At 66.0% G+C, this 56,773-nt stretch carries 53 protein-coding genes and 1 pseudogene (2 of these 54 running past the window's edge); 33 read left to right on the plus strand and 21 right to left on the minus strand.

Annotated features, from left to right (window positions below):
* The 4 genes from ABIA30_RS19565 to ABIA30_RS19580 form a co-directional block, all read left to right on the plus strand.
* Window positions 1-195: the 3' portion of a hypothetical protein gene (locus tag ABIA30_RS19565; protein ID WP_370068375.1), read on the plus strand. The gene continues 141 nt to the left of window position 1, outside the view; the window shows 195 of its 336 coding nt (coding positions 142-336); its start codon lies beyond the left edge, outside the window; it ends in the stop codon at window positions 193-195.
* Between the two features lie 165 nt (window positions 196-360).
* Window positions 361-1,212, plus strand: a complete 852-nt coding sequence (locus tag ABIA30_RS19570) for an acyl-CoA thioesterase (RefSeq protein ID WP_370068377.1) — start codon at window positions 361-363, stop codon at window positions 1,210-1,212.
* Window positions 1,213-1,458: 246 nt separating this feature from the next.
* Window positions 1,459-1,902 carry a universal stress protein gene (locus ABIA30_RS19575; protein WP_370068379.1) on the plus strand — a complete coding sequence of 148 codons (444 nt, stop codon included), beginning with the start codon at window positions 1,459-1,461 and terminating at the stop codon, window positions 1,900-1,902.
* Between the two features lie 122 nt (window positions 1,903-2,024).
* Entirely contained in the window at window positions 2,025-2,939 is a 915-nt protein-coding gene (locus ABIA30_RS19580; protein ID WP_370068381.1) for an LLM class F420-dependent oxidoreductase, read from the plus strand.
* Window positions 2,940-2,943: 4 nt separating this feature from the next.
* On the opposite strand, the gene ABIA30_RS19585 is transcribed toward ABIA30_RS19580, so the two are convergent.
* Window positions 2,944-3,612 carry an MBL fold metallo-hydrolase gene (locus tag ABIA30_RS19585; RefSeq protein WP_370068383.1) on the minus strand — a complete coding sequence of 223 codons (669 nt, stop codon included), beginning with the start codon at window positions 3,610-3,612 and terminating at the stop codon, window positions 2,944-2,946.
* Window positions 3,613-3,701: 89 nt separating this feature from the next.
* Between ABIA30_RS19585 and uvrA the strand changes: the two genes are divergently transcribed.
* A complete protein-coding gene (uvrA, locus tag ABIA30_RS19590) occupies window positions 3,702-6,605 on the plus strand; it encodes an excinuclease ABC subunit UvrA (protein ID WP_370068385.1) in 2,904 nt (967 codons plus the stop codon).
* Window positions 6,606-6,638: 33 nt separating this feature from the next.
* Here the strand turns inward: uvrA and ABIA30_RS19595 are convergent, their stop codons facing one another.
* Window positions 6,639-7,820, minus strand: coding sequence for a winged helix DNA-binding domain-containing protein (locus ABIA30_RS19595; protein WP_370068387.1), 1,182 nt, complete (start codon window positions 7,818-7,820; stop codon window positions 6,639-6,641).
* Window position 7,821: 1 nt separating this feature from the next.
* Window positions 7,822-8,136: a hypothetical protein gene (locus tag ABIA30_RS19600; RefSeq protein WP_370068389.1), complete on the minus strand. Its 315-nt coding sequence runs from the start codon at window positions 8,134-8,136 to the stop codon at window positions 7,822-7,824.
* Between the two features lie 132 nt (window positions 8,137-8,268).
* Between ABIA30_RS19600 and ABIA30_RS19605 the strand changes: the two genes are divergently transcribed.
* The 3 genes from ABIA30_RS19605 to ABIA30_RS19615 all read left to right on the plus strand — a co-directional run bounded on the left by ABIA30_RS19605 (window position 8,269) and on the right by ABIA30_RS19615 (window position 11,753).
* Window positions 8,269-8,751, plus strand: coding sequence for a lipoprotein LpqH (locus ABIA30_RS19605; RefSeq protein ID WP_370068617.1), 483 nt, complete (start codon window positions 8,269-8,271; stop codon window positions 8,749-8,751).
* Window positions 8,752-8,844: 93 nt separating this feature from the next.
* Complete coding sequence (locus tag ABIA30_RS19610) at window positions 8,845-10,569, plus strand: hypothetical protein (RefSeq protein ID WP_370068391.1); 1,725 nt, start codon at window positions 8,845-8,847, stop codon at window positions 10,567-10,569.
* A complete protein-coding gene (locus ABIA30_RS19615) occupies window positions 10,551-11,753 on the plus strand; it encodes a CHAT domain-containing protein (RefSeq protein WP_370068393.1) in 1,203 nt (400 codons plus the stop codon). Before ABIA30_RS19610 ends, ABIA30_RS19615 begins: the two co-directional genes overlap by 19 nt.
* Here ABIA30_RS19615 and ABIA30_RS19620 read toward each other — a convergent pair.
* Window positions 11,750-12,376, minus strand: a complete 627-nt coding sequence (locus tag ABIA30_RS19620; protein ID WP_370068395.1) for a hypothetical protein — start codon at window positions 12,374-12,376, stop codon at window positions 11,750-11,752. The genes ABIA30_RS19615 and ABIA30_RS19620 overlap by 4 nt on opposite strands.
* A gap of 69 nt (window positions 12,377-12,445) precedes the next feature.
* On the opposite strand from ABIA30_RS19620, the gene ABIA30_RS19625 reads away from it, so the two are divergent.
* Together ABIA30_RS19625 and ABIA30_RS19630 are read left to right on the plus strand one after the other, a co-directional pair.
* On the plus strand, window positions 12,446-13,777 hold the full coding sequence (locus tag ABIA30_RS19625; protein WP_370068397.1) for a hypothetical protein: 1,332 nt from the start codon (window positions 12,446-12,448) through the stop codon (window positions 13,775-13,777).
* On the plus strand, window positions 13,774-14,874 hold the full coding sequence (locus tag ABIA30_RS19630) for a hypothetical protein (RefSeq protein ID WP_370068399.1): 1,101 nt from the start codon (window positions 13,774-13,776) through the stop codon (window positions 14,872-14,874). The genes ABIA30_RS19625 and ABIA30_RS19630 overlap by 4 nt, the downstream gene beginning before the upstream one ends.
* 9 nt (window positions 14,875-14,883) lie before the next feature.
* Here ABIA30_RS19630 and ABIA30_RS19635 read toward each other — a convergent pair whose 3' ends face one another.
* From ABIA30_RS19635 to ABIA30_RS19645, 3 genes are all read right to left on the minus strand, one after another.
* Window positions 14,884-16,242, minus strand: a complete 1,359-nt coding sequence (locus ABIA30_RS19635) for an alpha/beta hydrolase-fold protein (protein WP_370068401.1) — start codon at window positions 16,240-16,242, stop codon at window positions 14,884-14,886.
* A 72-nt stretch (window positions 16,243-16,314) separates the two neighbouring features.
* Window positions 16,315-19,656: a bifunctional lysylphosphatidylglycerol synthetase/lysine--tRNA ligase LysX gene (gene lysX, locus ABIA30_RS19640; protein WP_370068403.1), complete on the minus strand. Its 3,342-nt coding sequence runs from the start codon at window positions 19,654-19,656 to the stop codon at window positions 16,315-16,317.
* Between the two features lie 83 nt (window positions 19,657-19,739).
* The gene (locus ABIA30_RS19645) at window positions 19,740-20,123 is read right to left on the minus strand and encodes a DUF1844 domain-containing protein (RefSeq protein WP_370068405.1); all 384 of its coding nucleotides are present in this window, start codon (window positions 20,121-20,123) and stop codon (window positions 19,740-19,742) included.
* Window positions 20,124-20,407: 284 nt separating this feature from the next.
* On the opposite strand from ABIA30_RS19645, the gene infC reads away from it, so the two are divergent.
* The 4 genes from infC (at window position 20,408) to ABIA30_RS19665 (ending at window position 22,488) form a co-directional block, all read left to right on the plus strand.
* The gene (gene infC / locus ABIA30_RS19650) at window positions 20,408-21,004 is read left to right on the plus strand and encodes a translation initiation factor IF-3 (RefSeq protein WP_370068619.1); all 597 of its coding nucleotides are present in this window, start codon (window positions 20,408-20,410) and stop codon (window positions 21,002-21,004) included.
* A gap of 70 nt (window positions 21,005-21,074) precedes the next feature.
* Entirely contained in the window at window positions 21,075-21,269 is a 195-nt protein-coding gene (rpmI, locus tag ABIA30_RS19655) for a 50S ribosomal protein L35 (RefSeq protein WP_370068407.1), read from the plus strand.
* Window positions 21,270-21,307: 38 nt separating this feature from the next.
* Window positions 21,308-21,706: a 50S ribosomal protein L20 gene (rplT, locus tag ABIA30_RS19660; protein WP_370068409.1), complete on the plus strand. Its 399-nt coding sequence runs from the start codon at window positions 21,308-21,310 to the stop codon at window positions 21,704-21,706.
* A 41-nt stretch (window positions 21,707-21,747) separates the two neighbouring features.
* Window positions 21,748-22,488, plus strand: coding sequence for a TrmH family RNA methyltransferase (locus ABIA30_RS19665; RefSeq protein ID WP_370068411.1), 741 nt, complete (start codon window positions 21,748-21,750; stop codon window positions 22,486-22,488).
* 86 nt (window positions 22,489-22,574) lie between these two features.
* Here the strand turns inward: ABIA30_RS19665 and ABIA30_RS19670 are convergent, their stop codons facing one another.
* Both ABIA30_RS19670 and ABIA30_RS19675 read right to left on the minus strand, forming a co-directional pair.
* Window positions 22,575-23,450, minus strand: a complete 876-nt coding sequence (locus tag ABIA30_RS19670; RefSeq protein ID WP_370068413.1) for an LLM class flavin-dependent oxidoreductase — start codon at window positions 23,448-23,450, stop codon at window positions 22,575-22,577.
* A gap of 53 nt (window positions 23,451-23,503) precedes the next feature.
* Complete coding sequence (locus ABIA30_RS19675; protein ID WP_370068415.1) at window positions 23,504-24,541, minus strand: aldo/keto reductase; 1,038 nt, start codon at window positions 24,539-24,541, stop codon at window positions 23,504-23,506.
* Between the two features lie 165 nt (window positions 24,542-24,706).
* Between ABIA30_RS19675 and ABIA30_RS19680 the strand changes: the two genes are divergently transcribed.
* On the plus strand, window positions 24,707-25,321 hold the full coding sequence (locus ABIA30_RS19680; protein WP_370068417.1) for a TetR/AcrR family transcriptional regulator: 615 nt from the start codon (window positions 24,707-24,709) through the stop codon (window positions 25,319-25,321).
* On the opposite strand, the gene ABIA30_RS19685 is transcribed toward ABIA30_RS19680, so the two are convergent.
* Entirely contained in the window at window positions 25,316-26,260 is a 945-nt protein-coding gene (locus ABIA30_RS19685) for an SDR family NAD(P)-dependent oxidoreductase (protein ID WP_370068419.1), read from the minus strand. The genes ABIA30_RS19680 and ABIA30_RS19685 overlap by 6 nt on opposite strands.
* 129 nt (window positions 26,261-26,389) lie before the next feature.
* Between ABIA30_RS19685 and ABIA30_RS19690 the strand changes: the two genes are divergently transcribed.
* Window positions 26,390-27,235 carry a helix-turn-helix transcriptional regulator gene (locus ABIA30_RS19690; protein ID WP_370068421.1) on the plus strand — a complete coding sequence of 282 codons (846 nt, stop codon included), beginning with the start codon at window positions 26,390-26,392 and terminating at the stop codon, window positions 27,233-27,235.
* 34 nt (window positions 27,236-27,269) lie between these two features.
* On the opposite strand, the gene ABIA30_RS19695 is transcribed toward ABIA30_RS19690, so the two are convergent.
* Both ABIA30_RS19695 and ABIA30_RS19700 read right to left on the minus strand, forming a co-directional pair.
* Window positions 27,270-28,520 carry an acyl-CoA dehydrogenase family protein gene (locus ABIA30_RS19695; protein WP_370068423.1) on the minus strand — a complete coding sequence of 417 codons (1,251 nt, stop codon included), beginning with the start codon at window positions 28,518-28,520 and terminating at the stop codon, window positions 27,270-27,272.
* 4 nt (window positions 28,521-28,524) lie between these two features.
* Window positions 28,525-29,580, minus strand: a complete 1,056-nt coding sequence (locus ABIA30_RS19700; RefSeq protein WP_370068425.1) for an oxygenase MpaB family protein — start codon at window positions 29,578-29,580, stop codon at window positions 28,525-28,527.
* Between the two features lie 213 nt (window positions 29,581-29,793).
* Here ABIA30_RS19700 and ABIA30_RS19705 point away from each other — a divergent pair, with 213 nt between their 5' ends.
* The gene (locus tag ABIA30_RS19705; protein WP_370068427.1) at window positions 29,794-30,699 is read left to right on the plus strand and encodes an adenylate/guanylate cyclase domain-containing protein; all 906 of its coding nucleotides are present in this window, start codon (window positions 29,794-29,796) and stop codon (window positions 30,697-30,699) included.
* Complete coding sequence (locus ABIA30_RS19710) at window positions 30,699-31,499, plus strand: rhomboid-like protein (protein ID WP_370068429.1); 801 nt, start codon at window positions 30,699-30,701, stop codon at window positions 31,497-31,499. The genes ABIA30_RS19705 and ABIA30_RS19710 overlap by 1 nt, the downstream gene beginning before the upstream one ends.
* Here the strand turns inward: ABIA30_RS19710 and ABIA30_RS19715 are convergent.
* Complete coding sequence (locus ABIA30_RS19715; protein WP_370068621.1) at window positions 31,439-33,007, minus strand: FMN-binding glutamate synthase family protein; 1,569 nt, start codon at window positions 33,005-33,007, stop codon at window positions 31,439-31,441. The genes ABIA30_RS19710 and ABIA30_RS19715 overlap by 61 nt on opposite strands.
* Window positions 33,008-33,119: 112 nt before the next feature.
* Between ABIA30_RS19715 and pheS the strand changes: the two genes are divergently transcribed.
* The 11 genes from pheS to ABIA30_RS19770 all read left to right on the plus strand — a co-directional run bounded on the left by pheS (window position 33,120) and on the right by ABIA30_RS19770 (window position 45,575).
* Window positions 33,120-34,127 carry a phenylalanine--tRNA ligase subunit alpha gene (gene pheS, locus ABIA30_RS19720; protein WP_370068623.1) on the plus strand — a complete coding sequence of 336 codons (1,008 nt, stop codon included), beginning with the start codon at window positions 33,120-33,122 and terminating at the stop codon, window positions 34,125-34,127.
* Window positions 34,127-36,613 (plus strand): phenylalanine--tRNA ligase subunit beta, encoded by a 2,487-nt coding sequence (pheT, locus tag ABIA30_RS19725; RefSeq protein WP_370068431.1) that lies wholly within the window; start codon window positions 34,127-34,129, stop codon window positions 36,611-36,613. Before pheS ends, pheT begins: the two co-directional genes overlap by 1 nt.
* Window positions 36,614-36,678: 65 nt before the next feature.
* Window positions 36,679-37,713, plus strand: coding sequence for an N-acetyl-gamma-glutamyl-phosphate reductase (gene argC / locus ABIA30_RS19730; RefSeq protein WP_370068433.1), 1,035 nt, complete (start codon window positions 36,679-36,681; stop codon window positions 37,711-37,713).
* Window positions 37,689-38,903, plus strand: a complete 1,215-nt coding sequence (argJ, locus tag ABIA30_RS19735; RefSeq protein ID WP_370068625.1) for a bifunctional glutamate N-acetyltransferase/amino-acid acetyltransferase ArgJ — start codon at window positions 37,689-37,691, stop codon at window positions 38,901-38,903. Before argC ends, argJ begins: the two co-directional genes overlap by 25 nt.
* Window positions 38,900-39,781 carry an acetylglutamate kinase gene (gene argB / locus ABIA30_RS19740; RefSeq protein WP_370068435.1) on the plus strand — a complete coding sequence of 294 codons (882 nt, stop codon included), beginning with the start codon at window positions 38,900-38,902 and terminating at the stop codon, window positions 39,779-39,781. The genes argJ and argB overlap by 4 nt, the downstream gene beginning before the upstream one ends.
* Window positions 39,778-40,971 carry an acetylornithine transaminase gene (locus tag ABIA30_RS19745; protein ID WP_370068437.1) on the plus strand — a complete coding sequence of 398 codons (1,194 nt, stop codon included), beginning with the start codon at window positions 39,778-39,780 and terminating at the stop codon, window positions 40,969-40,971. The genes argB and ABIA30_RS19745 overlap by 4 nt, the downstream gene beginning before the upstream one ends.
* Window positions 40,968-41,894 carry an ornithine carbamoyltransferase gene (gene argF, locus ABIA30_RS19750; RefSeq protein ID WP_370068439.1) on the plus strand — a complete coding sequence of 309 codons (927 nt, stop codon included), beginning with the start codon at window positions 40,968-40,970 and terminating at the stop codon, window positions 41,892-41,894. The genes ABIA30_RS19745 and argF overlap by 4 nt, the downstream gene beginning before the upstream one ends.
* A gap of 112 nt (window positions 41,895-42,006) precedes the next feature.
* Window positions 42,007-42,480, plus strand: coding sequence for an arginine repressor (locus tag ABIA30_RS19755; RefSeq protein ID WP_370068441.1), 474 nt, complete (start codon window positions 42,007-42,009; stop codon window positions 42,478-42,480).
* A 27-nt stretch (window positions 42,481-42,507) separates the two neighbouring features.
* Window positions 42,508-43,707 (plus strand): argininosuccinate synthase, encoded by a 1,200-nt coding sequence (locus ABIA30_RS19760; RefSeq protein WP_370068443.1) that lies wholly within the window; start codon window positions 42,508-42,510, stop codon window positions 43,705-43,707.
* 86 nt (window positions 43,708-43,793) lie between these two features.
* Window positions 43,794-45,209, plus strand: coding sequence for an argininosuccinate lyase (gene argH / locus ABIA30_RS19765; protein ID WP_370068445.1), 1,416 nt, complete (start codon window positions 43,794-43,796; stop codon window positions 45,207-45,209).
* Window positions 45,210-45,236: 27 nt separating this feature from the next.
* Entirely contained in the window at window positions 45,237-45,575 is a 339-nt protein-coding gene (locus tag ABIA30_RS19770; RefSeq protein ID WP_370068447.1) for an HNH endonuclease, read from the plus strand.
* Here ABIA30_RS19770 and ABIA30_RS19775 read toward each other — a convergent pair.
* On the minus strand, window positions 45,572-47,365 hold the full coding sequence (locus tag ABIA30_RS19775; RefSeq protein WP_370068449.1) for an ABC-F family ATP-binding cassette domain-containing protein: 1,794 nt from the start codon (window positions 47,363-47,365) through the stop codon (window positions 45,572-45,574). The two genes, ABIA30_RS19770 and ABIA30_RS19775, sit on opposite strands and share 4 nt — an antisense overlap.
* Window positions 47,366-47,463: 98 nt before the next feature.
* Between ABIA30_RS19775 and ABIA30_RS19780 the strand changes: the two genes are divergently transcribed.
* The 3 genes from ABIA30_RS19780 (at window position 47,464) to ABIA30_RS19790 (ending at window position 51,190) form a co-directional block, all read left to right on the plus strand.
* Window positions 47,464-50,469, plus strand: coding sequence for an acyl-CoA synthetase (locus ABIA30_RS19780; protein WP_370068451.1), 3,006 nt, complete (start codon window positions 47,464-47,466; stop codon window positions 50,467-50,469).
* 75 nt (window positions 50,470-50,544) lie between these two features.
* Window positions 50,545-50,979, plus strand: coding sequence for a hypothetical protein (locus ABIA30_RS19785; RefSeq protein ID WP_370068453.1), 435 nt, complete (start codon window positions 50,545-50,547; stop codon window positions 50,977-50,979).
* Window positions 50,980-50,983: 4 nt separating this feature from the next.
* A complete protein-coding gene (locus ABIA30_RS19790; protein ID WP_370068455.1) occupies window positions 50,984-51,190 on the plus strand; it encodes a Trm112 family protein in 207 nt (68 codons plus the stop codon).
* Here ABIA30_RS19790 and ABIA30_RS19795 read toward each other — a convergent pair.
* From ABIA30_RS19795 to ABIA30_RS19810, 4 genes are all read right to left on the minus strand, one after another.
* Entirely contained in the window at window positions 51,187-51,798 is a 612-nt protein-coding gene (locus ABIA30_RS19795) for a TetR family transcriptional regulator (RefSeq protein ID WP_370068457.1), read from the minus strand. The two genes, ABIA30_RS19790 and ABIA30_RS19795, sit on opposite strands and share 4 nt — an antisense overlap.
* Window positions 51,795-52,550 (minus strand): ABC transporter permease, encoded by a 756-nt coding sequence (locus ABIA30_RS19800; RefSeq protein ID WP_370068627.1) that lies wholly within the window; start codon window positions 52,548-52,550, stop codon window positions 51,795-51,797. Before ABIA30_RS19800 ends, ABIA30_RS19795 begins: the two co-directional genes overlap by 4 nt.
* Window positions 52,547-53,311: an ABC transporter ATP-binding protein gene (locus ABIA30_RS19805; protein ID WP_370068459.1), complete on the minus strand. Its 765-nt coding sequence runs from the start codon at window positions 53,309-53,311 to the stop codon at window positions 52,547-52,549. The genes ABIA30_RS19800 and ABIA30_RS19805 overlap by 4 nt, the downstream gene beginning before the upstream one ends.
* 519 nt (window positions 53,312-53,830) lie before the next feature.
* Window positions 53,831-54,073, minus strand: coding sequence for a hypothetical protein (locus tag ABIA30_RS19810; protein WP_370068461.1), 243 nt, complete (start codon window positions 54,071-54,073; stop codon window positions 53,831-53,833).
* 67 nt (window positions 54,074-54,140) lie between these two features.
* Between ABIA30_RS19810 and ABIA30_RS19815 the strand changes: the two are divergent.
* Window positions 54,141-54,284, plus strand: a pseudogene (locus ABIA30_RS19815) (IS256 family transposase); the annotation flags it as partial.
* 169 nt (window positions 54,285-54,453) lie between these two features.
* Here ABIA30_RS19815 and ABIA30_RS19820 read toward each other — a convergent pair.
* The 3 genes from ABIA30_RS19820 to ABIA30_RS19830 all read right to left on the minus strand — a co-directional run.
* Complete coding sequence (locus ABIA30_RS19820) at window positions 54,454-55,386, minus strand: NAD-dependent epimerase/dehydratase family protein (protein ID WP_370068463.1); 933 nt, start codon at window positions 55,384-55,386, stop codon at window positions 54,454-54,456.
* 404 nt (window positions 55,387-55,790) lie between these two features.
* Window positions 55,791-56,753 (minus strand): cyclase family protein, encoded by a 963-nt coding sequence (locus tag ABIA30_RS19825; RefSeq protein ID WP_370068465.1) that lies wholly within the window; start codon window positions 56,751-56,753, stop codon window positions 55,791-55,793.
* A 3-nt stretch (window positions 56,754-56,756) separates the two neighbouring features.
* On the minus strand, window positions 56,757-56,773 hold the end of the coding sequence (locus ABIA30_RS19830) for an HpcH/HpaI aldolase/citrate lyase family protein (protein WP_370068467.1). 778 nt of this gene lie beyond the right edge of the window; 17 of the gene's 795 nt are visible here — the last part of the coding sequence; its start codon lies off the right edge, out of view — the gene reads right to left on this strand; it ends in the stop codon at window positions 56,757-56,759.

Here is a 56,773-nt window from a genome sequence, read left to right on the forward strand (position 1 = left end):
ATTCCTACTGACTGGGACCACGACCACGGTGGCTACGACCACGACCACGACCACGGTGGTTGGGGTGGCCCTCCGGGTCCTCCGGGTCCGCCGCCAGGATGGGCCGAGGCGCACCCGGGGATGCCGTTCCCCAACGGGTGGGCCGGTGGTTGGCAGCCCCAGGGCGGGTTCTGCGTCTTCGAGTTCTGCGTATAGGGCTGGCAGACAAGCCGACTCGTCTAGCGGCGGGTCATTGATCCGGAGGATCCGTGCCACGATGAGGCGGCACGGTCGATCGGAGTCGATGACCCGCCGTTCGGCATATCGGGGCAAGGAGACGCCGCCGGCCGTGCCTGCGTCATTGCCCGGCATGATGCTCGGGTGACGTACCGCTTTCCGTCGTTGTCCGATGTCGTTGCCACCCTGCAGCTCGAGCAGGCCGACGAACACCGGTTCACCGCGCTTCAACTCGACAACCCCAGCCATCACATCGCCGGCGGTCACATCGCCGCGCAAGCGCTGATGGCGGCGAGTCGCACCGCGCCCGGTCGCCGCGCGCACAGCGTTCACGTCTATTACTTGCGCGCGGGCGACGCCCGGTTCCCGGTCGAGCTCATCGTCGAGCCGGCGCGCGACGGCGGCACTCTGTCGACCCGCAAGGTCACCGCGGTGCAGAACGATCAGGTGCTGCTGGAGGCGTTGGCATCATTCACCATCCCGGTTGATGGACTGGACTACCAGGAGTCGGTACCGGATGTGCCAGAACCACTTTCGGTTCCGACCGTGGCTGAGCAGCTGGCCGGCTACGCTGACGAGCACGACGGATTCTGGGTGGGGGAGCGGCCGTTCGAATTGCGGTACATCGATCCGCACCCGAGGCTGGCCCAGGATCTGCCAGACCCGTCGGGGCGGATCAGGATGTGGTGGCGCCCAACGGATTCCGTGCCGGACGATCCGGCGCTGGGCAGCGCGCTGCTCACTTATCTGGCCGGTACCACCATGCTCGAGACTGCGATGACACCGCGCCGTGCGGTCCCGGCGTACACGTTCTCGGCGTTGATCGATCACGCACTGTGGTTCCACCGGCCGGTGAACCTCAACGACTGGGTGTTGTCCGATCAGTTGTCGCCCAGCGGGATCGGAGGACGTGGACTGGCCAGCGCCACCATGTACAACCGCGGCGGCGAGCTGGTGTGCATGGCGACCCAGGAGTTGTATTTCGGCCGGGGCTAGCGGAATTGGTGCGCCCGATTGATTTGTGTCACTACGGGGAAACGAGCGTTCGGTTCGTCACGATTAGCAAGCTCACAGCGACGACGCCAACGACCATTACTGCCGGTAGGGCGCACATTGCTGGGTCCAGCGGGCGAACTCGTGTGGTGAAACCACCCCACATTCGACACGGCAACAGCTACTGTCTGCTGTGAAGCCGGGACATATGCCGGTTGCGGATGAAACGTGAACAAACGGAGGGCATGGATGAGCGGCTACCAGACCGTGGTCGTCGGCACGGACGGCTCGGATTCGTCACTGCGTGCGGTGGAGCGGGCGGCTCAGATCGCGGCAGGGGCCAATGCCAAGCTGGTTGTGGCGACCGCCTACTTTCCCCAGGGCGAGGATCAGCGCGCTGCTGACGTGCTGAAGGAAGAGGGCTACCAAGTGGCCGGCGATGCGCCGATCTATGCCATCCTGCGCGAGGCCCGGGACCGCGCCGAGGCCGCTGGTGCCACTCAGGTCGAGGAGAAGGCCGTCGTCGGCGCTCCGGTCGACGCGCTCGTCGACTTGGCCAAGGACGTCCAGGCCGACCTGCTGGTTGTCGGTAACGTCGGCCTGAGCACCATCGCCGGTCGTCTGCTGGGTTCGGTGCCCGCCAATGTGGCGCGTCGTTCGCAGGTCGACGTCCTCATCGTGCACACCTCGTAACAGACCTCAGTTCGACCGAAACGCCCGGCCATGTGCCGGGTGTTTCGGTTTTCGTGGGCCACCGTGACATTTACAAATACGGTGTCAAATGTCACGGTGGGTGGGTGTCGTCAATTGGTCCAGTGAAATTCGCCATCACCCATCCGATGCACAGTCATCCGTACCACCCAGACTTGGTCGACGGCGCCGCCATCGCGGCGGTGGCCACTGCCGCCGAAACCGCTGGATTCGGCGGGTTCGGCTTCACCGACCATCCCGCGCCGACCGACAAATGGCTGCAGGCCGGTGGCCATGACTCGCTGGATCCGTTTGTCGCCATGGGGTTTGCGGCCGCTCACACCACCGCGATGCGATTGATCCCCAACGTGGTGGTACTGCCGTACCGGAATCCGTTCCTGGTGGCCAAAGCCGGTGCGACGTTGCATCTTTTGTCAGGTGGCCGCTTCACGCTGGCGGTGGGTGCGGGCTATCTGAAGCGCGAATTCGCCGCTCTCGGAGTCGATTTCGACGAGCGAGCGACTCTGGTCGAGGAGGCGTTGCAGGTGATCCGCGCGATCTGGACCTCCGACGACGTCAGCTTCGAGGGCACGCACTTCACGGCTGCGGGCATCACCGCGCATCCGCGTCCGAGCTCCCCGCCGCCGATCTGGATCGGCGGGAACACCGCAGCGGCCCGGCGCCGCGCGGTTGTCTACGGCGATGGCTGGTGCCCGTTCCCGGCGCCCGCGGCGCTGGCCCAGACCGCGCGCACCGCATCGCTGGAATCGCTGGCCGAGTTGAAGTCCGGGATCGATGATCTACATCGGCGGTTGGACGAGGCGGGCCGCGATCCGGCTGGTGTCGACATCACCTTCAGCAACGCGGTCGGCGGTGTGCCGGGGGAGAACTCGTTCGACGCGGACGCTTACCTCTCCGGGATCGCCGAGCTGGTCGGCCTCGGCGTCACGTGGGTGCAGGTACAGGTTCCCGGCGACAGCCTGACGCACGCCAAAGATGCCATCGCGCAGTTCGGCGAACAGGTGATCGCCGAGCTCTGAGCGATCACCAGCCGCGGGCGCGCCACTCTTCGAGGTGCGGCCGCTCGGTGCCGAGCGTGGTGTCGTCGCCGTGGCCGGGGTAGATCACCGTCGAGTCCGGGTAGCGGTCGAAGACCTTGGTGCTGACGTCACCGAGCAGTCTCTCGAAGTCGCCCTCCTGCCACGTTTTGCCGACGCCACCCGGAAACAGGCAATCGCCGCTGAACAGGTGGGTGACTTCGCCGTCACTGAAAGCCAGCGCCACCGAACCCTCGGTATGCCCCTGCAGATGGATCACGTCCAGCGTCAGATCGCCGATCTCGATGGTGTCGCCGTCGGCCAGGATCCGATCCGGTTTGACGGGCAGTGGCTCGGCGTCCAGCGCGTGGGCGGCAGTCGGAGCGCCTGTGGCCTCGGCCACCTCGGTGAGGGCCTGCCAGTGATCGAAATGCTGGTGGCTGGTGACGATGAGTTCGACGTCCGGCGTCTGGCTCTTGATCAGCTCGACCAGGGCCGGTCCGTCGTTGGCGGCGTCGATGAGCAGCGTCTTTCCCGTCGTGGAACAGGTGATGAGGTAGGCATTGTTGTCCATCGGGCCGACCGATGCCTTCACGATCGTCGCGCCGGGCAGGGTGCGACGGGCCGCGGTGCCCGCGTCGACGTGGCCGGTGTACGTGTCATGGACAACAGTCATGACGCCACCGTATCGGGCTTGTCGGTGGCGGCACATAGCATGGCGCTGTGGTGTCTGGATTGCCCAGACTCTCGGGTGAAGGGGAACGTGTGTCCGACCGTCTGATCGTCAAAGGTGCGCGCGAGCACAACCTGCGGGGAATCGACCTTGACCTGCCCAGAGACTCGCTGATCGTGTTCACCGGCTTGTCCGGCTCGGGCAAGAGCTCGTTGGCGTTCGACACCATCTTCGCCGAGGGGCAGCGCCGCTATGTCGAGTCGCTGTCGGCCTACGCCCGTCAGTTCCTGGGCCAGATGGACAAGCCCGATGTCGACTTCATCGAAGGTCTCTCACCCGCGGTGTCCATCGACCAGAAGTCCACCAACCGCAACCCGCGCTCGACCGTCGGCACCATCACCGAGGTCTACGACTATCTGCGTCTGCTCTACGCTCGGGCCGGCACCCCGCACTGCCCGGTGTGCGGCGAGCGGATCGCCCGGCAGACCCCGCAGCAGATCGTCGACCAGGTGCTCGCCATGGACGAGGGCATCCGGTTCCAGGTACTCGCGCCGGTGGTCCGTACCCGCAAGGGCGAATTCGTCGACCTCTTCGAGAAGCTCAACGGGCAGGGCTACAGCCGGGTTCGGGTCGACGGCGTGGTGCACTCACTGACCGATCCGCCCAAGCTCAAGAAGCAGGAGAAGCACGACATCGAGGTGGTTGTCGACCGCCTGACCGTCAAGGCCAGCTCCAAGCAGCGGCTCACCGATTCGGTTGAGACCGCGTTGGGCCTGGCGGACGGCATCGTCGTGCTCGAGTTCGTCGACCGCGAGGATGACCACCCGCACCGCGAACAACGGTTTTCCGAGAAGCTGGCCTGCCCGAACGGGCACGCGCTGGCCGTCGATGACCTTGAGCCACGGTCATTTTCGTTCAACTCGCCGTACGGCGCCTGCCCCGACTGCACTGGCCTGGGCATCCGCAAGGAGGTCGATCCGGACCTGGTGGTGCCCGACCCGGAGCTGACGCTGGCCGAGGGTGCGGTGGCGCCGTGGTCCATGGGGCACAACGCCGACTACTTCATCCGGATGATGTCGGGCCTCGGTGAAGAACTGGGCTTCGATATCGACACCCCGTGGCGGCAGCTTCCGGTCAAGGCGCGCAAGGCGATTCTGGAAGGCTCGGATCACCAGGTGCATGTGCGGTACAAGAATCGCTACGGCCGCACCCGCTCCTACTACGCCGACTTCGAAGGTGTGCTGGCCTTCCTGCAGCGCCGGATGGAGCAGACCGAATCCGAGCAGATGAAGGAGCGCTACGAGGGCTTCATGCGGGACATCCCGTGCCCGGTGTGCAACGGCACCCGACTCAAGCCCGAGATTCTGTCCGTCACCCTGTCGGCCGCCGACGATGCGAAATCCATTGCGCAGGTGTGTGACCTGTCCATCGCGGAGTGCTCGACCTTCCTCAACGCGCTGACCCTGGGCCCGCGCGAACAGGCCATTGCCGGCCAGGTGCTCAAAGAGGTGCAGTCGCGGCTGGGCTTCCTGCTCGACGTCGGGCTGACGTATCTCTCCTTGTCCCGCGCGGCCGGCACGCTGTCCGGCGGTGAGGCACAACGCATCCGGCTCGCGACCCAGATCGGCTCCGGTCTGGTCGGCGTGCTGTACGTGCTCGACGAGCCGTCGATCGGCCTGCATCAGCGCGACAACCGTCGGCTCATCGACACCCTGGTGCGGTTGCGCGATCTGGGTAACACCCTGATCGTCGTGGAGCACGACCTGGATACCATCGCCCACGCGGACTGGGTGGTCGACATCGGCCCGGCTGCTGGTGAGCACGGCGGTCAGATCGTGCACAGCGGCACCTACAAGGAGTTGCTGAAGAACACGAAATCGATTACCGGAGCGTATCTTTCGGGCCGCGAGAGCATCGAGGTCCCGGACCTCCGTCGGCCTGTGGACCGCAAGCGGCAGATCACCGTGGTCGGTGCCCGTGAACACAACCTCAGAGAAGTCGACGTGGCGTTCCCACTGGGCGTGCTGACCTCGGTCACCGGGGTTTCGGGCTCGGGCAAGTCGACCCTGGTCAATGACATCCTGGCCTCGGTGCTGGCCAACAAGCTCAACGGCGCTCGCCAGGTTCCGGGACGACACACCCGCATCAACGGGCTCGATCAGTTGGACAAGCTGGTGCGGGTGGACCAGTCACCGATCGGCCGCACCCCGCGATCCAACCCGGCAACCTACACCGGGGTGTTCGACAAGATCCGCACCCTGTTCGCCGCCACCACCGAGGCCAAAGTCCGGGGCTACCAGCCGGGCCGGTTCTCGTTCAATGTCAAGGGTGGCCGCTGCGAAGCGTGCTCTGGCGATGGCACCATCAAGATCGAGATGAACTTCCTGCCTGACGTGTACGTGCCGTGCGAGGTATGCCACGGCGCCCGGTATAACCGCGAGACCCTCGAGGTGCACTACAAGGGCAAGACCATCTCTGAGGTCCTGGACATGTCGATCGAGGAGGCCGCCGAGTTCTTCGAGCCGATCACCTCGATCCATCGGTATTTGAAGACCCTCGTCGAGGTGGGCCTGGGATACGTCCGGCTGGGCCAGCCGGCCCCGACGCTGTCCGGCGGTGAGGCACAACGCGTCAAGCTGGCCGCCGAACTGCAGAAGCGGTCCACCGGCCGCACCGTTTACATCCTCGACGAGCCCACCACCGGCCTGCATTTCGAGGACATCCGCAAGCTGCTCAAGGTGATCAATGGCCTTGTGGACAAGGGCAATACGGTGATCGTCATCGAGCACAACCTCGACGTCATCAAGACCTCGGACTGGATCGTCGACATGGGGCCCGAAGGGGGAGCGGGCGGCGGCACTGTCGTCGCGTGCGGTACTCCGGAGGACGTTGCGGCCAACCCGGACAGTTACACCGGGCAGTTCCTGGCCGAAATGTTGCCGACGCCGGTGCTTCCGGCCGCGCCGGCCAAGCGGCGCCGCAAGGCCAGCGCCTAGGGCCTGATCAACCGGCCGTGCGAGGCCTGCGGGTCAACTGCCTCGGGACAGCGATTGTGCCAGGGGAGAGGGGAAACGCGGCTTGATCCGCACCCCGTCGAGCCAGTCAGTCAGCTCGGTTGCCTTGCGCTGCAGCACCTTCCGAGCGGTGGAACCGGGATCGTCGACGTATTCCAGTTGTACGCGCCCTTCGACGTCCTGTCCCCAGGCGGCGACCACCCGGCCGTCCCACCACGCCGTCGGACCGGCATTGCCGGAGCGATCGAACAACTGCCCGGCGTGCGGACCCAGATACCAGTCCCGGGCCTGCCAGCCCATGATCGTCGGATCGAGGGCGGGCAGCAGGGCACCCCAAGGCGGTGGCGCGCCAACGGGTTCGAGGTCGTCGGGTAGCACGAAGCCGGGTTCCGTGCTGCCCTCCATGGCGACCTTGACGGCGTCGACGGTCTGCAGCCCGGCGCGGGCCCAGCCCAGCGTCTGACCGAACCACCACTTCACGTCGGTCTCGGTGGCCGGCCCGAAGGCGTACAGCCAGCTGCGCAGCAGGGCGGCGCGAGCCTCGTCCGGGATCAACGTGGCAGCGGACTCGGCGAGCCAGTGCGTCGCCGCCGCCCACAGGGGACGCGCCGTGGTCCACCCACCGTCATTGGGTCCACGCAACACCCGGCCCTGTGCGGACAGCACGGTCAGCACCCGCGGAGCGACGGGAGTGCTTCCGCCCCAGGTCTTTCCAGGCGCCGGATCCCACTCGCCGGCCAGTTCGGGCAATGCGCGGCGCAATGCGGCGGTATTGACATGATCGCCCGAGCCCAGATGCGTGAGAATGGCCGAGGCGGCTTGATCGAGCCAGGCTTCGCCGTCGGTCGCGATGCCGGCCTTCTGTACGTCGGCGATCAGGCGTCGGCGTTCGGTGTCGGCCACCCGGTCGCTGCCGCCGGTCTGCACCGCGGGCAGATCCACGGTGTGCACCACCCACAGCGTGCGCCGCATGGCCATGTGCTTGACCACGCTTCGTTCCTGATACAGCGCGGTATCCAGGTCGGCGACCGTGAAACCGGGCAGCCGCGCCCACAGTGACAGATATGGCGTGGCCGGGTCGGTGCCATGCAAGCCGACCAGTGAGCGCACGATCTGCCCCAGCTCGGCGCCGGGTTCGGCCAGAAAATGCCGCCGGGCCAGCCGGTTGCGGCGCTCGGCAACGGTGAAGGTACGCACCTCAGTCCTTGTGCATCGACTGCCGGATCTGTTCCAACCGATCGGCCGCCGCGCGCTGCCGTGCTTCGTATTGCTCTTCCACGCTGCGGCCTTCCGGGGTTTCCGACGCCAGCTCGACAGCTCCAAGCGCAGTGCCATAACGGTTTTCGATCTTTTCGCGCACCGACTCGAAGGTCGGCACGCCGTCGGTTGTGTACCCAGGATCGACGGGTACGGCGACGGGCACAGCGGCAGGCGTGGCGGGCACGATCTCGGCTTCGATCTCCGCGTCGATCGGGGTGTTTTCCGGCAGTTCAGCGGCGGATTCGTCGGGCATGGCTTCACGGTACCCGTGGCCGATAGTTGGGATCGGTAGCTGCCGGGCGCCGATGTACTTGCCGCACGACGACGCCAATGGGGCGGCGCGAAGTGAAGGGAATCCTCCGTCATGACCATCAATGCCAAGAACATCAACCGCGGCCTCATCGCCGGCATCGGAGTGCTGGCCGCCGCTACCGTCATGGTCGGGTGCTCCAGCGAAAACGGTGCCTCGCCGGCCCCCAGCAGTGGCCCGGCTTCGGTGAGCACCAGCGGCAACACCGCCGTCAAGGTCGAGGGCCAGGACCTGGCGGGGCTGGATCTGAAGTCGGTGACCTGCGTGAAGCAGGGTGGCAAGATCAACGTCGCCAGTGCACCGATCAACGGCTCGGCGCAGGGACTCGGCGTCGTGATGACCGACGCGACCCCGCCCACAGTGGACTCGCTCGGACTGGTCGTCGACGGCAACGCCCTGGCGGTGTCTCAGATGGGCGGCATGAAGACCGGATCGGCCGACGTGAAAGTCGACGGCAACACCTACACGATCACCGGGCAGGCAGCCGGCGCCGACATGAAGAACCCGATGGCAGGCATGATCACCAAGAACTTCGAGATCAAGGTGTCGTGCGGCTGATCGGGGGAGTGGACGGCGGGTGCGCAGGGCATCCGCCGTCTCCGGCTGCACACATTCGCCCGCTGGTGCAGGTGGCGGACATATGATGCAGCCGTGGCGATTCCAGACGATCTACAGCGTGCTCGCACGTTGATGTTCGCCGCGAACGAGGTTGCCGCCAAGGAATTGCTGCTCGCGCTGCTGCCAAGTGTCGAAGAGGCCGACCGGGACGACCTGGCGCTGGAGGTGTTCGCCCAACTCGGCGAGGTCTATCTGATCCGCAGCGCCAATGACGGTGTGCGCGAATGTATCCGCCGTATCGAAGAGTGCCTGGACGTGTACGTGTCGATCCTGGCGGGGCAAGCTCCCGCGGCGATCGCCGCGCAGCTGAAGATGACGCCGGCGGATACCGACCACATGGTGTGCCGCTACCGGAATCGCGCCCAGTTTCTGCGTACCGGTCTGGCCGCGGCACTCGGCGACCATGAGGCCGCCGAATCGGCGCTGACCGAATTGGCGGGCGCCGACAGCACGTACCCCGATCTCGAGGGGGAACGTGAGTATCTGCTCACCCACGCGCGCATCCGGTGCGCGCTCGCGCTGTGCGACGACGACCTGCATGTGCGTTCGGTGCCGCTGTGGGAACAGGTACTCGCCACGCTGGCCGATGAACCCGCGGACGAAGCCGCCGAATATCTCTGGGTGAGCGGCGCGCTCGGCTACGCGCGATTCTGCAACGAAACCGGAAGGGTGACCGAAGCCGAGCCGTGGACCCGCCGTGCGGGCGCCCAGGCCCACGCTCACGACTGGCAATTAGATTCGGCGAGGGCGCAATTGGAGCGGGCCGCGGGACTCTGGGCCAACGGTGACCGCGACGGAACCGAGCGCGTGGTGCGAGAGGCTTATCCGGTGATCGCCGAGCACATCAGAGCACACGAGGTGTCGCGGTGCTGGATGTATTTCGGATTGACCCGGCTGGCCGCCGGAGCGCTGCAGGCCGCCGACGAATGCTGGGAACATGCCGAACGGCACTGGCGGGAACTCGGAAAGCCTCTGCACGTTCATCGAATTCTGTTGCAACGCAGCTGGATATCGATTTTCCGTGGTCGCTACGACGACGCCCGCGCCTTGGTCGAACAGGCCAGGACATGCTTGGACTCCTCGCCGCGCAGCAGCTGGCTGCAGTACGCCAGGCTCGATGATCACCTGGGCACGGTGTGGCGAGCCGAAGCGTTGGCCGATTTCGGATTCGACGGCGCCGGCAATCCCTCCGACACCTGGGAGGAAGCGGAGGCTCGGTACCGCGGATCTCGCGGCACCATGCACAAACAGCCTGGCACCCCGCGGTACCGCAGCGGTATCGCCAAGTTGGAACAGGCCGCCGAACTGAAACTGCCGGCCGCACTGGCGGTCGACTCGATGAGGTACTCGATAGTCGATGCCGAAGCGCGGTGGCGCTGGTCGACCGGAGTGGCTGCGCCGCTGCTATCCGGGGCGTTCGCGGTGGCCGCCGAGCTCGACAACTCCGCACTGGTCGGTGAGCTCATCGAATATCACAGCGCGCGAGGTTCTTTCAGTATCGAGACGATTGATGACTCGGCGATCGACTGGTCGCGGGTCGCCACCGCCCCCGCGCCGACAGTCGAAATGGAGGAGATGGCGCTGGTCGCAGCGGCCCCGCCGGCGTCCGGTGGGGGCCTGACGCGACTCGGTCCGCTGCCGCCGTTGCAGATGGACCCCGGCGGTGCTCCGGTACTGGCCCATTACCGGCAGCTGGCTTCCGCGCGTTACGGCCTGGTCGTCACAACCGATGAACGGCCATGGTCGACGTGGCCGTAATCGAGTCTTCGCCAAGGGTTTTGATGCTGAGGTTCGCCGATGTCGGCACCGCGACCTATGCCAGTCTGCGGGTGGTCGGCGCGCCCGATCAACTGGTCACCTGGGTCCTTGACGACGCTCGCCTGCAGCAGATGTCCGATCAGCTCGCCGCCGCGTTGCCGGACCCGCGACCCGGCGAGCAGATCACCGATGCCCTGGCCCGAGCCTGCACGGTCGGTGCCTATGCGACGACCGAGTCCGAACGAGAACTGGCCGAAGGGCTGGGTGCGCTGCTGTCTGACCAGGCCTGGGCGCTGCTGCAGCCGACCGATGGGGTACCGGCGCTGTTTGTCTCGCCCAGCGTTCGGCTGAGCCGGGTGCCCTGGGGACTGCTGGCGGTGCCCGGGAATGATCTGCGGCTGATCGAACTGGCCGACGTGTTCTTGGCGGTACCACCCAATGTGGTGAATTCGCCACGCAATCAACGAGATCCGTCCCGCCGGTCCGATTCGGTGGCGGTGATCCTGGACCCCAAGGTGCCCGGTCACCGTCCCGACTCCGCGCTCGGGTCGGTGCTGGGCAGACCGTCGGCGGACTCGGCGTTGGCCCGCCACTTCGCGGACCGATCGGTACTACCGTCGGTCGCCGATCCGGCCGAGCTGTTTCGCCGCACCGATGTGGATCGGAACTGGTTGGCGGCAGCGTTGGCGCAGGGGCCGGCCCGGCTGATCTATGTCGGCCACGCCAGCGCCGCCGAAGATCGCACCGGCTACGCCGACCGGGCGGCGTTGCACCTGGCCGAGCCGGAACCGCTGTCCGCGGCCGACATCATCGCCGCGCGCCTACCCATTCCGCCGCGAGTCGCATTGCTGGCGTGTTCCTCGGGCGGTGACTACCGGTTCGACGAGGCCACCGGATTGGTCGCCGCCATGATTCTCGGTGGCGCGCAGGTGGTTACCGCAACGTTGTGGTCGTTGCCGACCACCGCTGGATATCGGAAATATGCCGCGCCGACGGACCCGGTGCATGATCCGATGAGCGAGCTCGTTATAGCGGTGGACGAAGCGCATACCTCGGCGGCTCCGGGCAGCGCGGTGAACCACTGGCAGCGTGCGTGCCTTCGGCGTTGGCGCGACGGCGACGTCGCCGCCAGCCCGTTGTACTGGGCGGCCTTGGTCAGCTCGGCGGTTGACGGGGTCCGCTAGTTCGGAGGTACGCACACCGCCACCGCCGATTCGTCATCCGCGCGGTAGTAGGTATCGACGATGCTGCCCGGCTGAACGGCAGTCAGTGCCGACGCGGGGATCAGCACCGTTTCGTGAGCGGGAAACTGGCCTCCCTGCGGCCGGCGGACCATCAGATCGAGTTCGACCTCGCGATAGTCCTCGCGTGCGCCCCCGGTGCGCTGTACCGCGGTCACCACGCCATTGGATTTGGTGCCGTGCCTGATGAGTTCGAGTTGCCCGGGCGTCACCAAGCCCTTGCGTAGCAACATCCGATCGAACGCCGACCGCACGGCGATCATGTCGTCGGCCAGCGAAACCTTCTCGTGTGCAGCCGGATCGAACGTGACCAGTAGGACGACCCCGGGGCGCAGGTCGGCGAGTATCGGGTCATGGCGGCGGTGTCGGAGCCGCCCGACGAACCGTTGGCCGGACACGCTTTCCACGTCGATGGTGATGGGCCCGGATCCGGCCCGGACAGTGCCGATCCCGACGGCGGCCGGTGTCGGTGCCGCAGCGTGTCGGCGATGGACCAGCAGTGCGCTCAGTGCCGCGCAGGAGAGGAAGGCAAAGACTGCTACCAGGGCTACCGAGATCGGGAACATGGTGTAGATCGTGGTGGGTGGTAGCTGCTACCGAACCCAATTTCTCCCCGCTCCAATTATCCTGGGCGGATGAGTACCGTGCCGGGGCTGGTGACACCAGCGGACCGTGCGGCCGGCACCGCCCAGCCGCGCCGTGCGGTCATTGACGCGGCGTGGCGGGCGCTCGGCCCGGGTCTGGAGGTGCTCAGCAGCGCCGACGGCGGACCGTTGAGCCGCACCGTCAAACGCATCATCGATCCACTGGTACTTCGACTCCGGGTCAACCCGCATTACTCGACACCACTGGTGACCGCCGAGACCGCCGACGCCATGTACCAGACCATCGTCGAGCAGGCCGAGCGGTTACACGCAGCCGCGCAATGGTTTGCGTTACTGAAATCGGAGCGACGGCGCGCCCGGATCACCACCGGCAATGCCCAAGAGCTTTATTTTCCGGTGTGTTTCGAGTTGTCTGCGACGAAAGGCGCTCCGGGTCAAGGTGATACCGACACTGCCGCGGCGGTGCTCCGTGACGTTCACGATGACCGGGATCGCACCGCCGCCGAGCGACTCACCGAGTACCTGTCTGACCCGGGTGTCATCCGGGGGTTGTCCGGTCAGCTCGAATCCAGCTGGTGCGACGTGCGGGCCGGCGATGAACTGGCCGGACCATTTCTCGCCGGGTTGTCCACCGCGTTGGGGCCGGCCTCGGGGCACACTGCGCAGACGGCCCGTCAGCGGGTCTGGACTGCCCTCATCGCGGATTCGGCTCCGTACAACCTCGGCGCCCGACTACGCGACGAATTCGCCGATACGCCTTGGTCAATCGTGGAGATCGGGCTGTGCTCGGTGGCTCCCCAGTTGCCTCCGCCGATGCTCGGTGGGGCCCTGACGGACCGCCCGCTGGACCGTGCGGTGGTCGACCGGGTCCGCGCCACCTTGCGTCGAGCTCTGGACCGCGACGAGCTGCCGGGCCTGCCGACGTTGTGCGAGGAAGAGGTAGACCGCGCGGCAGCGCCCTGGGGACTGCTGGCCGAGGACAAGCAATCGACACTGGTCGCCGGTATCGAGCTCGGGGTCGACCTGGCCCCCCTGCAGGACGGTGTCGTTCCGCGTTATCAACTGGCGCAACAGATTCAGGCCCGGCTCCGCAAAGAGGCGTATGTGATGCACGCGCGCCGGTACCTGGCTGACGGCGCGCCGATGCACCCGCGCCAGCAGCATGTGGTCGACGACCTTGCCAGGTTCGTTCGCCCGTACGTCGCGCGGCTGTGGGCCCGACTACACGGCCGCGACGTGTGGCAGGAACCGTGCACGGACATCGATGAAGTCAGGGCGTTGTTGGATGGTGTGGCCCGGTCGGTCAGCCTGGATCATCGGCAGCGGATCAAGGCGATGCTCGAACTGGAGGCGGTGAAATGAAACTGGTCGCCGATTCGGGATTGTGGAGCGTGGGCACGGCGGTCGCGGCGCCCCCGGCGGTGGCGTTGGTCGAGTTGGCCGGCGCGGTGCTGGAATGGACCGTCGACGAATCTTCGAGTGCCGCCCGGATCACGTTCACCGATGTCGCTGCGGCGGACTGGTTGTGGCGCTTGGTCGGTTCCGGTGGGCACTCGACGCTGGTCGGTAGTATCGGCACCACGGTCGCCCAGGATGGACTGATTCTCGACATCGCCGATGTGGTCGTCGCGCCGGAACCGATTGCGGCCCTGCGGCGTTTGGCCCTCGGCCACTGGCTGCGGCGGTGGTGGCCCACCAGTCGGCTCGACGGAATTGCCGCCCTGGATCCGGCGCTGCTGGATGCCGAGATCGCCGTGCTGACCGCGGCGCTGCAGGAGTACTTCTCCGAAGAGACATTCGATTCCGATATTGCGGGTCTACTCGCACCGCACCGGGCTGCGTTGGCCGACGTGGTCCGGGCGGGTGACCCGCGTGCCATCGAGTTGGTGCGGGCGGCGGTGGACTTGGCCGACGACGCCGGTCTTGGCGACTGGTCGGAAATCCTGGAGCGCCAAGATGATTCGGCCGAACGCCGTCGCGACGACTATGCGCTCGCCGCGGGCGGGTTGGTAGCGACGGGCGGTGACGTCATCGCGCACGGGGCGTCGACGGTGTCTTGGACGGCGGTGCCGCCGGGGGTGTTCGATGCCGCCGAGGGCACCGTTTCGTGGTCTGTGCGGTGGTCTGGGACCACCGCCCAGGCCCACGTTCGGGTCGCGACCGTCGGGTCGGCCCACGGTGTGCCGGTGCGGTTCGAATCGGGTGTGATCGGCGGGCGCGGCGTGTTGCACGCCGACGGCAGCGCGACTCTGCAACTCGTCGACGCCGACGGCCAACCCATCGGCGAAAACCAGGTGTGGGCCCATCATTGGGCGAACACGCTGGTGTCAGTGGGCGCCGATGTCAGCGAGGCGGCATCGGCGCGGGAGAGTATTCGCGCGTTGGCTCGATCGCGCTTGTCGACTCCGGGTCCCGACAGCTTTCTGGCCGAGATCCTCGCCGGCGAAGCCGACTACTGACTTCACGGGTTACCGGCCCGCGGCCTGCAATGTCACCGCCGGCGTAGGTGCCCCGGGCAGGGACAGTCGAGGTACCCCTGGTGTGCCGACCTGCCCTGCCAACCAGGGCAGTGCCGTGCCGAATGCCTGCGCTGCGAACGGCCAATCGTGCTTGCCGGGTTGGGCGACCACTGCGCAATTGATGCCGTGAGCGTTGCCCAGGTTGCACAACGAGGTCGCCGCCACGGTCTGTGCCGGCAATGCCCGCGACAACACCGGACCGCTGATGTCGTACCACGCCGTTACGTCGTGATACGAGTGGGCGGCAATCACCGCCATCGGGTCGAAATCGGCGTATCTGGCGGCATTGCCGCCGAACAATCGCGCGATGGTCTGCGTGCGATTCCCGGCGTTCGGGGCGATGTCTCCCGCGATGTCCTCAAAGGTGCTGAACAAGTCCGGGTGCATCACGGTCAGGTCAACCGCGCAGGTGCCGCCCATCGACCACCCGACGACACCCCAGTTGCGGCGGTCGGCGCTGACGCCGTAGGTTGCCGTCATGAACGGCACCACGTCCTTGGTGAGGTGGTCGGCGGCCTTGCCGCGCGTGCCGTTGACGCATTCGGTGTCGTTGTTGAACGAGCCGCCGGTGTCGACGAACACCATCACCGGAGCGCTGCCGTGGTGCGCCGCGGCGAAGTCGTCGGCGGTCTTGATGGCGTTGCCCCGGCGCAACCAGTCCGACGGGGTGTTGAACTCGCCACCGATCATCATCAGCGTCGGCAGCTTCGGCGCCGGGCTACTGGCGAACCAGGCCGGCGGTAGGTAGACATATTCGTCGCGGTGGGTGAAACCCGATGCGGCCGAACCGATCTTGACCGGAACGACGGTGCCGCTCGGCGGAATCTGCCGGGCCTGCTGCATCGCGACGACGGCGGCGGGCTTGGTCTCGTCGGGCAGTGGCGCAGAGGTCGCCTGATTCCACAGCGTGTCGACGGTGGGGAAGTAGCCGACCCAGAGATTGAGTGCCAGTGCCGCGCACAGCAGGCACAGTGGCACCGATACGGTCGCCAGTCCCCGGCGCCACCAACGGGTTCCGCGCCATCCGGTGACCAGCAGGGCGATAGCCGAGCCCGACAGGGCGGTCCAGACCCACAATGCCGGTGGCGCGGGCTCGTCGGACAGTCCTTCTGAACCGATGTACCAGTGCAAGGCGAAGGCCACGAGCGCGCCGATGACCAAGGCGATCGGTAGCCATACCAGGCGCCACCGCCGGCTTCGCCAGCCGATCGCCAGGAGCAGAGCCGAGGCGGCGATGATCTGAACAGTCGGCGGCAGCCAGCCCTGGAGCAACGAAAGTTGTTGCTGTCCAGATGCTCCGGCCGTCATGGCGCCAACCCCACCGGACCATCGTGGCTGTCGAAGCTGCGAACTGGCTGTGAGTGACTCCTCGGGTGTTCGCTACTTCGGTTTTGCCAGCGGGAACGGCAGTGTCTCGCGGATGCTGCGGCCGGTGATCAACATGACGACGCGGTCCACGCCCATGCCCAGACCACCGGTTGGCGGCATGGCGTACTCCATGGCCTGCAGGAAGTCCTCGTCCAATTCCATGGCCTCGGGGTCGCCGCCGGAGGCCAGCATCGACTGCTCCTGCAGTCGGCGGCGCTGCTCCACCGGATCGGTCAACTCGCTGTAGGCCGTGCCGAGTTCGACACCCCAGGCCACCAGGTCCCACCGCTCGGCGACTCCCGGGATGCTGCGATGTGGTCGGGTCAGCGGCGACACCGAGGTGGGGAAGTCCTTGTAGAACGTCGGTGCCTCGGTGTGCTCCTCGACGAGGCGCTCATAGAGTTCCAGCACGACGGCCCCGGCATCCCACTGGGTCAGGTAGGGGATCTTGGCGGCGTCACACAGCTTGCGTAGCGTGGCCAGATCGGTCTGGGGTGTCACCTCCTGGCCAAGAGCCTCCGACACCGCGCCATGGACTGTCTTGACCGCCCACTGACCCGAAATGTCGATCGGTTGCAGCGTGCCGTCGTCGGCGCGTGGCCGCATCACGACCTGCCTGCCATTGGCCGCCGCCGCCGCGTTCTGGATGATCTCCCGACAGCCGTCGATCCACACGTTGTAGTCGGCGTGCGCCTGGTAGGCCTCCAGCAAGGTGAATTCAGGGTTGTGGCTGAAGTCGACGCCCTCGTTGCGGAATGCCCGGCCCAGTTCGAAGACCCGCTCCACCCCGCCGACACACAGTCGCTTCAGGTACAACTCCGGCGCGATCCGTAGATACAGATCGAGGTCGTAGGCATTGATGTGGGTCTCGAACGGCCGGGCGTTCGCACCACCGTGGATCTGTTGCAGGATCGGCGTCTCGACTTCCAGGAATCCCTTGCCCACCAAGGTCTCCCGGATGGCGTGGAGCACGCGGCTGCGGGCGGTGATGAGGTGCCGCGCTTCGTCGTTGATGGCCAGGTCGACGTAGCGCGTGCGAACACGTGCTTCCGGGTCGGTCAAGCCCTTCCACTTGTCCGGCAGCGGGCGAAGACACTTGCCGGTCAGTCGCCAGCTGTGCACCAGCACCGAAGTTGTGCCGTTGCGGCTGGTGCCCATCGCGCCGGTCACCTCGAGCAGATCGCCGAGGTCGATCGCCGCGGTGAAGTCCGCGACGGTTCCCTCGGTGAGCATCGAATTGTCCAGCAACAGTTGGACTTCGCCAGACCAGTCGCGCAGCTCGGCGAACAGCACGCTGCCGTAGTCGCGCAACCGCAACACGCGTCCGGCCACACAGACCTGCGTGTCGGGTGCGCATTGCAGCGCCTCGGCGACGGTGTGGCTCGGTGGGCGGCCCACCGGATAGGCATCGATTCCGTTGTCCTGCAGCGTCTTGAGCTTCGCCATCCGGACCCGAACCTGGTCGGGCAGTCGACGTTGGCCGTCTGCGTCGGAGTCGGGTTCGGCGAGATCGCTCACATCAGGGGTGCTGCCGTCGTGGTGCAGCCGTCCGGAGTCGAGCAATCGCTGCGGCGCGGCACTGTGGTGACCGGTGTGCGGCTGTTCGTCGCGCTTCGAGAACGGCAGGACCAGGAAACCCTCGGCGATGCCGGAGGCGACACCGACGCGTGGGATCAGTCGGGCGTCCTCATAGCAGGCATACCGGGGTACCCACTCGGGCAAGTACTTCATGTTGGACCGGTACAGAGTTTCCAGCTGCCACCAGCGGGAGAAGAAGATCAACAGTGCGCGCCACAGCCGCAGGACCGGCCCCGCGCCGAGCTGTGAACCCTGTTCGAACGCCGAACGGAACATCGCGAAGTTCAGCGAAATCCGGGAAATGCCAATCTCTTCGGACCGTTGGCACAGTTCGCTGACCATCAGCTCGATGGTGCCGTTGGGCGAGCCGTGAGAGCGTCGCATCAGGTCCAGTGACACCCCGTTGTTGCCCCATGGCACCAACGACAGCATCGCGACGACCGCCTCGTTCTGCTGGCCCGCGTGCAGCACTGCCTCGACCAACATGCAGTCGCCGTCGGCGGCGTCACCGAGCCGGCCCAGCGCCATCGAGAAGCCGCGCTCGGTCTCCGTGTCCCGCCATTCGTCGGCATGCCTGACCACCTGCGCCATCTCGTCGGCGCTGATGTTGCGGTGCCGGCGCATCCGTACGGTCAGGCCCGCTCGCCGGGCCCGGGTGACGGACTGGCGGACCGTGCGCATGTCTGAACCTGACAGCCGGTACGTATCCGGGTGCAGGATCGCCTCGTCACCCAGGTGCAAGGCATTGAGACCGGCGAGCCGGAACGCTTCGGCTCCAGTGGAACTGGCACCCATCACCCCGGGTGCCCAGCCATAGGTCTGGCACAGGGCCAGCCAGGCGTCGATAGCGGCAGGCCAGGCCCGTGGGTCGCCGACCGGGTCACCGCTGGCCAGGCACACGCCGACCTCGACGCGGTAGGTGACCGCGGCACGGCCGTTGGGGGCGAACACCACCGCTTTGTCGCGACGGGTGGCGAAATAGCCCAGGGAATCGTTCTTGCCGTACAGCTCGAGAAGTCCGCGGATCGCAGATTCGTCCTCGCCGGTCAGGGCATTTTCGGCGCGCTGGGACTGGAACAAAACGATGGCCGCCAGGATCAGCGCCGCGGCACCGAACAAACCGAACAGGGCATTGAGGAAGACGTGTGGATGACCGCCCTCGAAAAGGTCCTTGTCGACGGCAGCGAAACCACTGACCCGGTTGATCGCGTAGGCGAGGCGGTAATCGGGGTCCAGCGTGCCGGGGAAGCGCTCCAACAGGCCCCAGGCCACCAGGATGCCGACGGCCATCCCGGCGACCAACACCACCGCCGCCTTGAACAGGGCACCGCGCCGCACCTTCGCCCAGAATTCGCGGCGGGCCAGCAGCAGCACCACGATCACCGCGACGTGGAAGGTCAGACCGAGTGCCTCGCCGAGATCCTCGACGACGGTCAGGTCGACCATCGGGCGGTCACCGGACGCCAGGCCGTAGATGTTCAGGCCCACCGAACCGACCATGTAGAGCAGCAGCAGCAGCCAGGCGATGCGTTTGCGTGCCGCCAGCGCCGCGGCCAGCAGCATGAGCACGAATGCCCACGCGAAGCTGGTGTCCGGGAAGTTGAACAGGTAGTTGTTTACGAATTCGCGCGGTACATGAATGATCCAGCGGATCAGCGGCGAAATGCTCGCTACCAGTGACAACGTGGCGACAACGCCGACGGTCCAACCGGCGATCTCCGGAACCCACGAGAACCTCGTCGTGCGATGTGACTGCTTTGTCGCGGTCAAGGTCATGGGCCGGAGAATATGCGCTGAAGCTCAGAATTGGTTATGAGACCCGCTGAGCCGTGTCAGCCTTGATGTGTGGGCGCTTGGGGCTACCAGACCGGTCCGGTGTACTTTTCGCCCGGTCCGTGACCTGGTTCATCAGGGGCGACGCTGGCTTCGCGGAACGCCAATTGCAGGCTTTTCAGCCCGTCGCGAACAGGCCCGGCGTGCAGCCCCAGATATTCGGCAGACGCCTGGGTGAGTCCGGCCAGCGCGGTGATCAGCCGGCGGGCTTCGTCCAGATCGCGGTGCGGACTCTCATCGGGATCCTCGTCGGCCAGACCCAGTTTCTCGGCGGCGGCGCTCATCAGCATCACGGCGCAGCGAGTGATCACCTCGACGGCGGGAATCTGGGCCAGCTCGCGGACCTGGGCGTCGTCGGTGGCGGTCGCAGGGTCTGCGACGGGATCGCTCGTTATGTTCGGATCGGTCATGCCTGCTAGAGTGTCATGCGCGACCGTCCTGGCTGACGTCAGGACAGCAAGTGGAGTCCCACTCCCACCGTCGGCTTCGCGGCTTGACGGTCCGGTCACAGGCACCCTAGGTGTCTGTTCTGCGTTGTGCGCAGACGGCGAAAGCCGTGATCGGTCGGTATTGGGCCCTGCCTTTCAGCAGGGCTTTTCTGTTCTTGCGAACAGAACGTGTCTGTTCATTGTGAACAGAACACGCCGCCGGGTGTGGTCTCCACGGAAACTACTGGAACAACCCGGGAGGCCCCATCAGCACTGAGACACGCGTCAACGAGCGCATCCGCGTACCTGAAGTCCGGTTGATCGGACCGAACGGCGAACAGGTAGGCATCGTGCGCATCGAAGATGCCCTCCGCGTCGCCGCGGACGCCGATCTCGATCTCGTCGAAGTTGCGCCGGACGCCAAGCCGCCGGTTTGCAAGATCATGGACTACGGCAAGTTCAAGTATGAGACGGCCCAGAAGGCGCGCGAGTCTCGCAAGAACCAGCAGCAGACCGTCGTCAAGGAACAGAAGCTGCGACCGAAGATCGACCCGCATGATTACGAGACCAAGAAGGGCCACGTCATCCGCTTCCTGGAGGCCGGGTCGAAGGTCAAGGTGACCATCATGTTCCGCGGACGCGAGCAGTCGCGGCCCGAACTGGGCTACCGGCTCCTGCAGCGGCTGGGCGCCGACGTCGCCGATTTCGGCTTCGTCGAGACGTCCGCCAAGCAGGACGGCCGCAACATGACGATGGTGCTGGCGCCGCACCGCGGCGCGAAGACTCGTGCCAAAGCGGCGCACGACGCCGACGTGCCGGCCGGTCGGCCGGAACCGGCACCCGAACCAGACGCAACCGCGTAATTAGTCGCGAGAGTCTCGCTGCGGCCACCAGCTGCATCGAGCCGATCGCACGTAAAGAAACTGAGGACACATGCCCAAGGCCAAGACCCACAGTGGCGCTTCGAAGCGGTTCCGCAAGACCGGAACCGGCAAGATCGTGCGCCAGAAGGCCAACCGTCGCCACTTGATGGAGCACAAGGCCACCAAGCGCACCCGTCGTCTCGACGGCCGCGCCGTGGTTGCCGCGAACGACACCTCGCGTGTCAACAAGATGCTGGCCGGCTAGTACAGCCCCGCTACCCGAACGAACGATAGGAACATCTCATGGCACGCGTGAAGCGCGCACTGAACGCTCAGAAGAAGCGGCGCACAGTACTGAAGGCCTCCAAGGGTTACCGCGGACAGCGCTCGCGGCTCTACCGCAAGGCCAAGGAACAGCAGCTGCATTCGCTGACCTACGCCTACCGCGACCGCCGCGCCCGCAAGGGTGAGTTCCGCAAGCTGTGGATCTCGCGTATCAACGCTGCGGCCCGCGCCAACGGCGTCACTTACAACCGCCTGATCCAGGGTCTGAAGCTGGCCGGCGTCGAGGTGGACCGCAAGAACCTGGCCGAGATCGCCGTCAGCGACCCGACCGCGTTCGCCGCTCTGGTCGAGGTGGCCAAGGCCGCCCTGCCCGAAGACGTGAATGCGCCGTCCGCTGATACCGGAGAGGCTGCCTGAGTCTGACCGAGGACTCAGCGCTCACCGAGCGATCTGCCCGGGTGTCCGCTGCGGCCAAGCTGCAGCGGCACGTCGGGCGCAAACGCGCCGGGCGCTTTCTTGCCGAGGGACCCAACCTCGTCGAGGCGGCGCTACGGCGCGGTCTTGTTTCTGAGGTCTTTGCGACCTCGTCTGCGGCCGAGCGGTTTTCCGAACTGCTCGTCGATGCCCCGGTGACGCTGATCACCGAGCGGGCCGCAAAGGCGTTGTCGGACACCGTGACTCCGGTTGGCCTGGTTGCGGTGTGCACGCTGCCCGAGGTGTCCCTGGATTCCGTCCTGGCCGCCGGGCCGCGGTTGTTGGCGGTGGCGGTCGGGATGTCCGAGCCGGGCAATGCCGGCACCCTGATCCGCACCGCCGATGCGATGGGCGCCGACGCGGTGGTGTTCACCGGCGACAGCGTTGACCCGTACAACGGCAAGTGCCTGCGGTCTTCGGCTGGGAGCGTCTTCTCGCTGCCCGTGGTGGTGGATTCCGATGCGGCCGCGGTTGTTTCGGCGATTCGAGACAGTGGTGTCGAAGTACTGGCCACCGCGTTGGATGCGTCGGTCGACGTTCGTGGTGCTGACCTGTCGGCGCGTACGGCGTGGCTGTTCGGCCCCGAGGCGCATGGGCTGCCCACCGATGTCGCGGCACTTGCCTCACAGCGGGTGAACATCCCGATGCGGGGGAGCGCCGAGAGCCTCAATGTGGCTGCCGCCGCGGCGATCTGCCTCTACGAGAGCTCTCGCGCCCAGTCCTGATCTGTCCCCGAGGCTACGGTTTCTGATGCCGTGCCCGGCGTGTCGCGTCAAAACCCGTAGCTTCGGCGTCTCGTTCCGAAGGCGCTTTACCGCGCCGCGGAGATGAGTTGCTCGCCGACCCATTGCGCGACGCCGACCGGGTAGGGGGACGGCAGTCCGAGAACGACATGCTCGAAGCCGGCGTCGACGGCGCGAGCGATGGCATCTAGAGTGAGATCGGGCTGCTCGTACGACACCGGCAGATATAACGAACGGACGAGAGTGGTTGGCTCACGGCCGATCTCGGTGCAGTAGCGATCCAGCAGCCGGCTGCGGTCGATCGCGTCGTCGAGGTCCGCGCCGGGGACGTTCCACAGTTGGGCGTGCTCGGCCGCGACGCGCAACAACCGGGCTGAGCGGCCGCCGATCAGAATCGGCGGGTGTGGCTGCTGGATCGGTTTTGGGCTGCCGAATGCGCCGGTGAGCTGGACATGGGTGCCGGAAAAGTCGAACGGTTCGGCTTCGGTCCACAACCGTCGGACGACGGTAAGGGCTTCGGCGAGGCTTTCCACCGAATCGGAAAAGTCGTCGTACGGCAGGCCGTGTGCTTCGTACTCGCGTCTGGCCATAGGCAAGCCGGGACGTGACCCGGCGCCGATACCGAAGTCCAGCCGGCCCGCCGAGATGATGTCGACCGTTGTGGCGATCTTGGCCAGCATGGCCGGCGGTCGGAAACGATTACTGGTCACGAGCAGCCCGAGGCGCAGTCGGCGGGTCTGGGCGGCCAGGGCCGCGAGCAGCGTCCAACCTTCGAACGTCGGTCCGCTCAGATCGCCGAAGATCGGCATCAGGTGGTCGTAGAGCCAGGCATGTTCGATCTCAGGGATGTCATCGGCTTCCTGCCAGACCCGCAGGATGTCGTCGTAGGAGACTTGCGAGGGCGCGGTCATGATGCCGAACCGTGCGCGGGATGTCTGGGTCATGAGTCTGTTCTCCTTCTGCGCCAGGGGTTTTCAGCGAGTTAGCGGCGATGGCGTCATACGGCGGCACGCTCACCCGAGGGTCTGCGCCGCAGGCTGGTGTTCTGGATGGCCGGCGGTACGTAGGCCTGGTCGAGCGTGCCGATGTCGGTGCCGGGCGGGACGATCTCGTCGATGCGGTCGAGGATGTCGTCGGTCAGTGTGACGTCGATTCCGGCGAGAAGATCGTCGAGCTGTTCGATGGTGCGCGGCCCGAGCAGCGCGCTGGTCACGGCCGGATGGGCGATCGCGAAGGCCATCGCCAAGTGCGTTATCGGCAGGCCCGCCTCGCCGGCCAGGGCGATGAGTTGTTCGACGGCTTCGATGCGGCGCTCGTCGCTGAACACCGTCAACATGTTGGCGCGCACCAGGTCGGTCTGCTCTCCTTTGCGGATCCGGCCGGTTAGCATGCCCTGCCCAAGCGGGCCCCACACCAACGCGCCCATGCCGTAACGCTGAACGACCGGCAGGATCTCGGTTTCGATGCCCCGGTTGAGCATCGAGTACGGCGGCTGCTCGGAGTGGAACCGCTGCAGTCCACGCCGGTCCGCAACCCATTGGGCCTCAAGGATTTCGGTGCCCGGAGTGTTGGATGATCCGATGGCGCGGACTTTCCCGCTGCGGATCAGGTCCGAGAGCGCCGACAGTGTCTCCTCGATGTCGGTCTCGGGGTCGAGTCGATGGATCTGGTACAGGTCGATATGGTCGGTCTGCAGGCGTCGCAGCGAATCTTCGACTGCGGTCATGATCCAACGCCGGGAAGTGCCCTGCCGATTGGGATCGTCCCCCATGGGCCGACCGAATTTTGTGGCCAGCACGACGCTGTCTCGTCGCCCCTTCAGTGCCTTGCCCACCACCACTTCAGAAGCACCGGCCGGCGGTATCGAATACGCGTCGGCGGTGTCGATGAGATTGATTCCGGCGTCGAGGGCCTTGTGGATCAGGCGAATCGAGTCGTCGTGGTCCGGGTTGCCGATTTGGGCGCCGAGTAGCAATGTGCCGAGTCCGTAAGGACTGACCTTGATGCCGGTTCGGCCGAGGGTGCGGTATCGCATGTTGGCTCCCGAGGGTTGGGGTCGGTGGGTGTTGCGAGTGGGTGCCGAACATCTGAGTTATTCGGAACGCTATTCCGCTAACATATGGAAACCTGTTCCGGAAAACAACCCTATCCGGAAATTCTTTCCGCTAACCATGCGAAGACGCGAGGGATGGAGTGCAAGATGACAGCGGCTGGTACGTCCGACTCTGCGGCGTCCGATGCATCGAAACCCCGTCAGCGCCGGCAGCGCACAGACGCACAACGCAACGTCGGTGCGCTGCTCGAGGCAGCGAAAGCTGTGTTCGCCACCTCCGGAGTGGACGCCCCGGCCAAGGAGATCACCGACCTGGCCGGAGTTGGCGTCGGCACTCTGTACCGGCATTTCCCGCGCCGCTCGGATCTGGTCGTCGCTGTGCTGCAACACGAGGTCGATGTCTGCGCCGAGGCGGGGGAAACGCTGAGGAAGGCCAACGAGCCTGCGGTGGCGCTGGCGAAATGGCTACATCGGTTCACCGAATTCGTCGGAACCAAACGCGGACTTGCCTCCGCGCTGCACTCAGGTGATCCGGCATTCGACGCCTTGCCCGGCTATCTCATGCAGCGACTCGAGCCGGTCCTGGAGTCGCTCCTGACGGCCGCGACGGCGACCGGCGAGATCCGCGATGACGTCAGCCCGAAAGACCTCATCTACACCGTCGCGCTGCTGTGCCAACCCGTCCAGGGCGAGGAACTCGCCTACAACCAACGCATGGTCGCCGTCTTCATCGATGGGCTGTGCCGGTCTCCTCAGTCATGAACTCCGGCCCAGCAGTTCGGCAGTGGCATCCCATAGGCGCGCTTCCCGCGCCCGGTCGATGGCGAACGGTTTGACCCCAAGCTCGGTGTCCTTGACCACGAAGGCGCCATCGCGGAGGTGCGCCCACCGGTCGTCGAGGGCGATCGACGCGAGGGTCGGCCCGGATCGGGTTGGCGACGAGACACCGGGGATGCGCTGCAGGGCGCGACCGACCCGCTGCGCACTCGGGCCGTGACCGCGACTCAGTCCGGTCCCCGGCATGAATCCTGGCTCAAAGACCACCACATTGACGCCCACAGGCACCCTGCGCTGCAACTCGTGCGCGTAGTAGAGGATCGCCAGCTTCGAATTGGAGTACGCGATACCAGCGCTGGTGAATGTCGCCTGCTCGTGCGCCGGGGTGGGCCGGGCCAACTCGATCGGATCCTGCCAATGTGCCGGTGGAACGCTCAGAATGCGACGAAAGATGTTCTGGTGGTACGTATTAGACCCCAGCAACACGATGCGGGCTGGAGTGGCGAATCGACCCAGTAGGTCAATGATGAGTTGCGCGTGGGCGAGATGATTCACGGCGAAGGTCGACTCGTAGCCGTCCGCCGAAATGCTGTGGGTGTCGGCGACCGAGATGCCGGCGTTGGCCACCAGTGCGCGTAGCGGGCGCACCGCACCCGCATCGAGCAATTCTCTGACCTGCCGCCCGGCATCACGCACATCGGCCAACTGGGCAAGGTCACAGCCGATCGCGTGCACGTGGGCGCCCGCGCTTCGGGCTTCGGCGGCCACCTCGGTGAGTGCGCGGCCGGGCCGGCCGACCAGGAGGAGGTCCGGGCGCGCGATGGCAGGGCGCTCGGCCATGGCCAGTGTCGTCGCTCGACCGAGGCCGCCGGTCGGTCCGGTGATCAACACGGTGCCGGATGCATCGGAAGCAGGGGTATTCATGGTTTTCCGTTCGCCAGTTGTTCTGATGCGTCCAGCCTCGGCGACATCCGGGTCGTCAGGCAGCCGTCCCGTTTTCGTAGGACTGGCAGTACCAGGACAGCGGACGGCGGCGTCGCCCATAGTGGGGAGGTGGATGCCTGGGAGTTCGGCCGAACGGTGCGCCGCTGGCGTGATCGGGTGGCGCCCAGCGCGGTGGGTGTGCCGGTCGGCAGCCGCCGCCGCGCGGCCGGGTTGCGCCGTGAGGAACTCGCCGGGCTCGCCGGAATCTCGGTGGACTATCTGACCAGGCTCGAACAGGGGAGGGCTACCTCTCCGTCGGTTCAGGTCGTCGAGTCCCTGGCCCGCGCGCTGCGGGTGCCCGACGTAGAGCGCGACCTACTGTTCCGGCTGGCGGGTCACGCCAGCCCTGGACCGGGCATCGTGTCGGCGCGGATCACGCCGAGTGTCCAACGGCTACTCGACCGTCTGGCGCACACCCCGGTGGCCGTTTACGACGCGACCTGGACGCTGCTGCTGGCCAACCCGCCCTACGACGCATTGATGGGCCAGACCTCAAGCTGGCGGGGAATCGAGCGAAACAGCTTGTGGCGCAATCTCGTCGGCCCGGGCACCCGTGCGGTCCACACCCCGGAAGAGCGGGCCGAATTCGAAGCCGGCTTGGTTGCCGACCTCCGAATGACCGCGGCCCGGTATCCCGCTGACCAGCGGTTGACGCAGCTGGTCAGCGACCTGGCGGCCCACAGTCCGCGGTTCGCGGAGCTCTGGGAACACGGCGTTTTCGACCCACACCGAGACTTCGGACGACACAAGGTCATCGACCACCCGGACATCGGCCGCATTGCCCTGGACTGCGACACACTCATCGTCGCCAGCGATGATCTGCGCATCATGATCTACACCGCTGAACCCGGGACCCGCGACGCCGAGCTACTCGACCTCGCTGTCGTGGTGGGCACTCAGTCGCTGATCACGTGATGCACCAAGGCTATACGCAGTATCGGTGACTGGGTCAGGCCAAGAGTCCCTTGGCCACGTGGGTGATCTGTACCTCGTTACTGCCGGCGTAGATCATCAGCGACTTGGCGTCGCGGGCCAGCTGCTCCACCCGGTACTCGGTCATGTACCCGTTGCCGCCGAACAGCTGGATGGCATCCATCGCCACGTCGGTGGCGGCCTGCGAGCAGTACCACTTCATCGCCGAGGCCTCCGCCAGTGGGATCGGCCGGCCCTGCTGACCGGACTCGATCACCCGGAACAGCATGTTGCGCACGTTCATTCGGGCCACCTCCATGCTGGCCAACTTGAGCTGAATCAGCTGGAACTGCCCGATCTCCTTGCCCCACAACGTCCGGGTCTTGGCGTAGTCCACGCACAGCCGCAGGCATTCCTCGATGATGCCAAGTGACATCGAGACCACACCGACGCGTTCGGCGGAGAAGCTGGACCGGGCGCTGTCCCGGCCGTCGCCGGCTTTGTTCTCCTCGGTCTCGCCCAGCAGCCGGTCCCGGCTCAGACGTACGTTGTTGAAGAAAAGTTCGCCGGTGCGCGACGAGTGAATGCCCATCTTGCGGAACGGCTTTGATTGAACGAAGCCCTCCATACCGCGGTCCAGCACGAAGGTCAGTACCTTGCGGTCGCGCTTGTCGGCCCCGTCACCCTCGTCCAACTTGGCGTAGACCACCACGATGTCCGCGTCGGGTCCGTTGGTGATGAAAGTCTTCTGGCCGTTGAGGATGTAGTCGCCTGAACCATCCGCGGCACGCACCACGTAGGACTTCATGCCACCGAAAGCGTCTGAGCCGGAGTCCGGTTCGGTGATCGCCCAGGCGCCGATCTTCTCGTAGGTGACCAGGCCGGGCAGCCAGCGTTCCTGTTGTGCCAGAGTGCCCCGGCTCTGGATGGTCGGCACCGTCAGTCCCAGGCTGACGCCCACGCCGGTGACCAAACCCGAACTGACCCGGCATAATTCGCCTATCAGCACCATGCCCATGCCGGCTTGGTCGGGTCCGCCGCCGAACATGCCGCCCGACGCCCGTGGCTTACGGTCCGAGGTTTCACCGGAGCGCAACCTGGCCAGCCGCCGCTCCAGCGACTCACGCGCCATCGCGTCGATCCCGAACGTGGCGAACAGCTTCCGGATGATCGGGTACGGCTCCATTTCGCCGCCCTCGAGCTCGTCAACGTGCGGGCGGATCTCCTTGTCGACAAATTCGCGAACGGCGTCGCGCACGGCAAGATCGACGTCGGACCACTCAAGCATGAATTCAGGCAGCCTTTCCGGGGTTCTGCCGACCTCGAGCGAGGCCGGCCAGTGAGAATGTGGTGTGCACCAGTGAACCGGCGCGTTCCAGCAGTGACTTGTGTTGCGGCACGTAATGCATCGGCAGTCCCCAGCGGTCCCTGGGTGGGGCCATGAACCCGGGGGCCTCGACCAGCGGTGCGTCAGCCGGTAGGTGACCCGACGCTCGCCTGAATGCAGCCAATGCCCTTGGGTGCAAACGGATCTCTTCGGGAACAGCCAGGAATGCCAACTCCACGGCCTTGCCGAAGATCCGCAGCAGCACCTCGTCGCCGGGAGTCCAGTGCATGCCGGCGCGTTCCCGCACCACTGGGTCGAAGACGCCCGCGGCGATCCACCGCTGGGCGGCCACCAGCGGTTTGAACATCTCGTCCCACAGCGCGGTCGGCAGAAACACGAACCAGGGTTTGGGGATGCGGATGGTGAAGATGTCCAGTGTCGCCCGGTTGATTTCCAGCTCCTCGGAACACTTGTGCTCCCAATAGGTTTGGAAGTCCTCCCAGGTCTGCGGAACCGGCCGCATGCTCATCCCGTACATCCGGTACCACTGCACGTGCTCATCGAACAGCTGGTGTTTTTCGGCGTCGGTGAGGCCGCCGCAGAAGTACTCGGCGGTCTTGATGATGAGCATGAAGAAGGTGGCGTGGGCCCAGTAGAAGGTTTCCGGATTCAGCGCGTGGTACCGCCGGCCGTCGTGATCGGTGCCCTTGATGGTGTTGTGATAGCTGCGAATCTGGGCCCCGGTCTGCGCTGCGCGCTTGCCGTCGTAGACCACGCCCATGATCGGGTACACCGACCGTGCCACCCGTTGCAGCGGTTCGCGCAGCAGGATCGAATGGTCCTCGACGCCGGCACCGAGTTCGGGATACATGTTCTGGATCGCGCCGATCCAGACGCCGAGCATTCCGGTACGCAGGTCTCCGAAGTACTTCCAGGTCAGCGAGTCGGGCCCGAGTGGGTCCAGGTCGAAGTCCTCGGTGTCCGCGGTGGCGTTCGCGGTCGTCGTTGAGCTCGCGTCCATGGTGTCCTCGCTGGTGGTGGTACCGAGGTGATGGTCGTCACGATAATCGGTGACAACGTGTGTTGTCTACGATCGCGACGCGGGGCGCGCGGCACTGTTACACATCGTCCATCCGAGCTTCATGCACCGGTGACCAGCGACTTCAGTGCGGTGTGACACACCTTGCCGCGGTGATCGTTGCCGGGCCGCAGAACGGCGACCTAGGGTGACGTGGTGGATGTCGAATCGTTCGAAGAACGATCCGACGGGATAGGCGAGATCGGCGCATCGCATTACCCAGCGCCAACCTCAAGTGGACCGTTGGCGTGGTTGCAGAGCACCAATCACAGTCCGGCCGTCATCGACTTTGTCCGGCGCGCACGTCGGTCATTACCGGGAGATCCTGAATTCGGGGACCCGCTGTCGACGGCTGGTGAAGGTGGCCCCAGCGCGGTAGCGCGTGCGGCGGACCGGTTGTTGCCGCGCCGCGGCGCAGCGCACGAGGTCAGCCTCGCCGGGCTGCAGCTGTGGCAGGCGTTGACCGAACGGGTCTCGGGCAGACCGGCCAACGCGGAAGTCACTCTCGTCTTCACCGATCTGGTCGCGTTTTCCACCTGGTCGCTGCGGGTCGGCGACGAGACCACACTGCGCTTGTTGCGCAGGGTCACCCAAGTCGTGGAAACGCCGATGCTCGAATCCGGCGGCCACATCGTCAAGCGCATGGGCGATGGGTCGATGGCGGTGTTCCGCGATCCCGTCACGGCGTTGCGTGCCCTGTTGGCGGCGATGGACGCGCTCGGTGGCGTTGAGATCGACGGATATCGGCCCAAGATGCGAGCCGGCATTCATACCGGGCGGCCCCAGCGCATCGGCTCGGACTGGCTGGGCGTCGATGTGAACATTGCGGCCAGGGTCATGGAGCGCGCCACCAAGGGCGGACTGGTCATGTCGCAGGTGGCCCTGGAACAGATCAGCGATGAGCAACTCGATGCGCTCGGGGTGACCACCAAGAAAGTGCGTAAGCAGCTGTTCGCGCCGAAGATCGCCGGTGTGCCCGATGACCTGGCCATGTATTGGGTCAAGCCGCGCAAGGACGGGGCGTCCGAGATCGAATTCAGCGAGACCGACGGGCTGGAGTAATGCTGTCGGCGGTGTGGTCCCGGCTGGCCCGGGTTCGTGTCACCGTCATCTACACCGTGGCTTTGTCCGTCGTCATGGTGACCTTGGTGGTGCTGGGGCCGAAAGTGCGCGACAACGTCGTCCGGTACGCAAGCACCAATCTGCACAACCTCGCTCACGGCCGGATCGGCACCCTGCTGGGCAGCGCGTTCGTCGCCGACACCGATCTGGTCTATCTGTGGCTGCCCGGCCTGGTCTGTCTGCTCGCTGCCGCTGAGCTGCTCTGGTACGGGCGCAGGTTGGCGACCGTTTTCATTGTCGGTCACGTCGGAGCGACCATCCTGGTTGCGGGCGGCCTGGTGTTGGCAGTCGAATCGGGCTGGCTGCCGCGATCGATCAGTCGGGCCGCCGACGTGGGTGTCAGCTACGGGGTGATGGCGGTGGTCGGTGCGCTGACCTCGGCAGTGCCACGGCGGTTCAAGCCGATGTGGTTCGGCTGGTGGCTACCGGCCGCGGCGGCAGTTGTGGTGGTCAGTACCGACTTCACCGATATCGGTCACGTGGTCGCGTTGATGCTGGGCATGGTGATCTCGACCCGGCTGGAACCGCCGACGGTGTGGACTCGACCTCGCCGCGCGTTGTTCCGGCTGGGCACGGGTTTCGGTTATGCGGTGCTGGTTCACCTGCCAGAACTGATGGTGGTCGGAATCCCGGCGAGCCTGCTCGGTCTCGCTACGACCGTGTTGGTCACCCGTTTTCGTCAGACGAACTCGTCGGCGCGAGCCGCGGCCCAGTCCGCCCGCCACGACTCGGGCGGATGATTCAACAGTTCACCCGGCGTCAGCCACTCGTAGATCTCGGCATAGGTCTGCGTGCGCTGGCGGTCGACCCGACGGTTCAGCATCGCCGGGGATAACTGATGAAAGCCGTCCAGTCCCATGGACGCCACGATCTGTGCGGCGCTGGCCACCGTCCCACGCTGGAAGTTGTGGACGCGATTCGCCTTGTCCGGAACATGTAATGCCCGGGACCGGGCGGGGTCCTGGGTGGCCACACCGGTTGGGCAGCGGTTCGTGTGGCACGCGCGCGCCTGAATGCAACCGACAGCGAACATCATCGCGCGCGCCGCCATGGTGAAATCGGCGCCCTGACAAATCCGGCTGACGATGTCCACGCCGCTGGCGACCTTGCCCGAGGCGCCGACCCGGATCCGGTCCCGCAATCCCGTCCCCACCAGGCTGTTGTGCACCAGCATCAGGCCTTCGGTCAGTGGCATGCCGACGTGATCCTCGAACTCCTGCGGCGCCGCGCCGGTTCCGCCCTCGGCTCCGTCCACGATGATGAAATCCGGCGTGATGCCACTGGCCATCATCGCTTTGCAGATCGACAGGAATTCCGTTCGTGCACCGACGCACAACTTGAACCCGACCGGCTTGCCCCCGGAGAGCCGCCGCAGAGTGGCGATGAACTCGACCAGCTCGGTCGGGGTGCCGAAAGCGCTGTGCGACGGCGGGGAAATGACGGTGCGGCCCACGGGAACTCCACGGGTCGCGGCGATTTCGGGAGAGACCTTGGGGCCGGGTAGCACCCCGCCCAGGCCCGGTTTGGCGCCCTGCGACAGCTTGATCGAAATGGCCTTGACCGCCGGTAGCGCTGCCTTCTCGGCGAAGGTCCCGGCATCGAAATGGCCGTCGGCGTCGCGGCATCCGAAGTACCCCGAGCCGATCTCCCAGATCAGATCGCCGCCACCGCGCAGGTGGTACGGGCTGATGGCGCCCTCGCCGGTGTCGTGGGCGAATCCGCCCAGTGCGGCACCCCGATTGAGTGCCTCGATGGCGTTCGCCGACAGGGCCCCGAAGCTCATCGCCGAGACGTTCAGCACCGCGATGTCGTATGGCTGCGAGCAATCCGGTCCACCGAGGCGCACCCGCGGACCGAGGTCGTCGGCAGTGCGTGCGCGCAGCGAGTGACGCAGGAATTCGTACCCGACCGCGTTGACGTCGCGCTCGGTGCCGAACGGCTCATCGCCCTTGGTGCCCTTGGCCCGTTCGTAGACCAAATCACGAGTCTCCCGGTCGAATGGCGTGGCTTCGGTGTCGGACTCGATGAAGTACTGCCGGATCTCCGGGCGCACGAACTCCATCAGGAACCGAATGTGGCCCAACACCGGATAGGCCCGCAGGATCGAGTGACGCGTCTGAGCCAGATCCCAGGTGCCCAGCGCGGCCAGTGCCAGGACCGCGATGGCGGGCACCGCCCACCACCCATCTACGGCCACCGCTGCGGCGGCGGCCACCGCTGCACACAACCAAAGGATCGCCACGATCATCGGACGCAGGAGCACCGCGTGAGGGTATCGCGGCCACCTGGGTGCCCGTCGCTATGATCTCGGGGTGGCTGAGCAGGGCAGTGAGCATTCCGGGGGACTTTCCGAAGAAGAACTGACCGCTGCGGTCGACGCGGCCCGCCGCGCCTTCGACCAGGCCGCTGACCTCGACGCTTTGGCACGCGCCAAGACCGACCACCTGGGCGACAAGGCGCCGATCGCGCTCGCTCGTCAGGCACTGGGCACCTTGCCGAAGGAGGCCCGTTCCGATGCCGGCAAGCGGGTCAACGTCGCGCGCGGAGCCGCGCAGGAGGCTTACGACGCTCGTCTGGTGGTGCTGCGGGCCGAGCGTGACGCGGCGGCACTGGTCGCCGAGCGCATCGACGTCACGCTGCCGTCCACCCGTCAGCCCATCGGTGCGCGGCACCCGATCACGATCCTGGCCGAGAACGTCGCCGACACCTTCGTGGCGATGGGCTGGGAGTTGGCCGAGGGCCCCGAGGTCGAGACCGAGCAGTTCAACTTCGATGCGCTGAACTTCCCGCCGGACCACCCGGCCCGCAGCGAGCAGGACACCTTCCATGTCGCCCCGGACGGTTCGCGGCAGGTGCTGCGCACCCACACCTCGCCGGTGCAGATCCGCGCGCTGCTGGAACGCGAACTGCCCGTGTACATCGTCTCGATCGGCCGCACATTCCGGACCGACGAACTGGACTCCACCCACACCCCGGTGTTCCATCAGGTCGAGGGTCTGGCCGTGGACAAGGGCCTGACCATGGCAAACCTGCGTGGCACCCTCGACGCGCTGGCCCGGGCCCAATTCGGTCCCGAAGGCCGCACCCGGTTCCGTCCGCACTTCTTCCCTTTCACCGAACCGTCGGCCGAGGTCGACGTGTGGTTCCCGGACAAGAAGGGCGGCCCCGGCTGGGTGGAATGGGGTGGCTGCGGCATGGTCAACCCGAATGTGTTGCGGGCCTGCGGCATCGACCCCGACGAATACTCCGGATTTGCCTTCGGCATGGGATTGGAGCGAACCCTGCAGTTCCGCAACGGAATTCCTGACATGCGCGACATGGTCGAGGGTGACGTGCGTTTCTCCCTGCCGTTCGGGGTGGGTGCCTGATGCGTATTCCCTACAGCTGGCTGCGCGAAGCGGTCCAGGCCGGTGCTCCGGGTTGGGACGTGTCACCAGAAGAGTTGGAGCAGGCCTTCATCCGGATCGGCCACGAAGTCGAGGACGTCATCGTCGCTGGGCCGGTCACCGGTCCGCTGACTGTCGGCCGGGTCGTCGAGATCGAGGAACTCACCGAGTTCAAGAAGCCCATCCGGGCCTGCAAGGTCGATGTCGGCGAAGCTGAGCCCCGTGACATCGTCTGCGGTGCAAGGAATTTTGCCGTCGGTGACCTGGTGGTGGCAGCGTTGCCGGGCTGCGTGCTGCCTGGCGACTTCAAGATCGCGACGCGCAAGACCTACGGTCGGGTGTCCGACGGCATGATCTGCTCGGCGGCCGAATTGAACTTCGGCTCCGACCATTCCGGCATCATCGTGTTGCCGCCGGACGCCGCCGAACCCGGTGCCTCCGGCGCCGAGGTGCTGGGCCTGGACGACGTGGTGTTCGACCTCGCCGTCACGCCGGACCGCGGCTACTGCCTGTCGATCCGCGGCATGGCCCGCGAGATCGCCTGTGCTTTCGACCTGGATTTCGTCGACCCCGCCGACGTCCCGGCCTTGCCCGTCGAGGGTGAGGCCTGGCCGCTGACTGTGCAGCCGGGCACCGGCGTGCAGCGTTTCGGGCTGCGTCCGGTGGCCGGTATCGACCCGGCGGCGGTGTCACCGTGGTGGCTGCAGCGTCGTCTACTGCTGTCCGGTATCCGGGCCATCTCGCCGGCCGTCGACGTCACCAACTACGTGATGCTCGAACTGGGTCATCCGATGCACGCCCACGACCGCAGCCTGATCACCGGCGGCTTCGATGTGCGGTTCGCCAAGCCGGGGGAGACCGTCGTCACCCTCGATGATGTTGAGCGCAAACTGGATTCAGGTGACGTGCTGATCGTCGACGACGTGGCCACCGCGGCCATCGGCGGCGTGATGGGCGCCGGCACCACCGAAGTCCGGGACACCACCACTGACGTGCTGTTGGAGGCAGCAGTGTGGGATCCGGCCGCGGTGTCGCGTACCCAGCGCCGGCTGCACCTGGTCAGTGAGGCCAGCCGTCGTTACGAGCGCAGCGTCGACCCGGCGATCTCCCGGGCCGCACTGGATCGCTGCGCTTCGTTGTTGGCCGAGATCGCCGGTGGCACAGTCGAACCCACGCTCACCGACTGGCGCTGCGAGGGCGCCGCGGCGGACTGGTCGCAGCCGCCCGTTGCGATCGCGCTGGACCTGCCGGATCGGTTCGCCGGGGTCGGTTATCCCGAGGGCACCACGGTGCGCAGACTCACTCAGATCGGTGCCGCGGTGACCGTCGAGGGCAACACTGCCACGGTGGTGCCGCCGAGTTGGCGACCTGACATGAAGCAGCCTGCCGACCTGGTTGAAGAAGTGTTGCGACTGGAGGGGTTGGACGCCATTCCGTCGGTGTTGCCGCAGGCCCCTGCCGGCCGTGGTCTGACGCCGACCCAGCAGCGCCGCCGCGCCATCGGGAAGTCGTTGGCGCTGGGCGGCTTCGTTGAGGTTCTGCCGACGCCGTTCCTGCCCGCCGGCGTGTTGGATGCTTGGGGTCTGGACGCCGATGACCCGCGTCGCGCCACTGTTTCGGTGCTCAACCCGCTGGAAGCCGACCGGCCCGAGCTGGCCACCACGCTGCTGCCGGGTCTGCTGGAAGCGTTGGTGCGCAACGTGTCCCGCGGCGCGGCCGATGTTGCGCTGTTCGGTATCGAGCAGGTGGTGCAGGCCACGCCCACCACCCGGGCGCTGGCACCGATCCCAGTGGACCGTCGTCCCACCGACGCAGAGCGCGCCGAGATCGATAGCGCGCTGCCCCGTCAGCCGCTGCACGTAGCAGCTGTACTGACCGGCCTGCGGGAACCCGCCGGGCCATGGGGTGCGGGTCGGGCTGTCGAGGCCACCGATGCCTTCGAAGCGGTGCAGATCATCGCGCGCGCCTGCGGTGTCGAGGTGACGTTGCGTGCCGCGCAGGAACTTCCGTGGCACCCGGGCCGCTGCGCCGAGGTTCTGGTCGGTGACATCGTCGTCGGCTATGCCGGCCAATTGCATCCTGCGGTGATCGAGCGCACCGGGCTGCCCAAGGGCACCTGTGCGGTGGAACTGGATCTCGACGCGATCCCGGTGATCGAGCGGGCGATCGTGCCGTCGGTATCGCCGTACCCAGCGGTGTTCCAGGACGTCAGCTTGATCGTTGCCGGCGAGGTTGCCGCGGCGACGGTGGTGGACGTGGTGCGAGCCGGTGCCGGGGAGCTGCTGGAGGATGTCAGGCTGTTCGACGTCTATACCGGTCCGCAGATCGGCGAGGGCCGTAAGTCGTTGACCCTCGCCCTGCGGTTCCGGGCACCCGACCGGACCCTCACCGAAGACGAGGCCAGCGCGGCCCGTGACGCTGCAGTGGCACTGGCCGCCGAGCAGGTCGGGGCTGAGCACCGCCGCTGACCTGTGTGCGACACGCTCGACTAATTGGTTTGCAAGTTGGTGCATAACCATGCAGAATTGTCGGCATGACTTCTGTGGCTGTCGCCGGCGCCAGCGGCTACGCCGGTGGCGAGATCCTGCGCCTACTCCTGGGCCATCCGGCGTACGCCGATGGCCGCCTCACCATCGGCGCGTTGACCGCCGCCGGCAACGTCGGCACCACGGTCGGTGAGCACCACCCGCACCTGCTGCCGCTGGCGCAGCAGGTCCTGCAGCCGACCGAGGTCGAGGTACTGGCCGGCCATGACGTGGTGTTTCTGGCCTTGCCGCACGGACATTCGGCCGCGCTCGCACAGCAGCTGGGGCCCGACACTCTCATCGTCGATTGCGGCGCCGACTTCCGCCTCACCGATGCGAGCGCCTGGGAGAAGTTCTACGGATCCGAGCACGCGGGCAGCTGGCCCTACGGACTGCCTGAATTGCCCGGGGGCCGTGACAGCCTCAAGGGCACCAAACGTGTTGCGGTACCGGGGTGTTATCCGACCTCGGCGCTGCTGGCACTGGTGCCCGCCGTCGCCGCCGGGCTGGTCGAACCGAAGGTCACCGTGGTGGCGGTCAGTGGTACCTCGGGCGCCGGCCGGGCCGCCAAAGTCGACTTGTCGGCATCCGAGGTCATCGGCTCGGCCCGGGCCTACAACGTCGGCGGCACCCACCGGCACACCCCGGAGATCGCCCAGGGACTGCGGGCAGTCACCGACCAGGACGTGACGGTGTCGTTCACCCCGGTACTGATTCCCACCTCGCGCGGCATCCTGGCCACCTGTACCGCACGCACCACAGCGACCCTCGACGAAATCCGGGCAGCGTACGAAAAGGCCTACGCCAGTGAACCGTTCATTTATCTGCTGCCCGAAGGGCAGCTGCCCAAGACTGGCTCGGTGATCGGCAGCAACGCCGCCCAGATCGCCGTGGCCGTCGACGAGGACGCCCAGACGCTGGTGGCACTGTGCGCCATCGACAACCTGACCAAAGGCACCGGTGGTGCCGCAGTGCAGTCCATGAACCTCGCCCTGGGCTGGCCGGAAACCGAAGGACTATCCACCGTGGGAGTAGCACCGTGACCTTGCATCGCAACCAGGGTGTCACCGCACCCGCAGGCTTCCGGGCCGCCGGGATTGCCGCTGGTATCAAGGCATCTGGCAAGCCGGACCTGGCGCTGGTGTTCAACGAGGGCCCGGACCTCGGCGCCGCTGGCGTGTTCACCCGGAACAAGGTCAAGGCCGCACCGGTGCAGTGGAGCCAGCAGGTGCTGACCACCGGTCGGTTACGGTCGGTGATCCTCAACTCCGGTGGCGCCAATGCCTGTACCGGCCCGGGTGGGTTCCAGGACGCCCATCAGACTGCCGAAGCCGTTGCCGCAGCACTGTCCGATTGGGGCACCGAGACCGGTGCCGTGGAAGTTGCGGTGTGCTCCACCGGACTGATCGGTGACCGGCTGCCGATGGGCAAGGTGCTCGCCGGTGTCACCGACATCGTGCACGAGATGGCCGGCGGCCTGTCCGGCGGAGACGAGGCCGCCCGAGCCATCATGACCACCGACACTGTGCCCAAACAGGTTTCACTGCACCACCCCGACAAGTGGACCGTCGGCGCAATGGCCAAGGGTGCGGGCATGATGGCGCCGTCGCTGGCGACCATGCTGGTGGTCATCACCACCGATGCCGTGGCCGACGCCGAGGCGCTCAACACTGCGCTCAAGCATGCCGCCGCGCGAACCTTCGACCGGCTCGACATCGACGGTAGCTGCTCCACCAATGACACCGTGTTGCTGCTGTCGTCCGGCGCCAGTGAGATCCGGCCCAGCCAAAGCGAACTCGACGCGGCCGTGCTGGCAGTGTGCGACGACCTGTGCGCTCAATTGCAGGCCGACGCCGAAGGCGTGACCAAGCGCATCGCGATCACCGTCAAGGGGGCGGTCAGCGAAGATGAAGCTCTTGTCGGCGCCCGGGCTCTGGCCCGCGACAGTCTGGTCAAGACCGCGCTGTTCGGCTCGGACCCGAACTGGGGCCGGGTGCTGGCCGCCATCGGTATCGCACCCATCGAACTGGAAGCCGACCGGATCAGTGTGTCGTTCAACGGATCTGCGGTGTGTATCGACGGGGCCGGAGCGCCCGGTGCGCGGGACGTGGACCTGTCCGGCAAAGACATCGAGGTCGTCGTCGATCTGAAGATGGGCGACGGCGAGGCAACCATTCGGACCACCGACCTGTCGCACGCCTACGTCGAAGAGAACTCGGCGTACAGCTCATGACCACCGCCGGACTGAGCACGGCGACCAAGGCCGCAGTGCTGGCCGCGGCGCTGCCGTGGCTCAAGCAGTTGCACGGCAAGATCGTCGTGGTCAAGTACGGCGGCAATGCCATGACCGACGACACCCTCAAGGCCGCCTTTGCCGCCGACATGGCCTTCCTGCGCAACTGCGGTATTCAACCGGTCGTCGTGCACGGCGGTGGCCCGCAAATCAGTACCATGCTCAAACGCCTTGGTATCGAAGGCGATTTCAAGGGTGGCTTCCGGGTGACCACGCCTGAGGTGCTCGATGTTGCGCGGATGGTGCTCTTCGGACAGGTCGGCCGCGAACTCGTCGGCCTGATCAATGCGCATGGTCCCTACGCGGTCGGCATCACCGGCGAGGATGCCCAACTGTTCACCGCGGTGCGGCGCAGTGTCACCGTCGACGGTGTTGCCACCGACATCGGTCTGGTCGGCGACGTCGAGCACGTCAACACCGACGCGGTACGCGACCTGATCGCTGCCGGCCGGATCCCGGTGGTGTCCACCATCGCTCCCGACATCGATGGTGTGGTGCACAACATCAACGCCGACACCGCGGCGGCGGCGCTGGCAGAGGCGCTCGGCGCCGAGAAGTTGTTGATGCTCACCGATGTCGAGGGTCTGTACACCGACTGGCCGGACCGCGGCTCCCTGGTCAGCGAGATCGACACGCGCGCACTGGAACAACTATTACCTAGGCTGGAGTCGGGCATGGTGCCCAAGATCGAGGCCTGCCTGCGGGCGGTGACCAACGGGGTGCCAAGTGCCCACGTCATCGACGGCCGGGTCGAACACTGCGTGTTGGTGGAACTGTTCACCGACGAAGGGACGGGGACAAAGGTGGTACCCGCATGATGGAGAACACGACCAAAACTCAGGCGCTGCAAGCCCGTTGGCAGTCGGCGATGATGGACAACTATGGCACTCCGCCGGTGGCGCTGGTCAGCGGCGACGGTGCGGTGGTCACCGATGCCGACGGCAAGTCCTACGTGGACTTCCTGGCCGGCATCGCGGTCAACGTGCTCGGCCATCGGCACCCCGCGGTGATCGAGGCCGTCACTCGGCAGCTGAACACCTTGGGCCACACCTCCAATCTGTATGCCACCGAGCCTGGTATCGCGTTGGCCGAGGCGTTGATCGCGCAACTGGGCGCCGGCGAGGTGACGACGCGCGTGTTCTTCTGCAACTCCGGGGCCGAGGCCAACGAAGCGGCATTCAAGATCACCCGGTTGACCGGGCGCACCAAAATCGTTGCAGCCCAAGGCGCTTTCCACGGTCGCACCATGGGATCGTTGTCGCTCACCGGGCAGCCGGGCAAGCAGGAGCCGTTCCTGCCGCTGCCCGGCGAGGTCACCCACGTGCCATACGGCGACGCCGACGCACTTGCGGCCGCGGTCACCGACGAGACCGCCGCGGTGTTCCTCGAGCCGATCATGGGAGAGGGCGGTGTGGTCACGCCGCCCGCGGGCTACCTGGCCAAGGCGCGGGAGATCACCACTTCTTGCGGTGCGCTCCTGGTGCTCGACGAGGTGCAGACCGGCATCGGCCGCACCGGCACCTTCTACGCCCACCAGTACGACGGCATCACGCCAGACATCATCACCCTGGCCAAGGGTCTCGGCGGAGGTCTGCCGATCGGCGCGTGCGTGGCCATCGGGGAGGCGGCGGGCCTGATGCAACCGGGCATGCACGGCAGCACATTCGGTGGCAACCCGGTGTGTACTGCGGCCGGACTGGCGGTCGTCAAGACCCTCGCTGACGAGGACCTGGTACACCGGGCCGATGCCGCGGGCAAGACCCTGGCGCACGGCATCGAGTCGCTCGGGCATCCACTGGTCGACCATGTGCGGGGCCGCGGGCTGCTGCTCGGCGTGGTGCTGACGGCGCCTCAAGCCAAGGCCGTCGAGACCGCGGCCCGGGACGCCGGGTTCCTGGTCAATGCCGCCGCGGCCGACGTGGTGCGGCTGGCTCCGCCACTTGTCATCACCGACGAACAGATCGACGCATTGCTCACTGCCCTTCCCGGAATCCTGGACGCCTCATGACACTTCGCCATTTCCTTCGCGACGACGACCTGACTCCCGACGAGCAGGCCGAGGTCCTGGCGTTGGCTGCAGAACTCAAGAAGGCGCCGTTCAGCCGCCGGCCGCTGGAAGGGCCCCGCGGCGTGGCAGTGATCTTCGACAAGAACTCCACCCGCACCCGGTTCTCGTTCGAGATGGGCATCGCCCAGCTCGGCGGGCATGCGGTCGTGGTCGACGGTCGCAGCACCCAACTGGGTCGTGAGGAGACCCTGGAGGACACCGGCGCGGTGCTGTCCCGGTACGTCGACGGCATCGTCTGGCGCACCTTCGCCCAGGAACGCCTGACCGCCATGGCATCCGGCGCCACCGTGCCGATCGTCAACGCGCTGTCCGACGAGTTTCACCCGTGCCAGGTGCTGGCCGATCTGCAGACCCTCGCCGAGCGCAAGGGCAAGCTCGAGGGCCTGCACATGTCTTACTTCGGCGACGGCGCCAACAACATGGCGCATTCGCTGATGCTGGGCGGCGTCACCGCGGGCATCAGTGTGACCATCGCGGCGCCGAGCGGTTTCGGGCCCGATCCGCAATTCGTCGAGGCCGCGAGGAAACGGGCCGCCGACACCGGCGCGACCGTCACCGTCACCGACAACGCCGAGGCTGCCGCCGATGGTGCGGACGTTCTGGTTACCGATACCTGGACCTCGATGGGACAGGAGAACGACGGCCTGGACCGGGTTCGCCCGTTCCGTCCGTACCAGATCAACTCGGCACTGCTGGGTCGGGCAAACACGGATGCCGTTGTGCTGCACTGCCTTCCGGCGCACCGGGGTTACGAGATCACCGACGAGGTGATGGACGGCCCGCAGAGCGCGGTGTTCGACGAGGCCGAGAACCGCCTGCACGCCCAGAAGGCGCTGCTGGTCTGGCTGCTGGAACGGCGCTGAGCACATGACTTCCCAGCGAGAAGCCGAAGGCGGTTCGCGCGTGACTTCTCAGCGAGAAGCCGAAGGCGGTTCGCGCGTGACTTCTCAGCGAGAAGCCGAAGGCGGATCGCGCATGACTTCCGCAACGCGGGCTGGACGACAGGCACGCATCGTCGCGCTGCTGTCCAGCAACCCGGTGCGCAGTCAGACCGAACTGGTGGCTCTGCTCGCCGGGGAAGGCATCGAGATCACCCAAGCCACGCTGTCGCGCGACCTGGAGGAACTCGGTGCGGTGAAACTGCGCGGCGCCGACGGGGGAACCGGGGTGTACATCGTCCCCGAGGACGGTAGCCCGGTCAAAGGAGTGACCGGCGGTACCGAGCGGATGTCCCGGCTGCTCGGCGAACTGCTGGTGTCCACGGACGCCAGCGGCAACCTGGCGGTGTTACGTACGCCACCTGGAGCGGCTCACTACCTGGCCAGTGCAATCGACCGGGCGGCCCTGCCCTATGTTGTGGGCACGATCGCCGGTGATGACACCATCGTGGTTGTTGCCCGCGAACCGATGAGCGGCGCCGAGCTCGCCGCCACTTTTGAGAATCTGTAGATAGCTGTACAAGAAGGAGATTGACACATGTCTGAGCGCGTCATCCTGGCGTATTCCGGCGGTCTGGACACCTCGGTCGCGATCAGCTGGATCGGTAAGGAGACCGGCAAAGAGGTCGTCGCCGTGGCCATCGATCTGGGCCAGGGCGGTGAGGACATGGAGGTGGTCCGGCAGCGTGCGCTGGACTGCGGCGCCGTCGAGGCCGTGGTGGTCGATGCCCGCGATGAGTTCGCCGACGAATACTGCCTGCCCACCATCAAGGCCAACGCGCTGTACATGGATCGCTACCCGCTGGTCTCGGCCATCTCGCGGCCGCTCATCGTCAAGCATCTGGTGGAGGCTGCCCGAAGCCACGGCGGCACCGTCGTCGCGCACGGCTGCACCGGCAAGGGCAACGACCAGGTCCGCTTCGAGGTCGGCTTCAACACGCTGGCCCCCGAGCTTGAGGTGATCGCCCCGGTCCGTGACTACGCGTGGACCCGCGAGAAGGCCATCGCCTTCGCGCAGGAGAACGACATCCCGATCAACGTCACCAAGAAGTCGCCTTTCTCCATCGACCAGAACGTCTGGGGCCGGGCCGTCGAGACCGGCTTCCTGGAGGACCTGTGGAACGCCCCGACCAAGGACGTCTACGACTACACCCAGGACCCGACGGTCAACTTCAACGCTCCTGACGAGCTGATCATCAGCTTCGACAAGGGTCGCCCCGTGGCCATCGACGGCCGTCCGCTGAGCGTGCTGGCGATCATCCAGGAGCTCAACACCCGAGCCGGCGCGCAGGGTGTGGGCCGCCTCGACGTGGTCGAGGACCGCCTGGTCGGCATCAAGTCCCGCGAGATCTACGAGGCCCCGGGCGCCATGGTGCTGATCACCGCGCACACCGAGCTCGAGCACGTGACGCTGGAGCGTGAACTGGGCCGGTACAAGCGTGGGGTGGACCGCAAGTGGGGCGAGTTGACGTACGACGGCCTGTGGTACAGCCCGCTGAAGGCCTCGCTGGAGGCCTTCGTCGAGCACACCCAGCAGCACGTGTCCGGCGACATTCGGCTGCTGCTGCACGGTGGGCACATCACGGTCAACGGCCGGCGCTCGGGTGAGTCGCTGTACGACTTCAACCTGGCCACCTACGACGAGGGCGACAGCTTCGATCAGAGCGCGGCCAAGGGCTTCGTGCAGCTGCACGGTCTGAGCTCGAAGATCTCCGCCAAGCGCGACCTCGGCCTGTAAGTCACCTCTACTCGCGAACAGACGCTAATGTCCCCAAAACCTCGGCGTGTCGGGTACATACGCGTCTGCTCGCGGAAGGAACGGACATGAGTTCGACCAACGAAGGCTCCCTGTGGGGCGGCCGCTTCGCCTCCGGCCCTTCCGAAGCGCTTGCCGCACTGAGCAAGTCGACGCACTTCGACTGGGCACTGGCGCCGTACGACGTCACCGCATCCAAGGCGCACGTCCGGGTGCTGTTCGGGGCCGGGTTGCTCACCGAAGAGCAGCGCGACGGCTTGCTGGCCGGGTTGGACAGCCTCGGCAACGACGTCGCCGACGGCAGCTTCGGGCCGCTGCCGACGGACGAAGACGTGCACGGTGCGCTGGAACGCGGGCTGATCGACCGGGTCGGAGACGACCTGGGGGGGCGGCTGCGCGCGGGCCGGTCCCGAAATGACCAGGTGGCCACCCTGTTCCGGATGTGGCTGCGGGACGCCATCAAGACCATCGGCGACGGCGTGCTTGACGTCGTCGCCGCGCTGGCGACGCAGGCCGCTGCACACCCGACGGCCATCATGCCCGGCAAGACGCACCTGCAGTCTGCTCAACCGGTGCTGCTGGCCCATCACCTGCTGGCCCACGCCCATCCGCTGCTGCGTGACGTCGATCGGCTGTTGGATCTGGACAAGCGGGCTGCGGTATCGCCTTATGGCTCAGGAGCATTGGCAGGTAGTTCGCTCGGGCTCGACCCCGACGCCATCGCCGCGGACCTGGGTTTCGATGCGGCCGCCGACAATTCGATCGACGCGACATCGTCACGGGATTTCGCGGCCGAAGCGGCCTTCGTTTTTGCCATGATCGGGGTGGATCTGTCCCGGCTGTCCGAGGACATCATCCTGTGGAGCACAACGGAATTCGGCTACGTGCGGTTGCACGACTCGTGGTCGACCGGCAGTTCGATCATGCCGCAGAAAAAGAACCCGGATATCGCCGAGCTGGCGCGTGGCAAGTCCGGCCGGCTGATCGGCAACCTCGCCGGCCTGCTGGCCACCCTCAAAGCCCAGCCGCTCGCGTACAACCGCGATCTGCAGGAGGACAAGGAACCGGTCTTCGATTCGGTAGCGCAGCTCGGCCTGCTGTTGCCGGCGATGGCCGGGCTGGTCGGCACCCTGGCCTTCGACACCGACCGGATGGCGCAGCTGGCACCGCTGGGCTACACGCTCGCCACCGACATCGCGGAATGGATGGTGCGCCAAGGTATTCCGTTCCGCGTCGCGCATGAGGCGGCCGGCGCCGCGGTCAAGGCTGCCGAGGCCCGAAACGTCGGACTCGAGGAGTTGGCCGACGACGAGCTGGCCGGCATCCACCCGGGGCTGACCGCGGAAGTGCGGGACGTGTTGACCATCGCCGGCTCGGTGGACTCCCGCGACGCCCGCGGCGGCACCTCGCCGGTTCAGGTTGCCAATCAGCTCGGCGCGCTGCGCGACACCGCCGATCAGTTGCGGGTCCGCTTACGCGGTTGAGCGCGCAGGCGGCCGTAGGCTCGTACGATGCCAGCCCGCAGCCGCGCCGCGGTATACGCCAGACGTCGCAAGCGTCGAATGGCGAAGGTCGACCATGACCTGACGGCGCAGCAATGGGCGGCTCTGCAACGGGTTTGGGGTGGATGCGCCTATTGCGGGGCGCAAGACGCCGATCTGCAGAAAGACTGTGTGCAGCCCATCTCTCGCGGCGGGCGGTACACGCTGGACAACGTGGTGCCGGCCTGCCGGTCCTGCAATGCCAGCAAGTGCAATGCCGAGGTCACCGGCTGGTTGCGCCGAAAGAAGTTGGACGAAGGCAGGTTTCTGCTCAAGCAGGCCACGGTCGCCAGGGAGCTGGCGACCTAGGACAGTTCCTCGGACAGCTCCATCCAGCGTTCCTCCAGGCCGGTCACTTCGGACTCCAGTTCCCGAAGTGCGCCGGTAAGACGTTGCAGCCCTTCGTAATCACCCTGATCGTGCTCGGCGAAGCGTTGATGCGCGGTATCGATCTGCCCGGCCAACTTCTCCAGTCGTCGCTCGATCGCGGTGAGTTCTTTCTGGGCCGCCCGCAATTCGGCACCGGACAGTCCTGCCGAGGCGTCCGCGACCGGCTTGGCCACCGCGGCCCCGGTCTGGGCCGCGTGGGAGGCCCGCAACCGCAGGTATTCGTCTACCCCGCCGGGCAGGTGACGCAACCTGCCACCGAGGATCCCGTACTGCTGGTCGGTGACCCGCTCCAGGAAGTAGCGGTCGTGGCTGACCACGATGAGCGTCCCGGGCCAGGAGTCGAGCAGATCCTCCATCGCGGTCAGCATGTCGGTGTCCAGGTCGTTGGTCGGCTCGTCCAGGATCAGCACATTGGGCTGTTCCAGCAGTATCAGCAGCAATTGCAGTCGACGCTGCTGACCGCCGGAGAGATCCTTCACCGGAGTGGACAGCTGAGCGCTGGCAAAGCCGAGTCGTTCCAGGAGCTGGCTCGGGGACAGCTCCTGTGCCTTGGAGCCCGACCCGAACATGTAGGTGGTCGCCAGCCGGTTCAGCACCACCCGCACCGGCTCGTCGAGATGCTCGGCCAGTTTTTCCATTCCCTGAGTGAGGGTGGCGACCTGCACGGTCTTGCCGTGTTTGACCCGGCCGCCGGTCGGTTCGACCGAACCGTCGATCAGGCCGAGCAATGTCGACTTGCCGGCGCCGTTGACCCCGAGGATGCCGGTGCGCTCACCCGGTGCGATCCGCCATTCGATCTCGTGCAGCACCTCGCGCTCGTCGTAGCTCACCGATGCGTCCAAGAGGTCCACGACCTGCTTGCCGAGGCGGGTGACCGCCAGCGATTGCAGCGCCACCGTGTCGCGGATCTCGGGTACATCGGCGATCAGCGCGTTGGCGGCGTCGATCCGGAACTTCGGCTTGGAGGTACGGGCCGGGGCGCCGCGACGCAGCCATGCCAGCTCTTTGCGGGCGAGGTTCTGCCTGCGTGCCTCGCTGGCAGCGGCCTGCCGGTCTCGTTCCACGCGCTGCAGGATGTACGCGGCGTAGCCGCCCTCGAACGGTTCGACGATACGGTCGTGCACCTCCCAGGTGGCGTTGCAGACCTCGTCGAGGAACCACCGGTCGTGGGTCACCACCAGCAGCCCGCCGGCATTGGCGGCCCACCGCTTCTTCAGGTGGGCGGCCAGCCAGGTGATCGCCTCGACATCGAGGTGGTTGGTCGGCTCGTCCAGCACCAGCACGTCGTCGTCGGCGGCGAGCAGTCTGGCCAGGGCCACCCGGCGTCGCTGGCCGCCGGACAGCGTGCCCAGCACGGCATGCCAATCCAGGTCGCCGAGCAGTCCGGCAATGACGTCACGGCCGCGGGGATTCCCGGCCCATTCGTGCTCGGGCAGATCGCCGACAACCGCGTGTCCGACGGTATCGGTGTGGTCGAGGGTGTCGCCCTGGTCGAGCATCCCGATGCGGACGCCACCGCGCACTGTGACCCGGCCGGCGTCCGGCTTCAGCCGGCCGCCCAGCATGGCCAGCAGACTCGATTTGCCGTCGCCGTTACGGCCGACGATGCCGATCCGGTCGCCTTCTTCGACGCCGAGCGTCAGCGAATCGAAGACCACACGGGTCGGGTACTCGAGATGCAGGGCTTCAGCCCCTAATAGGTGCGCCATCAGCCGCCGATCATAGGTGGCCGACGAATCGGTGCGGTGCTGGCCGTTCGCCCGGAGCCACCAGCGCGTTGTGCCATGATGACCAGGTAATTCGGGGGATGGGTACCGAAGTGACCAGTAGGGAGTGCGCGGTGGTGGACTTTTCGGCATTCACCGGGCCAGTCGAGCGGTTGGTGGCAACGGCCCAGAACGGGCTCGAGGTCTTGCGATACGGGGGGTTGGAGACCGGCTCGGTGCCCTCGCCGTGCCAGATCGTCGAAAGCGTGCCGATGTACCGACTGCGGCGGTACTTTCCGCCGGACACTCGGCCGGGCGCGACGCCGGCCGGTTCGCCCGTATTGATGGTGCACCCGATGATGATGTCCGCCGACATGTGGGACGTCACGCGTGACGACGGCGCGGTCGGCATCTTGCACGCCGCCGGGATCGATCCCTGGGTCATCGACTTCGGCTCCCCGGATGAGATCGAGGGCGGGATGAACCGTAACCTCGCCGATCACGTGGTCGCGCTCAGTGAGGCCATCGACACCGTCAAACGCGTCACCGGTCGCGACGTGCACCTCGCGGGGTACTCGCAGGGCGGCATGTTCGCCTACCAGACGGCTGCGTACCGCGAGTCCCGGGACCTGGCCAGCATCGTGGCTTTCGGTTCACCGGTCGACACGCTGGCCGCGCTGCCGATGAACCTGCCGGCCGGATTGGCAATCGGTGCAGCCGATTTCATGGCGGACCACGTGTTCAGCCGCCTCAATATTCCGGGTTGGCTGGCGCGCAGCGGCTTTCAGATGCTCGACCCGATCAAGACCGCGCAGTCCCGGCTGGACTTCCTGCGCCAGTTGCACGATCGCGAGGCGCTGTTGCCACGTGAACAGCAGCGGCGGTTCCTGTCCAACGATGGTTGGATCGCCTGGTCCGGCCCGGCGATCGCCGAGCTGCTCAAGCAGTTCATCGCCCACAACCGGATGATGAGCGGTGGCTTTTCCATCCATGGCAAGTTGGTCACCCTCAGTGACATCACCTGTCCGGTGCTCGCGGTGGTCGGCGAGGTCGACGACATCGGTCAGCCGGCCGCGGTGCGGGGCATCAAGCGCGCGGCGGCGCAGGCCGATGTCTACGAATACCTCATCCGGGTCGGCCATTTCGGTCTTGTCGTCGGTTCCAAGGCGGCCACCCAGAGCTGGCCGACCGTGGCCTCCTGGGTCAACTGGATCAACGGCGAAGGCGACCTGCCGGCCGACGTGGTGCCGATGCCGTTGCAGTCCGACATGCCCAGCGAGAGTGTGCCGTTGGCCACGCGAGTGGCTCATGGCGCCGCGTCCGCGACGGAGATGACGTTCACCCTGGCCAGTACGGCGGCCGGTGCGTTGGTCTCGGCCGGGAGATCGGCACGGGCCCTGGCGATCGAGACGATGCGCACTCTGCCTCGCTTGGCGCGACTCGGTCAGATCAACGATCACACGCGAATCTCGTTGAGCCGCATCATCACCGAGCAGGCCGAGGCATCACCGCAAGGCGAATTCCTGTTGTTCGACGGCCGGGTGCACACCTATGAGGCAGTCGACCGACGCATCAACAACGTGGTGCGTGGCCTGATCGAGGTCGGAGTCCGTCAGGGCACCCGGGTGGGTGTGTTGATGGAGACCCGGCCCAGTGCGCTGGTGGCCATTGCCGCATTGTCGCGATTGGGTGCGGTGGCGGTGCTGATGCCGCCCGACGCGGACTTGGCGGTGGCGGCTCGCCTTGGTGGGGTATCCGAGATCATCTCGGACCCAAGCAATTTGGACGCTGCACGGCGGCTGCAAATGCGGGTGCTGGTGCTCGGTGGCGGTGAGAATCGCGATCTGCACGCGGCCGGGGACGCCGATATCGTCGACATGGAGAAGATCGATCCGGACGTGGTGGAGCTACCCGGCTGGTATCGGCCGAATCCGGGCTACGCCCAGGATCTGGCCTACATCGCGTTCGCCAACGTCGCGGGCGAGCTGGTGGCCCGGCAGATCACCAACTTCCGGTGGGCGTTGTCCGCCTTCGGTACCGCTTCGGCCGCCAACCTCGGTACCGGCGACACCGTGTACTGCCTGACGCCGCTGCACCACCAATCCGGTCTGTTGGTATCGCTGGGCGGTGCCGTCGTCGGCGGTACCCGGATCGCACTGTCGCGCGGGCTGCGGCCGGATCGCTTCGCACACGAGCTGCGGCAATACGGGGTGACCGTGGTGTCATACACCTGGGCCATGCTGCGCGACGTCATCGACGATCCGTCCTTTGAGCTCAAGGGAACTCACCCGGTGCGGTTGTTCATCGGCTCGGGTATGCCGTCGGGCCTGTGGCGCCGGGTCGAAGAGGAATTCCACCCGGCTCAGGTCGTCGAGTTCTTCACCACCACCGACGGCCAGGCGGTCCTGGCCAACGTGTCGGGCGCCAAGATCGGTAGCGAGGGCCGGCCGCTGCCCGGCGGTGGCCAGATTGCGTTGGCCGCCTACGACATCGACGACGACCTGATTCTCGAGGACGAGGACGGCTTCGTGGCCCGGGCCGAGCCCAACGAAGTTGGTGTGCTGCTGGCCAATCCGCGCGGCCCGGTCGACCCGACGGCGGCGGTCAAGCGCGGTGTATTCGCGCCCGGCGACACCTGGGTGTCCACCGAGTTCCTGTTCCGCCGCGATGAGGACGGCGACTACTGGATGGTCGACAACCGTCGGTCGACGATTCGTACCCCGCGTGGGGCGGTCTTCGGCAAGGAGATCAGCAATGCGCTGGGGCGGCTCGACGCCATCGACATCGCGGCGACCTATCGCGTCGATGTCGGTGAGCGGCAGTTGGCAGTGACGGCTCTGAGTTTGCGCCCGGGCAGCACCGTGCAGGCGGCCGAGTTGTCCGAGGCGTTCGCCGAGTTGCCCGTGGGCGTGGCGCCCGATGTCGTGTACATCGCGCCGGAGATGCCGCTGAACGCCTCGTATCGGCCGGTGCTCAATACGTTGCGGGCCATCGGTGTCCCGACTCCGTCGATGTCGGGCTGGTACTTCGATGGCGAGAACGCCACGTTCGAGCCGCTGACAGCGGCGGCTTACACGGACCTGACCGGCCGGGATCCGTCTGAGTAGACGGGCGGCTGAGGGCATCCACGCTGTTAGGCTGCGGTCACGGGAGTTGATCGGGATATCTGGAACGGAGGACGGATGACGACGCACTTCTGGCGTTCTACCGTCGCCGGCATGCTCGCCGCCGGTGTTGTATTGGCGGGCTCGACGGCTGGAGCGGGCCTGGCGAATGCCGACGTGATCACCGATATCGATCAGCAGTACGACATCGGCTCCAGCGGCGGTGAGATTTCGCAGTTGATCCACTCGGTGGTCTCGCTGCGCTCTCAGGGGTTCGGTCCGTCGAAGGGCAATATGTCCGATATCCAGGCTGCGTTGGATCAGCGTCCCAACGAGATGCCGTTGATCCAGGCGTTGAAGGACACCCTGGCGTTCCAGAAACGCAACAAGTCGCGGGCCAACAGTGCGCAGCCGCAGAACCCGCAGGGGATCGTGATCGGTGGCACTCCCGGTGGCCTGCCTCCGGGCCTCGTACCCAACACCGGTGGGTCCAACATCTCGCTGGGTGGGTAGCGGCATGATCGATGAGGCTTTGCGCCGGATCCTGGTGTGCCCGAAGGACCGCGGACCGTTGCTGCTGATCGGCGATGAGTCGCTCTACAACCCACGGCTGCGGCGGGCTTACCGGATCGACGCCGGCGTGCCGGTGTTGTTGATCGACGAGGCTGTCGACATCACCGACGACGCCGAGCATCAGCGGCTGCTGGAGCGAGCAGCCGACTAGCCGAGGTCGGGCAGCTCTCCGGTGAGGTAGCGCTGCAGATTGGGGCCGATGATGTCGGCGACCTGTTGTGCCGGAAGTGATCTGAACGGCTCCAACTCCAGGATGTAGCGTGCCATCGCCACACCCACCAATTGCGACGCCACGAATTGGACGCGGATTCTCCCGCTGCCGGGCGGACTGTCTACACGCGGACCGACTTCCGCGGCGATGATCTCCTGGATGAACGATCTCAGCAGGGTGACGTCGGCGCCGGCCAGCATGGACCGCAGCGTCGCGATGAATCCGGCGCCGAGTTCTGAGTCCCACAGTGGAATCAGCAGTGATGGCAGGGTGTGACCGAGTTGGTCGAGGGGAGTCTCACGCAGCGGACCGAGCACGGCCATCGGGTCGATCGGGATCTGTACGGCTGCGGCGAACAGTTGCTGTTTGTTGCCGAAGTAGTGGTGGACCAGTGCCGAGTCGACATCGGCCGCCGTCGCGATCGCCCGTATCGATGTCTTGTCGAACCCGTTGCGCGCAAATAACTCTCGCGCCGAATTCAGAATGCGTTCGCGGGTATCGGTATTGCCGGCGGGTCGGCCGGGGCGCTTGGGGCGCGTCGTGGTCATGGGGTCCTTCGGCGTAACGTGGCGGCTGCCAGGCCCAGGGTGGCCAGGGCGAAGGCGATCACGATCGCGATGTCCTGGATTGCGGTGGCCGTGGTTTCGGTGTGGGTGGCCACCTGTTGGAGCGCTTCGAGCGCGTAGGTTGCAGGCAGTGCGTCGCTGATCCAGCGCAACCAGTCCGGCAGCACCTCGCGGGGAACGATGATGCCGCACAACAACAATTGCGGCACGATCACCACCGGCATGAACTGCACGGCCTGGAATTCGGTGCGGGCGAAGGCGCTGCACAGCAGGCCCAGTCCGACGCCCAGCACCGCATTGACGATCGCGATCAAGACCACCAGAGCCGGACTGCCGGCGGTATGAAAGTCCAGGAACCAGAACGAGACTGCGCACGCCAGTGCCGCCTGCGCGGCGGCGGCGAGGGAAAAAGCCGATCCGTAGGCGGCCAGCAGATCGAACCGGCGCAGCGGAGTGGTGAGAATGCGTTCGAGCGTTCCCGATGCCCGCTCGCGCTGCATGGTGATCGAGGTGATCAGGAACATCACGATCAACGGGAACAAGCCGAGCAGGATCAGGCAGGCATTGTTGAACGGTGACGGCATGAACGGCGGATGCGGCATATCGTGAAACATGAAGTACATCAAGGTGATAACTGCGCTGGGTACCACGAGGATCATGGCCATACTGCGGTGGTCGCCGGCCAGTTGGCGCAGGATCCGGTTGGTGGTGGCCAGGTAGGGCTGCAGGTTCATCCAGCCCGCGCGGTGGTGCTGCGCCGGATGACTGTCAGGAACGCTTCCTCCAGTGATGAGCACGAGGTGTCCTCCCGTAGTCGGGCCGGTGTGGTCTGGGCCAGGAGTCGGCCCTCCCGCATCAGCAGCAGTTCTTTGCAATGGTCGGCTTCATCCATGACGTGACTGGAAACCAGCAGTGTGGTGCCGGCGCTGGCCAAATGCTGGAACTGATCCCACAGGTCGACGCGGAGCACCGGGTCCAGACCGACCGTCGGTTCATCCAGCACCAGCAGGTCGGGCGCGGACACCAGTGCACAGGCCAACGACACGCGAGTGCGTTGGCCACCGGAAAGGTTGTTGCACAACGATGTTCGGTGTGTCTGGAGATCGACGGCCGTTACCGCGTCGTCGGCGGCGGCCTTGGTGGTACCGGTCAGCGCCGCAAAATACCGAACGTTGTCGATCACCCGCAGGTCGTTGTAGATGGTGGGCTCTTGGGTGACGTAGCCGACGCGGCGACGCAGACCGGCCGATCCGGCGGGTCGATCAAGGACGGTGACCGTTCCCTTGGCGATGATCTGGGTTCCCACGACGCAGCGCATCAGTGTGGTCTTGCCGCACCCGGAAGGGCCCAGCAGGCCGGTGATGGTGCCTCGTCTGACCTGCAAGGAGACATCGTCGATGGCGGTGTGCTTGCCTCGGATGACGGTCAGGTGCTCGACGCTCAAGGCGGCATCTGGCTTCGGGTGGATAAATTCATCCGGCGATGAAATCATCATGTGATGAATAATTCCCCCAGGTGATCTGGGTTGTCAATGGTGTGTGTGTTGTCACTTCTCAATCTGCGTGGCAATTCGTCATTTGAGATGGCAGAACTTGGCAAAGTTGCCATCTCGATGAGAGCTCACGTCGGTGGCCCCGCCTCCGCAGGATTTCTGACTGCTGAGCGCTGACGGTCCTTCGTTCTCGACGCCTTGGGCATCGCAAGAAGGGCGTCTCTGCTTCATCTGGCGCAGCGGCTGGCCTGGCGTTGCTCTCGATGGCCTTGAATATCACACTGTGGCAACATTATTGGTGTTGACACGGGCCGCTATCGTCAAGATGAGGGTAGTGGTACCCAACGTAAGTGGGCATTATCGGCGGTTGGAGGCCACAATCACTCGCTTGTGTCAGGCGATGGCCGACGGCCGACGGCGTCTACCGCTCCCGACGGCCGCCAGCAGTGGCTTGGTCTATGGTGACGTCGTTCGACAACGCACGCGGACGCGGAGTGAACACCGAAGCGCTGGGGCGTGATGTCAGCTCGGACCATCGTCATCGATGTTGTCCGGTTTTAAGCCGAACGGGTTTGTCATGTAATGCGACGCAAGCAACCGATCGGCGGTAGTAGCGGTGTCATCGACTTGCGGAACTATCTCATCAGTCGACTGGGTGCGTTCGTGTTCCTCTAACGACAGGCGCAGTGCCTGCGCGTAAGAAATGCCCGGGTGCTCGGCTTGGTATCTGCGCGCTTCGCGCTTGGCGCGGGCATTCTTTACCACCCATGGCTTATGCAGTAATGAACACTGTTCGTGGGATTACCGCATCAATTGGTAGCTGGCAGGGCCGGTGCTCATCGACGCGTTGCACGTCAAGATCGGTGACGGCCAGGGTCGGGCCCGACCGGTCTATGAGGTCACCGGAGTGGATCTGGCCGGGTGTCACGACGTCCTGGGTACGTGGGCCGGTGAAGGTGGCTGCGAATCGGCCAAATGACACCAACTCCGAGTCGGTGGACGCGGTTGCCCTGAAATGCTGGAGGCTCCATCACAACCAGTGTGATTCACAACAGGTTTCACGTCGTCCGTCCAAACCACACCTTGCTGGCTAGAAATGGCCGCGGTTGACCAATGCTGGCCACCGAATCAACGTTTGTTCGTGGTCAATGGTGTCCTGCTGTATCTCGGGCTGATGCGACGGCTTGGGCCACGCCGTCTGCATGGGATGTCAAGGCCAGCTGTCCGATGTGGGTTTCAAATGCGCTTGCGTCGACCAGAAATGGCCGATCGAATTGCCAAAAGGTCTCTGCCGCCTCACGTGCCTGCACATCGACTATGCCCGCAGCGCGCATGGCCACCTTCGGTATGGCTGTCACGCGAACTTTGCCGCCAAGCGCGGCAGCTGTGGCGTATTGGCGGCCGGTCAACGGTTCTGGCGAGGGCAGGTTCCATGGACGTCCCCATGCTGCGGCACTGTCCGCCAGCATCACCAGTGCGCGGGCGAGATCCGGGAGGTAGTGCAAGACGTGCGGTTCATCGAGCCTTCCCGGCCAGAGCATGCGTTTGCCAGCGGCCGCGCGTTCGAACAACGTTATTCCCGGTACTGAGTGCAGCCCCCGCGGTCCGGGGCCGTAATAGTCAGCGCCCCGGCCGAAACAGACTCGGATGTCTTTGCGGGCGAGTAGTTCCTCACTCATTGCGGTGCGGGTGCGTGCCTTATGGCCGTGGTGAACCGGCGCATCGTCCTCGGTGATCGGCCGGCCATCGCCCGGCGCGGTGTACAAGTTGTCGGCCACCACAAGGTCGGCGCCCGCGCGCGCGGCCGCGTCGGCTATTGCCCGCGTCAAGGCGGGGAACTCCTGCGGCCAGCGATCGTATGCCGGCATCGCGCAGTGATAGATCACCGCGACACCGTCGAGGACCTCCGAGGTGGCCTTGCTGTCGCGAAGATCGACCTGTCGCTGCTCGACGCCGTCTGGCAGATCGAGCGTTTGTCGCGCCAGAGCGCGTACCGGGCGACCGTCCGCGGCCAAAGTGCGCACGATCGCACCGCCGATGCCGCCACCGGCGCCCAAGACTGCGTGCATTCGTGTCATGAGTGGTGCTCTCCAATGGTCATGGCGGGATCGAAGTGAGCCGCGCTTGATCTTGAATTTGCAGCGGCCGGGCCGCTCCCAGGATGCTGAATTACCATCACCTGCTTCAGTTTTGGAGTCCGATAGCGTCCTACCTGTCAAATCTGATCCGCGACAGCCCCGCATCGTTTGCCGAAACCCATTGCGACCTACCGTTTTGCCGACCGGGTACTCCGCGGCGGCCTGTCTGACCTCGTGAGAAACGGGTTGATGATCGAAGTCTCTGCCTTAAGGCGTCAACGCAACTGGCCGCCGGTCGGTTGCTCCCGTAAGCAGATCGATATCGCAGTTCTGCAGGGGAGCGCAAGCCCGCAAGCTAGAAGTCACCGCAAGCTCGATGTTCGGCGCCGACTCAGCCCGCGTCGTCAGAAGATCGCGATTGGGTTGGTGGCACTGGACGTGACGCCAACCATGCGCCAGGGCAGCATGGCGAACCAGAACTCCCAGCGCTGGTCCAGCGCGCACTTGTCGGCCAATTCGGTGAGCTCCATATTGTCAATCAGCCAGAGTCCGAGAGCGACAAGGCCGACTGCGTGGATCGGTCGGAACAGGTCAAAGGTGTCGAATCCTGACGGCTGGACATCCTGGATGGCGTCGCTGCCGAGGACGGCTACGTCCCGCTCTCTGAGGAAGGGGAGGCACGCAGCACCGAGACCCGCCTGCTTGCGAGCTAATGGATGCTGGCCCGCTGGGACACCCCTTGCCAAGGTCTGGGCCACATTTCCGGTATGCACGAGCAGAACATCGCCTGCGGACACGTGAACACCCTGACTCTCCTCCGCAGCCATCAAGTCGTCGGGCGTGATCGCGTAGCCAGGTTCGAGCCACTCGACGCCATGCAGGGCGCAGATATCGAGCAGTACTCCCCGGCTCACGATTCCCTCGCTCGCGTGGTGCACCGAGAGCTTACGAGCCCCTCCGAGCGATGTGTTCTCCCCGACGTCGAATCCGTTGTAGTTCTTGCCTTCCCACGAATAGTGGGCGAGGCCATCCAGATGGGTGTTGGAGCCGTGCGCGGCAATCCCGACATGCTCGGTTACAGCGTCCCAGCGGGACACGCCCTTACCTAGGTGGTGTTCGACCTCGCCAATGCCCATGAATCTCTGCACGGCAGCGAGTCCGCTGCCGAGCGGATCGGCGTCCTCGGGGTCGATGTCGCGCGACAGGGAGATCACTTCGCCTGTCTGCACGAGAGTCGCAGCTCGGCGACGGGATTCCGGCGTGATCAGGTTCAGCGTCCCTAGTCGATCGTCCTTACCCCATCTGCCCCAGTTCGAGAGTGTCTCGAAGTACCTGATTACGTCGTCGGCCGTTAGCGATGAGCTCATGTCTCACACCGCCTCTCGCG

The organism is Mycobacterium sp. MAA66, assembly GCF_041261665.1.
Lineage (GTDB): Bacteria > Actinomycetota > Actinomycetes > Mycobacteriales > Mycobacteriaceae > Mycobacterium.

Bases quoted from the DNA above. Each gene is read 5' to 3' on its own strand.
- ABIA30_RS19575 (WP_370068379.1), top strand. From the start codon at position 1,459: ATGAGCGGCTACCAGACCGTGGTCGTCGGCACGGACGGCTCGGATTCG.
- ABIA30_RS19585 (WP_370068383.1), bottom strand. From the start codon at position 3,612: ATGACTGTTGTCCATGACACGTACACCGGCCACGTCGACGCGGGCACC.
- ABIA30_RS19600 (WP_370068389.1), bottom strand. From the start codon at position 8,136: ATGCCCGACGAATCCGCCGCTGAACTGCCGGAAAACACCCCGATCGAC.
- ABIA30_RS19615 (WP_370068393.1), top strand. From the start codon at position 10,551: ATGGTCGACGTGGCCGTAATCGAGTCTTCGCCAAGGGTTTTGATGCTG.
- ABIA30_RS19620 (WP_370068395.1), bottom strand. From the start codon at position 12,376: ATGTTCCCGATCTCGGTAGCCCTGGTAGCAGTCTTTGCCTTCCTCTCC.
- ABIA30_RS19625 (WP_370068397.1), top strand. From the start codon at position 12,446: ATGAGTACCGTGCCGGGGCTGGTGACACCAGCGGACCGTGCGGCCGGC.
- ABIA30_RS19630 (WP_370068399.1), top strand. From the start codon at position 13,774: ATGAAACTGGTCGCCGATTCGGGATTGTGGAGCGTGGGCACGGCGGTC.
- ABIA30_RS19635 (WP_370068401.1), bottom strand. From the start codon at position 16,242: ATGACGGCCGGAGCATCTGGACAGCAACAACTTTCGTTGCTCCAGGGC.
- lysX (WP_370068403.1), bottom strand. From the start codon at position 19,656: ATGACCTTGACCGCGACAAAGCAGTCACATCGCACGACGAGGTTCTCG.
- ABIA30_RS19645 (WP_370068405.1), bottom strand. From the start codon at position 20,123: ATGACCGATCCGAACATAACGAGCGATCCCGTCGCAGACCCTGCGACC.
- rpmI (WP_370068407.1), top strand. From the start codon at position 21,075: ATGCCCAAGGCCAAGACCCACAGTGGCGCTTCGAAGCGGTTCCGCAAG.
- rplT (WP_370068409.1), top strand. From the start codon at position 21,308: ATGGCACGCGTGAAGCGCGCACTGAACGCTCAGAAGAAGCGGCGCACA.
- ABIA30_RS19670 (WP_370068413.1), bottom strand. From the start codon at position 23,450: ATGACCCAGACATCCCGCGCACGGTTCGGCATCATGACCGCGCCCTCG.
- ABIA30_RS19675 (WP_370068415.1), bottom strand. From the start codon at position 24,541: ATGCGATACCGCACCCTCGGCCGAACCGGCATCAAGGTCAGTCCTTAC.
- ABIA30_RS19680 (WP_370068417.1), top strand. From the start codon at position 24,707: ATGACAGCGGCTGGTACGTCCGACTCTGCGGCGTCCGATGCATCGAAA.
- ABIA30_RS19685 (WP_370068419.1), bottom strand. From the start codon at position 26,260: ATGAATACCCCTGCTTCCGATGCATCCGGCACCGTGTTGATCACCGGA.
- ABIA30_RS19695 (WP_370068423.1), bottom strand. From the start codon at position 28,520: ATGCTTGAGTGGTCCGACGTCGATCTTGCCGTGCGCGACGCCGTTCGC.
- ABIA30_RS19700 (WP_370068425.1), bottom strand. From the start codon at position 29,580: ATGGACGCGAGCTCAACGACGACCGCGAACGCCACCGCGGACACCGAG.
- ABIA30_RS19710 (WP_370068429.1), top strand. From the start codon at position 30,699: ATGCTGTCGGCGGTGTGGTCCCGGCTGGCCCGGGTTCGTGTCACCGTC.
- ABIA30_RS19715 (WP_370068621.1), bottom strand. From the start codon at position 33,007: ATGATCGTGGCGATCCTTTGGTTGTGTGCAGCGGTGGCCGCCGCCGCA.
- pheT (WP_370068431.1), top strand. From the start codon at position 34,127: ATGCGTATTCCCTACAGCTGGCTGCGCGAAGCGGTCCAGGCCGGTGCT.
- argC (WP_370068433.1), top strand. From the start codon at position 36,679: ATGACTTCTGTGGCTGTCGCCGGCGCCAGCGGCTACGCCGGTGGCGAG.
- argB (WP_370068435.1), top strand. From the start codon at position 38,900: ATGACCACCGCCGGACTGAGCACGGCGACCAAGGCCGCAGTGCTGGCC.
- ABIA30_RS19745 (WP_370068437.1), top strand. From the start codon at position 39,778: ATGATGGAGAACACGACCAAAACTCAGGCGCTGCAAGCCCGTTGGCAG.
- argF (WP_370068439.1), top strand. From the start codon at position 40,968: ATGACACTTCGCCATTTCCTTCGCGACGACGACCTGACTCCCGACGAG.
- ABIA30_RS19755 (WP_370068441.1), top strand. From the start codon at position 42,007: ATGACTTCCGCAACGCGGGCTGGACGACAGGCACGCATCGTCGCGCTG.
- ABIA30_RS19760 (WP_370068443.1), top strand. From the start codon at position 42,508: ATGTCTGAGCGCGTCATCCTGGCGTATTCCGGCGGTCTGGACACCTCG.
- argH (WP_370068445.1), top strand. From the start codon at position 43,794: ATGAGTTCGACCAACGAAGGCTCCCTGTGGGGCGGCCGCTTCGCCTCC.
- ABIA30_RS19770 (WP_370068447.1), top strand. From the start codon at position 45,237: ATGCCAGCCCGCAGCCGCGCCGCGGTATACGCCAGACGTCGCAAGCGT.
- ABIA30_RS19775 (WP_370068449.1), bottom strand. From the start codon at position 47,365: ATGGCGCACCTATTAGGGGCTGAAGCCCTGCATCTCGAGTACCCGACC.
- ABIA30_RS19780 (WP_370068451.1), top strand. From the start codon at position 47,464: ATGGGTACCGAAGTGACCAGTAGGGAGTGCGCGGTGGTGGACTTTTCG.
- ABIA30_RS19785 (WP_370068453.1), top strand. From the start codon at position 50,545: ATGACGACGCACTTCTGGCGTTCTACCGTCGCCGGCATGCTCGCCGCC.
- ABIA30_RS19790 (WP_370068455.1), top strand. From the start codon at position 50,984: ATGATCGATGAGGCTTTGCGCCGGATCCTGGTGTGCCCGAAGGACCGC.
- ABIA30_RS19795 (WP_370068457.1), bottom strand. From the start codon at position 51,798: ATGACCACGACGCGCCCCAAGCGCCCCGGCCGACCCGCCGGCAATACC.
- ABIA30_RS19800 (WP_370068627.1), bottom strand. From the start codon at position 52,550: ATGAACCTGCAGCCCTACCTGGCCACCACCAACCGGATCCTGCGCCAA.
- ABIA30_RS19805 (WP_370068459.1), bottom strand. From the start codon at position 53,311: ATGATGATTTCATCGCCGGATGAATTTATCCACCCGAAGCCAGATGCC.
- ABIA30_RS19820 (WP_370068463.1), bottom strand. From the start codon at position 55,386: ATGACACGAATGCACGCAGTCTTGGGCGCCGGTGGCGGCATCGGCGGT.
- ABIA30_RS19825 (WP_370068465.1), bottom strand. From the start codon at position 56,753: ATGAGCTCATCGCTAACGGCCGACGACGTAATCAGGTACTTCGAGACA.